Here is a 57671-nt window from a genome sequence, read left to right as displayed (position 1 = left end):
CCTCGCCGTCGGGCGCGTAGCCGGTGCCGGTCACGGCGTAGCGGTCGTGGCCGGGGACGACCGCGTACTGCACCGCCATCCGGCCCTCGGTGAGCGTGCCGGTCTTGTCGGAGGCGATCACGGTGACCGAGCCGAGGGTCTCCACCGCGTGCAGCCGGCGGGGGATGGCCCGGCTGCCGGCCATCCGGCGCGCGCCCAGGGCGAGGGCGAGCGTGACGACGGCGGGCAGCGACTCCGGCACGGCCGCCACCACGAGGCTGACGGCGGTGACCGCCATCTGCGTGACCGGCCGCCCGTCGAGCACGCCGATCGCGAAGACCAGCCCGGAGAGCACCACGGCGGTCAGGCCGAGCACCCGGCCGAGCGAGGACAGGCGCCGTTGCAGCGGGGTGGGTGCCGGCCGGGTCGCCGCGACCAGGGCGCTGATCCGGCCCAGCGCGCTCGCCGCGCCGGTGCGCACCACGGTTCCGGTGGCGCGGCCGGTGGTGACCACGGTGCCAGCGCTCGTCTCATCCCCCGCGACCCGGGCCACCGGCACCGACTCGCCGGTCAGCGCCGACTCGTCCAGGCTGAGGCGTACCGCGTCGGTGAGGTCCAGGTCGGCGGGCACCACGTCGCCGGCCTCCAGCCGGACCAGGTCGCCGCGGACCAGGTCGGCGGCGGGCAGCACGAGGTCGCGGCCGTCGCGGACCACACGAGCGGTCGGTGCCGCGAGCCGGTCCAGCGCGGCGACCGCCCGGTCGGCGCGTACCTCCTGCACCACGCCGATCACCGTGTTGATCAGGACGACCAGCACGATCACGGCGGTGTCCGGGTAGTCGCGCAGCAGCGTGGTCACCACGGCGGCGGCCAGCAGCAACGCCACCAGCGGGTCGGTGAGCTGGCGGAACACCCGGCCGCCCAGTCCGCGCTTGCGGGGGGCGGCCACGGCGTTCGGCCCGTCGGCGCGCAACCGGGCGGCCGCCTCGGCCGAGCCGAGCCCGGCCGCGGGGGCCGGCGAGATCTCGGTGGGCGTCGTCGCGGTAGCGGGCTTGCCGTTGATCACCACATCGTCCTCCATGTCGTCGCCGCCCGCGCCGGGCAGTCCCAGGATGCCGCGCGGGCAGGCCCGGATCGCAGGGCCGAGGGTCTGTCGGACCCGGGACCAACGACCCCCGCGCACGGGGCGGCGCGGCGCCCGGCTCGTCGGTAGCGTCGGCACGGTGAACCGGACACGACGCGCCGCCTGGCCGGAACCGCCGCCCCGTCACCGGTGGATCCGCTGGACGCTCGCGGTGTTCCTCCTCGCGTCGGCCGGGTGCGGGACGGGGCTCGGGGAGGAGAGCGGCGACGCGCTGGCACGCGACGCCGCGGCGGTGGAGGCGAAGCAGCTCAACACGGAACTGGGGCACCGCAACCGGCCCCGCGACGCCGCGTCCATCGCGGCCGCGGAGATCGTCCAGGAGGTGGAGGAGCCCGCGTCGGGCGGTGGTGGGACGGTCCGGCGGGAGGCGCTGGCCTGGTCCGGCCGCACCGCCGGGGACGAGCGGGCCACCGTCGACGTGCGGTTCGTGGTGACGGTGCCGGAGCAGCCGCCGGTGTCGGTCGGCGGCGCGAGCAACAGTGCCGGCGAGGCGGCGCGCTGCTACCGGTACGAGTTCGAGCTGTACCGCTACACGACGTACCACGAGATCGACTGTCCGAGCGGCGCCGCTCCCCCGCCGCCCACCGCCGCGCCGGTGCCGAAGGTGCCCGAGGACGGGCGGGAGCGGCTCACCGCCGTGCTGCGCACCGCCACCCCGGACACCCTCGCCGGCGCGGTGCGGGCGGCCTTTCCGCAGGACTGGATCACCGTCGACACGACGGTGCACGAGGGTGCGCTCGTCGCCGCCGTCGGCGTACCGGCCGAACGGGACTGCCTCCTGCTCGTCCGCACGCCGGCCGGGAAGATCGAGAGTCCCGGGTACGACCGGATCTGGCTGGAGCCGGGCGAGACCGGCTGCCGGACGGGCCTGTACGTGTCGCCGCCGCGCTGACGTTCCGGTTTGCCCCGCGGCCGCCGGGGCACCTCACGGTCATGACGGATCCGGAGCAGTTCCAGCGGCAGCAGGAGGACGCGCTCGAGCGCGGGCAGGTGTTCCAGGACGCCGAGGGGCGGCGTACCCGGGATCCGGGTGCCGGCGCGGAGAACGCGGAGAGCGAGGCCGACCGCAACGCCGAGCACCTGGCGCACGGCGAGGTGGGTCCGGGCCTCCCGGAGGACTGACGCGCTCCGGGGCCGACTGTCAATGTAGCGTTGACGGGTGACCCTGGCCCGCCTGTCCGAGATCACCGCGGCCCGGGTCCGGCTGGACGAGCGCGAACTGGACCTCATCGACCGGGCCCGCCACGACGGTGCCACCTGGGCCGAGATCGCGCGGGCGCTGGGCCTGGGCAGCCGGCAGGCAGCCGAGCAGCGCCGGCAACGCCTCCTGGTGGCACGGCGGGACCGCCTGACCCGGCTCGACCCGGCCGGCTCCCCGGACGTGCCGGCGCTCCGGACAGCCGTTGCCGACCTGCACCGCTGGATCGAGACGGACCGCGCGTGGGACGGCCGCTTCCCCCGCGCGTCGTTGACGCGCCGCACCTGCGCGCTGGCGCTGGACGCTCCCGCCGGGCCGTTGTACGCGCTGGCCACGCACCTCGCCGACGATCTGTCCGGGGCCGTACGCCGGCTGCCGGCTCCGGTACGCGACGCCGCCCGGCGGATCACGGCGGCGCTGTCAACAACACATTGACGTAACACCAGGTTATTGCCAGGCTTCGGCTCAACTCCCGAGGATGAGTCCTCAAGACTCAACTCTCGGGGGATCCATGCGTCGCAACGTCGTCCTGTTCGTGGCCGTCTCACTGCTGTCCGGGCTCGGCGGCAGCGCCATGGCCCTGGTCTCCGGCATCTGGATCCTCGACCTGACCGGTTCCACCGGGTTCGCCGCGCTGGCCGGTCTCTGCGTCTACGCGCCGACGCTGGCCGGACCGTGGCTCGGCGGCCTGCTCGACCGGGTGCCCCGGCGCCGGCTGGTGATCGGCGTCGACCTCGCGCTCGCCGCCGCGTTGCTGAGCCTGCTGGCGGTACGAGGGCCCGGCCAGGCGTGGCTGATCTACGCCGTCTCGCTCGCCTACGGCGTCGGGTACGTGCTCGTCGACGCCGGCGAGACCGCGTTGCTGCCCGCCGCGCTCCCCCCGGCCCGGCTGGCCGACGTAAACGGCTGGCGGTCGAGCGCGCAGGAGGGCATGAAGCTGGTGGCGCCGCTGGCCGGGGCGGGCCTGTACGCGTGGCGGGGCGGGCACGTCGTCGCGGTGCTCGCCGCCGCCGTACCGGTGCTCGCGGCCGCCCTGTACGGCGCGTTACGCCTGACGCGGACCGTCCCCGCCGCCCCGGCGGCACGCCCGGCGGGGGTGCGGGACGGACTCGCCGCCCTGCTGGCCCGGCGGGCGGTACGCGTACCGGTGGCGCTCGCGGCGGTGTCCATCGCGATGTCCGGCTTCACCACGGCGGCGCTGTACGACGTGGTGGTGACGGACCTGGCGCTGCCGTCGACGTTCCTCGGTGTGCTGGCCAGCGCGCAGGGCGGCGGGTCACTGCTCGCCGGGCTGGTCGTCGGCCGGCTCGTCCAGCGCCACGGTGAGGTGGCGGTCGGTGCCGCGGGCGCCGTCCTGTTCGCGGCCGGCTGTCTGGGGCGCTGCCTGCCGTGGTGGCCGGGCACTGTGGCCGCCTCGGTGACGGTCGGTGTGGGTCTGCCGTGGACGCTCGTCGCCGCGGTCACCGCCGTGCAGGCGTACACGCCGCAGGCGATGCTCGGGCGGGTCGCCGGGACGGCGAACACGGCGATGTTCGGCCCGATCACGCTGGCCATCCCGCTCGGTTCGGCGGCGGTCGCCCTCGGCGGGCGGCCTCCGCTGGTGGTAGCCGCCGTGGTGTGCCTGGCCGCCGCACTGGCGGCGACCTTCGGTGGACCTCGTCGGGACGGATCCGCCGCCGCGCCCGAGCCCGGCCGGGCCCGGGTCCGGGCGTGACCGGCTGCGGCCCGTCCCCAGGGGTGACGGGGGCGGGCCGCGGAATGGTCAGCGCCAGGTGTCGGTGAGGGCGCGGGTGCCGCCAGCGGGCGTGGTGAACGTCCGGTTGGCGCCTGATTCCCAGGTCACCGAACCGTCCGGGTTCTTCTTGACGTACTTGTACTCGACAGCGGTGTTCGCGGGCAGGTCGACGGTGGCCCGCCAGACCGGGTAGGCGGCGGACGAGAGGGCGACGGCGGCGGCCGGGTTCCAGCCGCCGAGCGCCGGGATGTTGCCGACCACGAACACGTTCTGCCCGTAGACGGTGGTCGCGGTGGCGGAGAACGTGGTGGCGACCGACGTGGTGACGGTGTCGCCGCGGAACGTCTCGGTCACCGCGTACGTACCGCCGGCCGGGGTGCTGAGCGTCCGGTTCGCGCCGGACTCCCAGGTGACGGCGCCGGCGGCGGTCAGCTTGACGAACTTGTACTCCACCGCGGTGGACCGGGGCAGGCTGACGGTGGCGCGGTAGGTGCCGCCGCCCTGCGCGGCGAGCTTGACGCCGTTCGCGGGCGTCCACGAGCCCAGCTCGGGGATGCTGCCGACGACGTAGACGTCCTGCCCGGCGGCCAGGTTCGCGGTGACGGTGAACGTGGTGGCGATCCGGTCCCCCGGGCTGACGGTGGGCGACGCGGACGGTGAGGCGCTCGGCGAGACCGTCGGGGACGGGCCGGCGCCCGGCCGGGCGTTCACGTGGATCGCGACCGCGTCATTGGCCGGGACGGTCACCGTGGCCCGGCCGCCGGACACGGTCACCGTGCCGCCGGTGCAGCCGCTGCCGGTGGCGAGGCCGGAGATGACGTCGCAGTACCGGCCGTCGGCGAGCCCGGTGGTGAAGGTGGCGGTGGTGGCGGAGCCGGAGTCGTTGATGCCGATCCACGCCCGGTCGCCCCGGTGGAAGCCGATCACGTTGCTGTTCACCGTGGTGAAGTCCGAGACTGTCTTCACCGGGCGGGCGGCGTTGGCCCAGCCGACCATGCCCTTGACACCCGTGGTGCGGGTCAGGCAGTTCCAGGCGGCGCCGCAGACCGTGTCGGTGACGCGTCCGGTGCCGTCGTGCGGCGGGGACTGGTTGCGGTCGGCCCAGGTGAAGCTGTCGTAGACCGACGGCTTGCCGTGCGGGTAGGCCAGCGCGAAGTAGTTCGCCAGGACGTAGTCGGTGCCGTTCTTGTACGACAGCACCACACCGTCGCGCTCCAGGTCGTGGTTGGTGACCATGGCGAAGACGTTGGCGCTCGGCGCGTCGAGGTTCCAGTTCGGCACGTTCGCCAGCGCCGAGACGGAGCCCTGGAACGCCGAGCGGATGCCCTTGGCGTACGCGAAGTCGAGCACGTCGCCGTTGCCGATGAACGCGCGGGCCTGCAACGCCGGGTTGCTGGCCCCGTCGAAGATCTCCTGCGCGACGTACGGCCGCCGGCCCTCGGCGACGGTGTCGTTCAGCTTGCCGAGGATGGCCGCGAAGTCGTCCTTGCGGATGTGCTTGACCGCGTCGACCCGGAAGCCGTCGACGCCGAGCCCGATCAGGTCGTTGAGGTACGCCGCGATCTTGTTCCGGACCGCTTCCTTCTCGGTGTAGAGGTCGGACAGCGACAGCAGCTCACAGCTGGTCACCTGGGCCTCGTTGTTCCAGTCGCTGATCGCGCCGCCGGTCGGGCAGTTGTCGCCGGGGCGGTGGAAGTCACCGGCGCCGTACGGTACGGCCGGGTAGCTGTAGCCGGAGAACTCGGTGCCGGCGTAGCCGCGCGTGCCGGCCGGGTTGTTGGTGCCGGCCATGTGGTTGACCACCGCGTCGACGTAGACGCGGACACCGGCGTCGTGGCACGCGGTGACCATGGCGGCGAACTGCTGGCGGTTGCCGAACCGGCTGTCCAGCTTGTACGACACCGGCTGGTACACCTCGTACCAGGGGTACGCGCCGTCGGCGCCGGCGGGCAGCTTCACCGACTCCTGCGGCGGTGCCACCTGCACCGCGCCGTAGCCGGCCGGTCCGAGGTGATCGGTGCAGGCGGCGGCGACCGAGGTCCAGTTCCATTCCCAGAGGTTGGCGGTCACCTCGCTGTCGTTGAGCGTGACGGCGGCGCGGGCGGGGGCGGCGGCGGGGGCGGCGGCGACGGCCACTGTGCCGCCGGCCGCGACGAGCGCGGCGGCGAGCAGCAGGCGACCGGCGCGGCCACGGGGGTGTGGTCTGGTGGATGGCATGGTCGGGGGACCTCTTCCGTGGGTTCGAAAGGGTGAGCGGGGTGGGGCGGCCGTCCCGGGTAGCGAACACGATGCGCCATCCATGAAAGTCTTTGCAATAGCTTGCGGCAAAGTTTTCGAAACCAGCAGGCAACACGAGTGGCCTCGAAATCCCTTCAAGCAGTGGCGATCCACGCTGGACCGGGCGCTCGGGCGCTGGGGTGATTCCCGATGCTCGGGACGCAGTGACCCGCCTAGCAGGACGACCGCAACTTCCGAGCAGATTTTCCAACGTTTGCGAACCGGGCGCCTCGCCGATCCGGACCTGCCGGAGACCGCTTCCACGTACCGTGTGGGTTGGATCCCGCTCACGCGGCGGCCGGCGCGCGCCGTGCTCGCGCGGGGCGGCCGGCCGGAGGGAGATGCCGTGACCGCGCCCGGTGTCCGCCGGTACGCCGTGGCCGGCGCGCCGCTGCGGTGCGACGCCCGGCACCACGGCCTGCTCGGTGACGGGGTGACGAACGATCAGCCGGCGCTCGCCGCGCTCGTCGACCGGCTCGGCGACGCGTACGACGCCGACGGCCGGGCCCGCGTGATCTACTGCCCGCCCGGCGTGTACGCCATCCGCGACGCCGCCACCGTCTGGCGCTGCGGGGTGTCGCTGGTCGGCGCCGGGGTGGGCGTGACCCGGTTCGTGCTGAGCAACGAGGGCAACCGGGCGCAACCGGTCCCGCTGGCGTTCCACACGGCCGAGCAGCACGGGGCGAGCCCGGACCGGCATCTCGCCCACTGCACGTTCGCCGACTTCGAGATCGACGGCTCTGGCGTCGCGTCGGCGGAATACAACCCGCTGGCCAAGGGCCTGGGGTTGCAGTACGTGATCGGCGGGACGTTCCGCAACCTGTTCATCCACCACACCGCCGCGACGGGGTTCGGCTGCGACTTCCTCCAGGACACCGTGATCGATGGCGTACGCGTGCTGGGGTGCGGCCGGATGGACGACGGCCTGGAGATGGGCGGCGCCGGTATCGGCATCGGCATCGGCGGGTGGGGGCCGGTCGAGCGGCTGACCATCACTGACTGCACGGCCGTCGGCAACGCCACGAACGGGATCTTCGTCGAGATGCAGTACACGGACCGGCCACAGCCCCGGGGTATCCGGATCATCGGTTGCCACGCCGAGGGCAACCGGTTCGGCATCTCCGACTGGGGCGCGGACGGGCTCATCGTCACCGGGTGCACCATGGTCGGCAACCTGGAGGCCGGCTTCCAGGTGTCGGCGAAGGGCACCACGGGCATCCCCGGGCGGGGCGGCCTGCTCACCGACTGTCTGATCGACGGCAACCTGCGCGACGGGGTGAACATCGGCAACACTCCGGGCCCCTACACGGTGCGGGGCAACCGGATCACCGGCAACGGCCGCTTCGGCTACCACCACCAGGATCTCGGGGAGGGCAACCGCGCCATCGCCGAGGAGATCGTCATCGAGAGCAACGACATCTGGGGCAACAGCCTGGACGGGATCCGCTCCGACCGCCCGCTACGGGACGCCGTGATCATCAACAACCGGATCCGGAACAACGGCCGGCAGTGCGCCCCGGCCGCCACCGGCGGTGGCGAGTCGGTGCGCTACACCGGGGACACCCTCGTCGACCAGCGCGCCGACTGGCCCCAGGACGGGCACCGGGGCAAGGTCCTGCGGGTCGGCCGGCGCTTCGCGGTGGTCGCCAGCAACGACGCGACCACGCTCGTGCTCGCCCCGAACCGGCCGGGCGTCTCCGGCGCCTGGAGCGCCGACACCCCGCCGCCCGGCACGCCGTACGAACTGCCGGCGTCCCCGGAGCACCGGGCCGGTGTCACGCTGAACGCCACCTGCGACTCGGTCACCGTGCGCGGGAACCTGATCCGGGACAGCGGCTCCGGCACGCAGACCGACGGCATCTGGATCACCGAGCGCGGCAGCTGCCTGAACTGCCGGGTGCTCGAGAACGACCTCGACGGCAACCACACCGCGATCCGCGCCGACACCCCGGCGGTCGGCGGGCACTGGGAGGGCAACCCCGGCGGCCAGTGACCGCCGAAAGCGTGGCGCGGCGGGTTCCGGGCCGGAGCGGGCGGCCGGCGGCTGAGTCACGACCGCCGGATCGCCAGCCGGTGGGCTTCCTGAGCCACAGCAGGTTCACCGCCCACTACCGGTCGGTGTTCGGCGTCCCACCCAGCCGTACGCTGCACGGCTGACCGGACGCGCCCGGTTCCGCGAACGGGGCGAGCCCCGGTCCGTCGCGGCGCGACGGACCGGGGCTCGCCCGGACACGGCGGATCAGGCCAGGTCGAAGCGGTCCAGCTCCATGACCTTCGTCCAGGCGGCGACGAAGTCGCGGACGAACTTCTCCCGCGCGTCGTCGCTGGCGTAGACCTCGGCCAGCGCCCGCAGCTGCGAGTTGGAGCCGAAGATGAGGTCGACCGCGGTGGCGGTCCACTTCACCTGGTCGGTCGCCAGGTCCCGGATCTCGTACACGTGCTCCTCGGACTCCGCCGCCTTCCACCGGGTGCCCGGGGAGAGCAGGTTGACGAAGAAGTCGTTGGTGAGCACGCCGGGCCGGTCGGTGAGCACGCCGTGCGCGGCGCCGCCGGCGTTGTTGCCGAGCGCGCGCAGACCGCCGACCAGGACGGTCATCTCCGGCGCGGTCAGGTTCAGCATGTACGCGCGGTCGACGAGCAGCACCTCCGGCTGGGTCTTCTCGCCCGGCCGCAGGTAGTTGCGGAACCCGTCGGCGCGCGGCTCCATCCCCCGGAACGACTCGACGTCGGTCTGCTCCTGGGTGGCGTCGGTACGACCCGGGTGGAACGGCACAGTCACCTCGACGCCGGCGTCCCGCGCCGCCTGCTCGACCGCGGCCGAGCCGGCCAGCACGATCAGGTCGGCGAGCGAGATCTGGGCGCCGCCCGCGGCGTTGAACTCCTGCTGGATGCCCTCCAGGGTGGACAGCACGGTGGCGAGCTGCTCCGGCTGGTTGACCTCCCAGTTGCGCTGCGGCTCCAGCCGGATCCGCGCGCCGTTGGCGCCACCGCGCTTGTCGGTGGAGCGGTAGCTCGCGGCCGAGGCCCAGGCGGTGGAGACCAGCTGGGCGGTGGTGAGGCCGGACTCCAGCACCTTCGCCTTGAGCGCGGCGACGTCGGCGTCGTTCACCAGGTCGTGCGCGACGGCCGGCACCGGGTCCTGCCAGAGCTGGGCCTCCGGCACCCACGGGCCGAGGAAGCGGCTGACCGGGCCCATGTCACGGTGCAGCAGCTTGTACCAGGCCTTGGCGAACGCCAGCGCGAACTCGTCCGGGTTCTCCAGGAAGCGGCGGGAGATCTTCTCGTACGCCGGGTCGACGCGCAGCGACAGGTCGGTCGTGAGCATCGTCGGCTTGTGCTTCTTCGACGGGTCGTGGGCGTCCGGGATGATCGCCTCGGCGTCCTTGGCGACCCACTGCTTGGCGCCACCGGGGCTGGTGGTCAGCTCCCACTCGTAGCCGAAGAGGATCTCGAAGAACCGGTTGCTCCACTGCGTCGGGCGGTCGGTCCAGGTCACCTCGAGACCGCTGGTGATCGTGTCGCCGCCCTTGCCCTCGCCGTACGTGCTCAGCCAGCCCAGGCCCTGCGACTCCAGCGGCGCGGCCTCCGGCTCGGGGCCGACGTGCTGGTCGGCGGGGCCGGCGCCGTGGGTCTTGCCGAAGGTGTGACCACCGGCGATCAGCGCGACGGTCTCCTCGTCGTTCATCGCCATCCGGCGGAACGTCTCGCGGATGAAGTGCGCCGCCGCGAGCGGGTCGGCGTTGCCGCGCGGGCCCTCCGGGTTGACGTAGATCAGACCCATCTCGGTCGCGCCGACGCCGGCCACCATGTCCTTCTCGGAGGCGTAGCGCTCGTCGCCGAGCCAGGTGTCCTCGGGGCCCCAGAAGATCTCCTCCGGCTCCCAGACGTCCTCGCGGCCGAAGCCGAAGCCGAAGGTCTTGAAGCCCATCGACTCCAGCGCCACGTTGCCGGCGAGCACCAGCAGGTCGGCCCAGGAGATCTTCTGGCCGTACTTCTGCTTCACCGGCCAGAGCAGCCGGCGGGCCTTGTCCAGGTTGGCGTTGTCCGGCCAGCTGTTCAGCGGCGCGAACCGCTGCCCGCCGTCGCCGGCGCCACCGCGACCGTCCTCGATGCGGTAGGTGCCCGCGGCGTGCCAGCTCATCCGGATCATCAGGCCGCCGTAGTGGCCGAAGTCGGCCGGCCACCAGTCCTGCGAGGTGGTGAGCACCTCGGTGATGTCCCGCTTCAGCGCCTCCACGTCGAGCTTGGCGAACTCCTTGGCGTAGCTGAACTCCGGGCCCAGCGGGTTGCCCTTGGAGGAGTGGGCGTGCAGCACCGACAGGTCGAGCTGGTTGGGCCACCAGTCGCGGTTGCTGCGCGGACGACCGCCGGTCTTCGGGGTCGGCGAGTCGATCGCCGGGTTCTCGCTCTCGCTGCCGTGCGCGGTCACGGAGTCGTGCGCGACCGGGCAGCCGGCCGCCTCCTTGGCGTCCACGCCCTGCGGGCTGACGGGCCGGTTGTCCTGGGTGTCGCTCATCTGCTTCCTTCCGAACTGGCGGATCACTGGGCGGTGGGGTCGGCCGCGCAGCCGGGGCAGGTGCCCCAGTAGACGACCTCCGCCTCGTCCACCACGAAGCCGTGGTCGTCCGAGGCGGTGAGACAGGGGGCGCGGCCGACGGCGCACTCGACGTCGGCGATGGCGCCGCAGGAACGGCACACGACGTGGTGGTGGTTGTCTCCCACCCGCGACTCGTAGCGGGCCGTGGCGCCGGCCGGCTGGATGCGCCGGATCAGCCCGGCGTCGGTGAGTGCCCGGAGCACATCGTAGACCGCCTGGTGGGACACGGTGGGCTGCTCGGCGCGGACCAGGGCGATCACCGTGTCGGTGTCGACGTGCGGGTGGTCGCGCAGCGCGGCCAGCACCGCCAGGCGAGGCCGGGTCACCCGCAACGAGACCGCCCGGAGCTGCGTCTCGAAGTCGGCCGTCATGCGACGACCCTAGCCCGCTCTTCTGGAATGAATCAAGTTTTCGCCTCGGTGTGTCGGCAGTCACATAGTCAGCCGGGCGCGCGAGACGGGGTGCCGCGCCTGGCGCGGCACCCCCGCCCCCGAAAAGGGGCTCAGGCGGCGGAACAGCTCGCCGTCGGTGTGTTGCTGTTGCCGTTCCGGTAGAGCGTGATGCGGAAGTTGTTGCCGTTGCCGTTCGGACGCGCGGTGCTGTAGTTGGACCACAGGCCGAACCGGGTGACGTCGGTGCCGTAGCCGTCGTACACCCGGTTGCGCCATCCGCCTCCTCCGGTCAGCCCGCGCCGGGCGCTCCGGCGTCGGCCAGGAGCCGCTGTCGCATCAGGAACTTGCGTACCTTCCCGGTGGGCCCCATGACCACGTCGTCGTCGGGGACCGTCACCACCCGGCGCAGCGTCGCGGACACCGCCGGGCCCAGCGCGGCCCGGACCCGGCCGGTACGGTCGTGCGCCGGATCGGCGTCGGCGGCGAGCAGGAGCAGCACGTCGGTGACTGTCGTGCCGTCCTCCCCCGCCGCCGCGAGGACCGTGCAGTCGCGGACGTCCGGGCAGTGCCTGAGGATGCGCTCCTCGGACAGCGCGGTGTAGAGCCAGGTGCCGCCGCCCAGGTGGACCGCGTCGCTGGCCCGGTCGACGTGGTGGTAGTCACCGGCCGCGTCCCGGTACATCAGGTCACCGGTCAGGTAGTAGCCGCCCAGCCGGGTCCGGTAGGTGGTGACCGAGTCGTTCCAGTAGCCGAGCGCCAGCGTCGGCGACTTCAGGCCGACGTGCCCCACCTGCCCCGGCGGCACCTCCGCACCGGTGTCCACGTCGAGCAGCGCGATCTCGGCGAACGGGTACGGCTTACCGACGCAGCGGTCGTAGCGGTCGCTGCCGAGCCGGTGGGTGATCCGGAACGCGCCGTGGCCCATCTCGGTGGAGCCGAGCATGTCGACGAACTTGGAGCCGGGGACGTCGACCATGCCGTCGCGGGTGTACGCGGGGTGGCTGCCGACCGCGACCAGCCGGCGTACGTGCGCCTCGTGCGCGCAGTCACCGGTGTTGAACCAGTTGCGCACCGAGCTGAGGTCGCGGGTGGTCAGGTCGACCCGGGCCAGCTCGGACCAGGTCACCGCGAACCCGAAGACGCCGGTGGGACGCCACCGCTCGATCGCGGAGAGGATCGTCTCGGCGCTGCGCTCGAACGGGCCGCCCTGCGCGGACAGGCAGAGCAGCTGGTAGCCGTTGCAGAGCGCCTGGTTGAGCGTGATGATGCCGGCGGCGTGCGCGGCCGGCAGCGCGGACATCTCCCGCACCTCGCCGTACGGCCGGGACTCGGTGAGCCGGACCGCGCGGATCGCGGCGAACAGTCCGTGGTGCGAGTGGACGATCGCGGCCGGCACCCGCGTGGTGCCCGAGGAGTGGGTGACGACCACCGGTTCCTCGGGGTGGTGCCGGTGGTGCGGCGGCGCCTGCGCCGGGTCGCCGGTGCCGGTCTGCGCCGCGTCACCGAGGATCTCCACGCCGAGGTCGTGCTCGGCAAGGGCGGCGTGGTCGGCGTCGACCAGCACCCCGGCCCCGCGCAACCGCCTGACGAACTCCGCGGCCAGCGGGATCGGCATGTTGCCGTTCATCAGCGCCGGGATCGCGCCGAGCCAGGTCAGCGCCAGAAAGTTGAGGAACACGTCGGGCGCGGAGGTCACGTACACCGCGACCGGGTCGGCCCGGCGCACGCCCCGTGCCCGGAACCAGGCAGCCCGGGCCGCGACCCGGTCGGTGAGCGTCGCCAGCGACAGCGGCGTCCAGGCGGGGATGCCGTCGACGTCGGCGTCGAACGTCACGCGGGGGGTCTCCATGTCGGCGCCGTGCTCGGCCAGCCGGAGCAGCACGTTGCCCGCGCCCAGCTCCATGTCGGCCGCCAGCGCCGCCCGGAGGTTGTCGGCACCCAACTCCTCGCCTCCTCAGCTGACACGCGTCACGGCCGCGCCCCGTACCGGCCGCCGAGCGGGGACACGATCAGGCTAGAGCGCCCGCCACGCGCAGACAATGGTCGATGTACACACAGTCAGGAGACATCGCGGTTGAACAGGTGCGACGACCAGAACAGGCTGGCGGCGGCCAGCCCGGACATGATGAGCGCGCCCTGCCACACCACGTTCTGGGTGATCTGGCCGGCGAACAGCGCCCGCATGCCGTCGGTGGCCCAGGCGAACGGGTTCCAGACCGCGACCCGCTGGATCCACATCGGTGCCAGCACGAGCGGGATGAGCACGCCGGCGAGCAGCGACACCGGCTGGCCGACGGTGTTCACCAGCACGCCGAGACTGTTCTCGTTGCGCACCAGCAACGCGATGTCGTACGAGATCGAGGTGCTGAGCAGCACCATCACCGACAGCAGCGCGTACGACACCAGCAGGTTCGCCAGGTGCACCCGCAGGCCGAACGGCAGTGCCACCACGGTGACCACCACCGCCTGGACCACGTTGAGGCACACGTGCATCAGCGCCCGGCCCAGCAGCAGGCCGGTCCGGCTCACCGGCGTCACCCGGCACCTGTCGATGATGCCCGCGCGCAGCGCGCTGAGCAGGCCGTAACCGGCGAACAGGCCGCCGAACAGGCCCATCGCCACGAACAGGCCGGGCACGTAGATGCGGTACGCGTCGGCGTACGACGAGGCGCCCCGGTCGACCATCACCACCTTGAGGAACGGCGCGAACAGGATCAGGTAGGTGATCGGCTGGGCCAGGCTGAACGCCACCATCACCGGGTTGCGCACCATCAGGCCGGCCTCCTGCTGGAAGATCAGCCAGGTGTCGCGGACGAGTTTCACGCCGTACTCCTCTCGCGTCCGGTCACTCGGCGAGCGACCGGCCGGTCTTGGCCAGGAACACGTCGTCGAGGCTGGGCCGGCGGGCCTCGATCGCGCCGGGCTCGATGCCCCTGTCGTAGAGCGCGCGCATGATCTGCGGGATGGCGGTGGCGGCGCTGTCCACGTAGAGCCGCAGCGTGCCGTCGACCGGCTCGGCCGCGTGCACGTACGGCGCCTCGGCCAGCAGCTTCGTCGCGGCCGGCAGGTCGCCGCCGGTCTCGCCCGCGACCTCGGCGGCGAAGTCGACGGCGACCACGTCACCGGAGATCTCCCGTTTGAGCGCCGACGGGGTGCCTTCGGCCACGATCCGTCCGGCGTCGATGATCGAGACCCGGTCGCAGAGGCTGTCGGCCTCGTCCAGGTAGTGCGTGGTGAGGAAGATGGTCATGCCCGCCTCGCGCAGCCGCCGTACCTCCTGCCACATCCGGACCCGGCTGGGCGGGTCGAGCCCGGCGGTGGGCTCGTCCAGGAACATGACCTGCGGTGAGTGGATGACGCCGAGTGCCACGTCGAGGCGGCGGCGCTGCCCGCCCGAGTACGTCTTGATCTTGCGGTCGGCGAAGTCGTCGAGCTGGAACGCGCGGATCGCACCGGCGGCCAGCTCCTGCGCCACCGACTTGGACAGCCCGTGCATCCGGGCCTGGAGCACCAGATCCCGCCGGGCGGTGGAGTCGTCGTAGGTGCCGCTGGCCTGCGCCACGAAACCGATCCGCCGCCGGACCTGCGCGGGCGCGCGCAGCAGGTCGACACCGGCGATGGTGGCCGCTCCCCCGCTGGGCCGGATCAGCGTGGCGAGCATCCGCAGCGTGGTGGACTTGCCCGCACCGTTCGGGCCGAGGAACCCGACGATCTCGCCGCGCCGCACCGCGAAGTCGACGCCGCGTACCGCGTCGACTGTGGTGGCGCCGCGCCCGCGCCCGACCCGGAAGGACTTGCGTAGGCCGGTGGCCTCGATCATCGAGCCTCCTCGTGCGGCACGACGCCTGCGCGGGTGCGTCAGGTCAGGCTAGTTCGGCCCCGACGGCTGGACAACGGTCGATGCGTCAGCCGCCGGAAGCCGTCCGCGCCAAGGCGGCGAGGCGCGCCGCCGCCGCGCGGGCGCCGCCGGCCGCGACGAACGACTCCCCGACCCGGCGCGCTCCCGCCCGGTACGCGGGTTCGTCGAGCACCGCGCTCAGCGCCGCGGTCAGCTCCGCCGGGGTCGCCGACGCGAAGGAGACCTCCAGACCGGCGCCGGCCCGACGCACCTGACGTGCCACCGCCGGATGGTCGTGCCGGATCGGCGCGACCACCACCGGCACGCCGTGGGCCAGCGCCTCGGAGACCGTGCCCAGCCCGCCGTGGGACACCAGCGCGTCCAGCCGGGGCATCAGCTCCAGCACCGGCACCCGCGGCGCGACCAGCACGTGCGGCGGCGGGTCGGGCACCAGGCCGGCGCCGGCGGTGAGGATCACCTGGACCCGGTCCGCGAGCGGCGCGGTCGCCGCCGTCATCCGCCGGTAGAAGTCGGCCGCGAGGTGCTCGGCCATCGTCCCGACGGTGACCAGCACGTGCCGGCGGCCGGGATCCCATTCCTGCCAGGCGAACGCCGGTGCGTTAGGCCGCCGTCCCAGTGCGGGCCCGGTGAGCACGCAGCCCGGCGGCAGCGGCGCCGGGCCGGTCAGCGCCGTCGTGGTCAGCCCGAGCACGAGGTACGGCGAGAAGCGCAGGTCGATCGTCTCGTCCACTGGTACGCCGGTCATCGCCCACACCCGGCGGACCTGGGCGCGCACCCAGTCGGTGAAGTCGGGCATCTGCTCGACCGGCGGCGTCAGCTCCAGCATGCCGACGCAGAACGTCGCCCACGGCAGCCCGCGGCGGTGCGCGGCGAGCGCGCCGGCCAGCGCGTACTGGTCGGCCACCACCACGTCCGGCCCGTACCGCTCGACCGCCGCGTCGGCGGCGTCGCGGATGAACCGGTTCGCGGGCAGCACGTGCCCCTCCCAGAGGCTGCGCACCGAGGCCGGCCCGGACGCGCCGTCGGGGCGGTAGTAGCGCTTGCCGGTCGGGAACAGGGTGGCATCGGGGCCGACGAGCGGGCGCAGGTCGCTGCGCGGCCCGACCCAGGCCACCTCGTGCCCGGCCGCCTCCAGTTCCTGGGCGATGGCGACCGGGGCGTGCAGATGGGACTCCACCGGCAGCACGACGAACAGGAAGCGAGCCACGTCGATATGATCGCACACGCGTTGACATCCACCGGCGTCACTGATCTGATCCGTGGCGTGACGGTACGCGTATGACGGCGATCGACGCCGTCTCGGTGTTCCTGCCGCAGCGCCGGGTACCGGTCGAGAGCCTGGCCGCGCCGCTGGGCCTGAGCGACATGCAGGTCCGCCTGTTCCGCCGCTTCCACGGCCTGACCGAGGTCCGCCGCGACCCCGCGCTGTCCCTGACCGACCTGCTGCTGCGCGCGGCGGCCGGACTCACCGCGCTTCCCGCGCTACGGCGGCGGGTCCGGTTCGTGGTGTACGGGCGGGCGTTCCCGGTGGTCACCCCCTATCCGGTCAACCCGCTGCACGAGGTGTGCCGCACGCTCGGGCTGGGCCACGCGCTCGCGTTCACGCTCACCCAGCAGTCCTGCGCAAGCGCCCTGGCCGCGATCGACGTGGCCGGACGGCTGCTCGCGGCCGAACCGGACACGCCCGACGGCCCGCCGCTCGCGCTGGTGCTCACCGGGGAGAAGGCGTTCACCCGCGACGCCCAGTTCATCCCGGAGACGTCGGTGTTCAGCGAGGGCTCGTCGGCCTGCCTGCTCAGCGCCGGTGGCGGCCGGGACCGGCTGCTCGCGTACGCCTGCCACCAGCGGGGCGAGTTCGACGTCGCAGGCGGCGAGTCTCCGGCGCGGTTCCAGCGGGTGTACCGGCCGGCGCTGGCCGAGGTGATCGGCCGCGCGCTGGACCGGGCCGGCACGACGCTGTCCGAGCTGCGGCTGGTGCTGCCGCACAACGTCAACCTGATGACCTGGAAGCGGCTGTGCCGGCTGATCGGGCTGCCGCTGGAGCGGGTGCTGCTGGACAACGTCACCGGGACCGGCCACGTGTTCTGCGCCGACGCGTTCGTGAACTACCGCACCGCACGGGAGCGCGGCCTGCTCCGGCCGGGTGACCGGTACCTGGTCGCGGCGGTGGGCGCCGGGGACGGAGCGACGTTCGCCGCCATGGTGTTCGAGCACTGACCGGCGGACGGGAGGCCACCATGGACGACGGGCTGCACCTGCTGCGGGCCGCGCGGCGCACGGTCACCGGCCCGGCCGCGCTGCTCGGCGATCCCGTGCTGCGCGAACGCACCGCCGGCTACCTGGCGGACCTGACCCGGCCGTACGGGCTGCGGATCCCCGACGGCCTGTTCGACGCGCCGCCGGGGACGCTCGGGCAGTCGTACGGGGAGATGGCCGCCGAGCTGATCCCGGTCGTCGTGCCGCCGGACGAGCCGGTGGACCTGCTGGTGCTGACGTTCGCCGTGCACGACATGTTGCCAGGGCGGGCCACGGCGGCGTATCTCAGTCACGTCTGCCCCGGAGGGCCGATGTCGTTCGCGCTCTGCGACCAGGGATCGGCTGCGGCGTTCACCGGGCTGCGGATCGCCCGCGGATACGGGTGCCGCCGCGCCCTGCTGGTCACCGTCGAGCAGGCGGTCCTGCCGTACGACGCGGTGGTGCCCGTACCGGCCCGCCACCGGGCCGTCGCCATGCTCTACGGCACCGGCACCGGCACCGGCACCGGCACCGGCGACGGCGCACGGGTGACGGCGCTGCGCCAGCACGCGGGCGTCCGTGCGGACGACGTCGCCGCGCTCGCGGCGGCCGAGGTGCGGGAGCTGACGACCGGACGCGGCGATGCCGCGGTCGTGCTCGGCGCGGACCTCGCGGCGGCGTGGCCCGGTCCCGGCGGCGACGCGGTGACGACCGGTCCGCAGCGGCAGCCGTCGACAGGTGTCTGGTGGGCGCTGCTGGACCGCCTCGCCGCGGACGCGGCGCGGCCCCGGCCGGTGGTGGCGGCCGACTACGAGCCCGGCCTGGGCTACCTGAGCGTGGTCGCGCTGGAGCCGGTGAGCCGGTCAGAGCCCGTCGGCGAGCGCGGCGCGCACGAACGCGCACAGCCGCTCGTTCGCCTCCGGGGAGCCGACGGTGATCCGGACCCCGGCGCCGGGTAGCGCCATCACCAGGATGCCCGCCTCCCGGGCCCGCTCGGCGAACGGCACGGCCCGCTCCCCCAGCGGTAGCCACACGAAGTTGGCCTCGCTGGGCGCCACGGTGAGCCCGAGGCCGCGCAGCGCGCCGATCAGGCCGGTACGCGCCGCCACCAGGTCCGTGCACCGCCGGGTCAGCTCGGCGCCCACCTCCGGCGTCAGACTCGCCACCGCGGCCGCCTGGGCGAGCGCACCGGGGAAGAACACCGCCCCGGTGAGCGCGGCGGCCCGGGTGAGCCGGGGCGGCACCACGGCGTACCCGACGCGCAGCGCGGCCAGCCCGTACGCCTTGGAGAAGGTGCGCAGCACACAGACGTTGCCGTACGCCCGGTACAGGTCCATCCCGTCCGGTGAGCGCGGATCGGTGACGAACTCGCGGTACGCCTCGTCCACGATCACCGGGACGTCGGCCGGGACGCGGTCCAGGAACGCCTCGACGTCGTCGCGGCGCAGCGCCGTACCGGTCGGGTTGTTGGGGTTGCACAGCAGCACGCACCGGGTCCGGTCGGTGACCGCGTCCGCCATCGCCGGCAGGTCGTGGTCGTACCCGCGCATCGGGACCGGCACCGGGCGGGCACCGGCGTTGCCGATGACCAGCGGATAGCCCTCGAAGGACAGGGCCGGGTGGACGACGTCCGGGCGCGGCCCGAGGGACTGCACGAGGTGCTGGCACAGCCCGGCCGAGCCGGGGCCGACGAGGATCGCCTCGGGGCCCACGCCGAGCCGCGCCGACAGCGCGGCCACCAGCGCCGCCGACGTGCGGTCCGGATAGCGCTGGAGCGTCGCGGCGGCGTCCTCGACCACCCGCCGGATCGCCGGCAGCGGCGGGTAGGGCGTCTCGTTCATGGACAGGTCAGCCGGGGGTTGCGTCCCGACGGCGGTGGCAGGCGTCATCATCGCTCACTTTCCGACGGGACCGGTGGGGCCGGGGTGTGCGCGTGCCGGTCGGCCAGCAACCCCAGTTGGTAGAGCCGGTCGACGGCGGACAGCGGCCGGACGTCGGTGCCGGAGAGGTTCCCGGCGGTGAGCCCGAGCAGCCGGGGGTTGGCGGCGGTGCGGCGCATCATCCGCGCGCCGAGCAGCTTCGGCAGCCCGGACACGGCGGTGATCATGCGGGAGGCGTTGTGGCTGACGGTGGCGACGTGGTCCAGCCGGGGCCGCCGCGCCGCCTCGAAGGCCCGCAGCGCCCGGTCCACAGCCACCGGTTCCGGTGTGCCGCCCTCGGCGGCCAGGCAGGCGGCGAGCGTCTCGGCGTCACCGAGTGAGCTGTTGACGCCCTGCGCGGCCATCGGGTGCACCGCGTGGGCGGCCTCGCCGACGAGCGCGAGCCCCGGTACGGCCAGCCGAGCGCTGCGCAGCCGGTAGACCGCGAGCAGCTGGCGCCGGTGCAGGCTCGCGCGCACGGCCGGGCCCAGCGGGCGGACCGCCGGGACGTCGGCGAGCAGCCGTTCGCACCACGCCCCCAGGTCCACGCGGCCCCGGAACTCGTCCGGTGTGACCTGCACGTAGAGGCGGCACCGCCCGCCCGGCAGCGGGTAGACCAGGCAGAGTCCCCGGGGGGTGCGGTACGCGGACACCTCGTCGGCCACCGCGGCCTCCGCCACGTCGAAGGCGACCAGGCCGTGCGGGTACTCCCGGCGCTCCACGGCGATCCCGGCCGCCCGGCGCAGCGGCGAGGACATGCCGTCGGCCGCGACCACCAGCGACGCCGCGATCTCCCGCTCGGCACCGTCCGCGACGACCCGGACGCCGCCGACCCGGCCGTCGCCGTCGCGCCGGACACCCGTCACCCGCACGCCCCGCCGGAGGTCCACCGTGGCGGGCAGCCGGTCGGCCAGCACCGCGCGCAGGTCGCCGTAGTCGGCGCAGAGGATCTGCCGGTACGCCCCGGGCAGGCCCGCGTAGTCCAGGCAGAGCAGCGGCTCGCCGTACGCGTCGCGGATGGCCAGCCGCCCGACCGGGCGCGCGCCGGTGGCCCGCAGGGCGTCCAGCACGCCCCAGGAGTCGAGGATGCGTACCGTCTCGGGCTGGAGGATCTCGCCCTTGGCGATCGGCGCGGGGGCGCGCTGCCGGTCGAGCACGAGCACCCGCAGGCCGAGCGCGCCGAGCGCGTGGGCGCAGGCCAGGCCACCGGCGCCGGCACCGGCCACCACGACGTCGGCGGTCATCGGGCCACCGCCCCGGACGCGGTGCCGGATCGGGTGGCGGCGGCCCCGCGGTACTCACCGAGCGCCCGCAGCGCGAGCGCCTGGGTGATCACCGCGTTCGGGTACCGCATGTGGTGGCGGATGTAGTTGCACACCCGGGCCGCGGGCCAGGCGCCGTCCGGTCCGGCGGCGGCCACCAGCCAGGCGACACCCCGGTCCACCGCGCCGACGGCGGCCGGATCGCCGGTGGCGAGCAGGCCCTGTACCGCCCAGGACGTCTCCTCCACAGTGCCGCCGGTGCCGTCACCCGGGCCCCACGAGCCGTCGGGCAGCTGTGTGCCGCGCAGCCACCGGGCGGCGCGGCGCACCACCTCGTGCCGGGCGTGCCCGACCCGGGACAGCGCGGCGACCACCACAGCGGTGCCGGAGGTGTGGTCGCGGTACCAGAGGTTCTCGAACGTGCCGTCCGGCGCGGCCCGGGTCAGCAGCCAGGCCGCCGCCCGGACGATCGCCGGGTGGTCGTCCGGGTGCCCGGCGTCGTGCAACGCGAGGATCGCCTGGCTGGTGATGGCCGGACAGGGGCCGTCGTTGGCGAGCCGGGTGTCGCGCACCCACAGGCTCCACGAGCCGCGGCTGTCCTGGCGGCCGGCGAGCCACGCCAGTCCCTGGCGCAGCACCGGGTCGGTGCCGGCGTCCGGGAATCCGGCGAGCGCGGAGAGGATCTCGGCGGACTCCAGCGTGACCGGCCAGCCCCGGGCGTTCGAATAGCTCCACCCGCCCGGCGGCACGGCCAGCACCTCGAACGCCTCCGTCTTGCGGGTGGCGTGGAGGAACTCCCGGGTGGCGTGCAGCCGGGGATCACCGGCGTAGCCGGCCGCGATCAGTCCGGTCGCCGCGTACCCGGACCGGGTGAGGTCGAGGTTGGCGACCGCGTCCCAGGAGCCGTCGGGGCGTACCGCCCGGCGCAGCCAGCCGACGGCGGCGCGGGCGATGTCGGGCGCCTCGCCGCTGCGGGCCAGGCCGAGCAGGACGAGCGCGGCCGGCCACGGATCCTCGCTCAGCGCTCCGGTGCGGCCCTCGTGGTCGTGGATGGACCGCAGCAGCCGTACCGCCGCCGGGCGGGCCCGGCGCAGCGTGGCCCGGCGCAGCCGGCCCGCCGGCAGCATGTCGGCCTGCATCAGGGCCAGCCCGACGAACGGTGCGGTACGGAACGACAGGCGCTGCCGGCGTACCCGGTCGAACAGGACGATCTCCAGCGGCAGGCGGCGCAACGGGCCGGCCTCGGCGGTCATCCCGGCCATCGTGAGCAGTTGCCGGCACAGCAGCGAGATGGCCGGATCGGTGATCGTGTCGACGCCGCCGAGGGCGGCCAGCCGGACCCGTCCCGCCGCGATCACGCCCGCGCTGTCGGCGGGCGCGGTCAGGGCCAGCGCCGCGACCGCCACGGCGGTGGGCACCACAGCGGTGCCGGCGCCCACGACGCCGCCCCAGCCGCCGTCGTCGTGCTGCGCGCGGCGCAGCCAGGCGGTTCCGGCGCCGACCAGGTCGGCGCAGCCGGACGGGTCGGCGGCGTGCAGCGCGGCGACCGCGCCGGCGGTGCCGAGCACCGAGGCGGGCGGGTCGTCGCCGAAGGCGCCGTCGGGGCGGCGGCGGCGGAACAGCGCCTCGGCGCCCGCGGTGAGGGCCTTCCCGACGGTCTCGGCGGTCACAGCGGTCATGGCGCGTCCTCCAGCGGCAGTCGACTGCGGGTGGCGAGGGTCAGGCCCGCGACCGGCGGGCCGAGTTCGTGCCGGACGCGCATGCGGCGCTGGGCCAGCCAGGTCAGCAGCACCATCGGGAGCGCGAGCGCGAGTTGCACGGCGACGCCGAGGCCGAGCCCGACCGCCGCCGAGGCCAGCACGACCCGCTCGACGACCAGGACCGAGTGGGCGCGCAGCGCGACCAGGACGGGCATCCCGTCGCGGCGCGCCACCAGCGGGGTCAGCGCGACGACGCCGGTGACCAGGACGACGACCACGGTGCCCAGGTACGCCCCGCGCGTGCCCGCCCCGGCCAGCAGTCCGGCGGTCACCGCGGCACCGATCGTGAGGGCGTAGAGCGCCATCACGGTCCGTACGGCCACCGGCACACCACGCCCCACGGGCAGCGTGCGGTAGCCGCCGGCCCGGTCCCCGTCGATGTCGCGCAGCGCACCGACCAGGTTGGACATCGCGTCGTGCGACCAGAACGCGACGACGAGCGCGAGCAGCACCGGCACCGCCCAGGACCGGTCCGGCGCGAGGCCGGCGGCGAACGCGCCGTAGGCGAGCGCGACCGCGCCCAGCGCGCCGCGGACCAGGTTGCCGGCGATCCCCCGGGCCTTGAACCACCTGCTGTACGCGACGATGCCGCATCCGGCCAGCAGCGCCGCCACGGTGGTGCCCCAGCCGCCGGCCACGGCCAGGACGCCGAGCGCGGCGAAGCAGGCGATGCCGCACCACAGTGCCGTGCCCGCGCCCAGCCGGCTGGACGGGATCGGCCGGTGCGGCTTGCTGCCGGCGTCGAGGTCCCGGTCGAAGTAGTCGCCGAGATAGTGGCCACCCAGCCACCCGGCGGTGGGCGCGGCCCAGGCCGACAGCAGCAGCCACGGATCCCGACCACCGGCCACCGCGGCGCCGGCCAGGCCGACCAGCCCGACGTACCAGAGGGTGTAGGGCCGCCAGGTCTCCACGTGGGCCCGCAGTGCTCGCACGGCCCCGGCCGTGTTCACGCCATCTCGCTCGTCATCCAGGCCGCGATGCCGGTGAGCACGTCCGCGCTCGCGGACGGGGTGAGCACTGTCAGCTCGGCGCGGGCCCGCTCGGCGTGCTCCACCATCCGCCGCCGGGCGCCGTCGACCGCGCCCGCGTCGCGGAGCAGGGCGTTGACCCGTTCGACGTCGCCGGGGCCGGCGCCGCGGCGGTGCAGCACCGCCAGCAGTTCCACCCGGGCCGCGTCGCTGCTCACGTCGTACGCCAGCAGCAGCGGCAGGGTGGGGCGGCCGTTGTTGAGGTCGCTGCTCGCGGGCTTGCCGGTCTGCTCCGGGGTGGACAGGTAGGACAGCAGGTCGTCGCGGATCTGGAACGCGGTGCCGACGTGCTCGCCGTAGCGGGCCAGCGCGGCGGACACCAGCGGGTCGGCGCCGCCGAGCAGCGCGCCGACGTGGCACACGGCGCGGAACAGCGAGCCGGTCTTGAGCCGGATCATCTCCGGGTACCAGCGGGCGCCCGCGTCCAGGTCGCCGACGAGGCGCGCCTCCAGCGCCTGCCCCCGGCACAGGTCCTGGCCCGCCTCGGCGAGCGCGCTGACGGCGGCGACGACCGACGCCGGGGGTACGGCCCGGCCGCCCTCCACGAGGGCCCGGAAGGCGTGGAAGATGAGGTGGTCGCCGGCCACGATGGCGCCGGGGATGCCGTACGCGACCGGGACCGCGGGCCGGCCGCGGCGCAGCGTGTCGGCGTCGATGATGTCGTCGTGCACGAGCGTCGCGACGTGCAGGTACTCGGTGCCGAGCGCGGCCGCGAGGACGTCCTCCGGCGATCCGCCCACCGCCTCGGCGGCGTGCAGCGTCATCATCGGGCGGAGCATCTTGCCCGCCGGCAGCAGCGCGTAGCGCACGATCGCGTCGAGCTGGTCGGGCGTCTCCGGCCACCGCCGCCCGAGTTCGGCGCGCAGCAGCCGCCCCGATTCGCTGCGGGCCAGGTCGTCGATGAAGCTCGGATATCGGGTGGAGCCAGCAACCGTCATGACGCGTCGACCCTTTCGCCAGGGATCGGCTAGCCGCCACGCGAGACGTTACCGGTCGGCTCTCCCGCGAACAACCATTGATAAATGCGCATGAAGATGGGTGGCCGCAAATGTCGTGACAGCATTATCCAGCACATTGACCGATGCACAGAGGAATCCGCCGGTTGACCCATGGCCGCCATCTCGAAACATATGCGTCAATGTTCGGGCGCACGGGACGGCACCGGACAGGTGCGACTCGCCCCGCCTCGCTCAGGCGCCGGCGGCGAACTCCATGAGCGTCAGCCCGTCGGTGCCGTGATAGGTGCGCCGGGGCGCCAGACCCGCGGCGGCGGCCAGCGCGGCGAACTCGGGCAATCCACGCTCGCGACCACCCACGAGCACCAGCATCCGCAGGTCGTACGGGGACAGGTGCGGCACGTGCGGCACCGTCGGCAGCACCTCGACGACGAGCACCCGGCCGGTGGTCCCGGCCGCCTCGGCGCAGCGCCGCAGGATCGCGGTGGCGTGGGCGTCGCTCCAGTCGGTGAGCGCGCGGGAGACCACGTACACGTCGGCGCCGGGCGGCAGCGGGGCGAAGAAGTCCCCGACCACGGCCTCGGCCCGGCCGGCGAGGCCGCACGCGGCGAACGTGGCAGCGGCGGTGGCCACCGGCTCGCCACGGTCGACGAGCGTGCCCCGCAGGTGCGGGTGGGCGGCCAGCACCTCCCGCAGCAGCCCGCCCGCTCCCCCGGCCACGTCGACCACGTGCGCCACCTCCGGCCAGGGGTAGAGCGCCGCGACCTCCGGCGCGGTGAACCGCTGCTGGCTGAGCATCAGCGCGTCGAAGTAGGCCCGATGCTCCGGGTGGGCGTCGAGGTCGGCCCAGAAGTCACGCCCGTGCACCTCCCGGTAGCCGGGCCCGCCGGTGCGGATCGCGTGCGGCAGACCAGTCCAGGCCAGGTCCATCCGCGCACCGAGACCGGCGAGGTCGAGGTAGGCGCCGTGCCCGCCGCCGCCGCGGTCGCAGAGCAGCTCGCCGACGTCGGTCAGGCCGAACACGTCCGGCGAGACCTCGACGAACACGCCCCGGTGCACGAGGTAGCGCAGCAGGCGGCCCAGCGCGGCGGCGTCCGCGCCGCAGGCGCCGGCCAGCTCGCCCAGGCCGGTGACGCCCGCGGCGATCCGGTCCGGCACGCGCAGCGTCACCGCCGTGCGGACCGCGAACGGGGTGGCCAGATCGGTGAGCCGGTCGAGCCGCTCCCCCGCGTCACCCTCGATCGGGGCATCGATCGACACCGGCGCCTCCTCCCGCGTCGCGGGCCGGCACCGCCGCCCCGCCGGTGCGCATGCTTCCAGGCGTACGGCGGGTGAGTCAACGACGACGGCTGGTGAGGACATTCATGGCCGTGGAACAATTCGCGGGCCAGCCGAGGCGCGCAGACCGGAGGGATCATCGATGACCACATCCATCGCGGCCGAGGTCCGGCTCGTCTCCGGCGCGCTGGGCGCCGAGGTCCACGGCATCGACCTGAACACGCTCACCGACGAGGGCTTCGCGCTGATCCACGACCTGTTGCTCAAGCACCAGGTGGTCTTCCTCGCCGGCCAGAGCGGGCTGACGCCGCAGGCGCACGTCGCGTTCGGCCGGCGCTTCGGCGAGGTGGAGCTGCACCCGTACCTGCCCCGGCTGGACGGACACCCGGAGATCGTCGTCATCGACTCCGCCGACGGCGGCAAGGTCGACGTCTGGCACACCGACATGACGTTCCACCAGAGCCCGCCGATCGCCTCGATCCTGCACCTGATCCAGCTACCCGAGGTCGGCGGCGACACCATGTGGACCAACCAGTACCGGGTCTACGAGGCGCTCTCCGCGCCGATGCGGGACCTGCTCGACGGGCTGACCGCCATCCACGTCATCCGGATCGGCACCGAGTTCACCAGCCGCGCCGAACACCCGGTGGTCCGGGTGCACCCGGAGACCGGGCGCCGCTCGCTGTACGTCAACCGGCTGTTCACCTCGCACATCCCGCAGTTGACCCGCAACGAGAGCGACGCGCTGCTGGAGCACCTGTTCACCTTCTCCGAGAGTCCCCAGTTCACCTGCCGCTACCGCTGGCGGACCGGGGACGTCGCGGTCTGGGACAACCGGGTCACCCAGCACTACGCCGTGAACGACTACGACGGCCCGCGGCGCGGGCAGCGGATCACCGTGCTCGGCGACCACCCGGCCGGGAACGAGCCCCGGTGGGAGCACTACGTCCCGGCACCCGGCCAGCGGTACTGGCCGGACCGGGTGAACGCGGTGGAGAGTTACTGACCGGCGGTCACCAGGTGACCGGGAAGGAGGCGATGCCGCCGTTCATCCGGTCGTGCCGCCACGGGATCTCCGCCAGCGGCACCGCCGGCGACAGCGCCGGCATCCGGGTCAGCAGCGCACCGAGCGACAGCTCCACCTGCATCCGGCCCAGCGCCGTGCCGAGGCAGAAGTGCGGGCCGAACCCGAAGGTCAGATGCGGCACGCCGGACCGGCGGTCGATGTCGAAGACGTTCGGCTCGGGGAAGAAGCGGGGGTCGCGGTTGCCGGCCCACGGGATCGCCATCACGCAGTCGCCGGCCCGCATCCCGACCCCGCCGAGGACCAGGTCCTCGCGGACCACCTGCACCCGGAACATGGCGCTCACCGACGTGTAGCGCAGGATCTCGTCGGTGGCCGCGGCGAGCTTGCCCGGCGCGGCGCGCAGCTTCGCCAGTTGCTCCGGGTGCTGGAACAACGCGCGCAGGCCCGCGCTCGTCGAATTGATCTCCAGCCCGCCGAGCAGCACCCCCATGGCCAGCTCGACCAGCTCGGCGTCGACCAGTTCGTGCGCGTCGCCGCCGCGGACCCAGGCCGAGAGCAGGTCGTCGCCGGGCTCGGCCCGCTTGCGCACCAACTGGCCGGCCAGGTAGTCCCGCAACTCGGCCTGCGCGGTCGCGGCGGCGGCCGAGCCGTACGCGGTGACCGAGTTCAGCCCCTCGATCCAGGCGTAGAACCGCTGCCGGTCGGCGGCCGGGACGCCGAGCACGTCGCACACCACGAGCACCGGCAGCGGCGCCACCAGCCCGGCCACCACGTCGGCCGGGCGCGGACCGGCGAGCAGGGCGCCGACCAGCTCGTCCACCAGCCGCTGCACCCGGGGGCGGAACGTCCCGATGCGCCGGGCGGTGAACGCACGGCCCGCCACCCGCCGCACCACCGCGTGCGCCGGGCCGTCCATGTTCAGCTCCCGGGGACCGCCGCCGTCCGGTGTCGCCGTCGCGCCCGGCGGCAGCCGGGAGAAGCGGGGGTCGGCCAGGACGGTGCAGCAGTGCTCGTAGCCGAGCACGAGCCAGGCCGCCCGGCCGTCGGGCAACCGCACCCGGCTGACCGGCTCGGCGACGACCATCTCCAGCAGCTCGGCGGGAAGGTCGCCGGTGAACGGTTCGAACGGATAGGAACGGAGCCCGGAATTGACCGTCACCGGGCCAGCGGGAGGCTGATCGTGGTCCACCTCGGACATCGACCAAGAGTCCATCATCGGTTAGCCCGGCGTCAATATCCGCCGCTTGCGTCCGCGACCTTCCGCGTACCGGTGCCGATCCCCTAGCATCGGTTCTCCAGGGCTGCCGTTTCGCCGTGCGGATTGGTGGGATTTGACTGCGCCGCTGCGAATTCTGATGTCGACGTGGGGCTGGCGGTCGCATTTCTACGGCCTGGTCCCGCTCGGCTGGGCGTTGCAGGCCGCCGGTCACGAGGTACGGGTGGCCAGTCACCCGTCGATGGCCGCCACGATCAGCGCGGCCGGGCTCGCCGCCGTACCGCTGGGTGCGGACGTCGACTTCGCCGAGGCGTTCGCCGGGCGGATCGGGGCGGTGGCGCCGCTGGCCGGTTCCGCGCCGGCCGGCACCGTCGAGCCGGCGATCACCGCCGACGGCGGGGTGGTCCGGTTCGCCGACGCCGTCCTCGACGACCTGGTCTCCTTCGGCCGGTCCTGGCGGCCGGACCTGGTCCTCTGGGAGCCGTTCAACCTGGCCGCCCCGGTGGCCGCCGCCGCGCTGGGCGTGCCGGGCGTGCTGAACCTGTGGGGGCCGGACTCCTCGACCACGCTGCGCCTCGACCCGGATGAGGTGGTCGGGCCGCTGGCCGCCCGGTTCGGGCTCCGCGCCGCCGACGTGCCGCTGGACGGCGTCCTGACGCTCGACCCGGTGCCGCCGCCCATGCAGGTGCCGATGCGGCGCCCCGGCCGTCCGGTGCGGTTCGTGCCGTACAACGGTCCCGCAGTGGTGCCGGACTGGCTGCGCCACCCGGCGGACCGGCCCCGGGTCTGCGTCACGGCGGGCACCATGATGGCCGGCGCCGGGCTGCACGACCGGCTCGACCTGGCCGGGGTGATCCGCGCGGTGGCCGGGCTCGACGTGGAGGTCGTCGTGGTGGTCGAACCGCGCCAGCACGAGGGGCTGGGCCCGCTGCCGGCCCGGGTCCGCCTGGCCGACGGGCTGCTGGCGGTACGCCTGGTGCTGCCCACCTGCGCCGCGCTCGTGCAGCAGGGCGGGGCCGGCACCACCATGACCGCGCTCGCGTACGGCGTGCCGCAGCTCGTCCTGCCCCAGGTCAGCGACCAGCACTTCAACGCGGAACGGCTGGCCGCCACCGGTGCCGGCACCTGGCTGGCGGGTGAGCAGGCCACCACCGCCACGGTGCGGGACCTCGTCGGCGAGCTGGTCGGCGACGGGCCCCGGCGGCGGGCCGCGGCGCTGATGCGTGACCGGGTCCGCGCCATGCCCGCGCCCGCCGACCTGGTGCCGACGCTCGCCGCCCTGGCCCGGGGCGGCCCGATCTGAGGAGTCGCAGATGACGCAGGAGCCACCGGCCATCCCGTACCCGCTCGCGCCGGCTCCGACGATCTACCACCCGTCGCCGGACTACACCCGGATGCGGGAGACGTGTCCGGTGGCCCGGGTGGAGCTGCCCGACGGGGCGTGCGCGTACCTGGCCACGAGGCACGCCGACGTGCGCCGGGTCTTCACCGACCAGCGGTTCAGCCGGGCCGCCGCGGCCGGCCCGAACCGCCCGACCCGGGAACTCGGCTCGCTCGCCGAGGACTCGCTGATCGGGATGGACCCGCCGCGGCACACCACCATGCGCCGGGCCGTCTCGCACGCGTTCACCGTCCGCCGGGTGGAGGAGCTGCGGCCTCAGGTGGCGGCGCTCGTCGACCGCATGATCGACGACCTGGAGGCGGCCGGCCCGCCGGCCGACCTGATCACGCACCTCTCCGGTCCCCTGCCGATCTCCGTGATCAGCACGCTGTTCGGCATCCCCGACCGGGACCGGGAGCGGGTACGCCGGTGGTCGGACGCGCTCGTCGGCGACTGGGACGCCGACCCGGATGCGCCCCGGGCGGCGCTGGAGGCGTTCCGCGAGCTGATCGACCAGCGGCGCCGCGAGCCCGGCGACGACCTGATGAGCGCGCTCATCGCGGTCTGGGACGAGCACGACGACCTGACCGAACGGGAGCTGGTGTCGGTCACCGCGGGGATCTTCGTGGGCGGGCACGAGACCACCACCAACCAGCTCAACCTGTTCCTGCTCGTGCTGGCCCGTCATCCCGAGCAGCTCGCCGGGCTGCGCGGCGACGATCCGGTGGCGGTCGCCCGGGCGGTCGAGGAGCTGTCCCGTTTCATCCAGCTCGGCGACAACGGGGTGCTGCTGCCCCGGGTCACGACCGAGGAGGTGGAACTGGGCGGCGTACGCCTGCCGGCCGGCGCCGCGGTGCTGCCCGCGATCGCGTCGGCCAACCGGGACGCCGCGGTCTTCCCGGGTGCCGACACGCTCGACCTGACCCGCGTCCACAATCCGCACCTGGCCTTCGGCGCCGGCCCGCACCACTGCCTGGGCGCGGCGCTGGCCCGGATGGAGTTGCAGGAGGCGCTGGGCGCGCTGCTGCGGCGGCTACCCGGGCTGCGGCTCGCTGTCGACGAGTCGGAGCTGCGGTTCCGGCCGGGGCTCGTGGTGCGCAGCCTGGAGTCGCTGCCGGTGACCTGGGACCGGTGACCGGTCAGCCGCTCGCCGACCCGGGGGTGACCCGGGTCGGCGCGGCGGGGTCCAGGGCCGCCTCCACCGCCACCTCCTCCACGCCGCGCAGCAGCCGTTCCGCCTGCTCCTCGGTGAAGCAGCCGAAGTCGAAGATCACCTGGAGGTGGACCGTCTCCGGCTGGTCCTCGACGGTGATGAACATCTGCTCGGGCAGGTGGTCCAGCGGGCCGTCCCAGACCAGGAACGTCTCGTCGGCCCGGCGGCGGATCCGCTCGGCGGTCATCGGGTCGTCGTGGAGTCCTCCGTCGGCCGCCTGCCGCGTGGTCACCCGCCGGTCGTTGATGCGGCAGCTGATCCGGGCCGGGTACCCGCGCTCCGCGTCCAGCCGGTCCGAGACCTCGGCGAGCTGGGCCGGGTCGTAGTAGGCGTACTTCCCGGCGGAGACCGCGGCGCGGCGGGCGCGCGCCACCACCTCGTCCACAGTGGTGGCGGCGGTGTCGACGCGCAGCACGCCGTTCTGGCTCAGCGGGGCGATGGCCTCGGCGAAGCCCGGCCGGAACCGGTTGCCGACGATGAGTTTGGCGGTGAGCGGGCTGACGCCGGTGGCCCGGCCGATCGCGATCGCGATGACGGCGAGCAGGACGCGCGAGGTGTCCGTGCGGGTCCGCGCCGCGACGGCCCGCACCGCCAGGTACGCCGCGGGTGAGTCGAACCGGCCGTGCCAGTACCGGTGGCCCCGGCGTCCACCGGCCGCCGGCTCGCCGAACGTGAGCGGCGGGACATCCCGCAGGTGCTCGGCCCAATGGCGCACGGCCCGGTCGCTGACCCGGCGCAGCGGCGGCGTCTCCTCCCGCCGGCCCAGGTCGAGGATCTGCACGGTACGCGGGTCGGCGACCCGGCGGACCGGCCGGCCGGCCAGACCGAGGTCGGCCAGCACCAGGGACGTGGCGGTGCCGTCCACCACGAGGTGGTCGATGGTCAGCACCCGGTGCACCAGGGCGCCGCGGTGCCGGATCACCGCCATCTTCACCGACCAGTCCCGGTAGAGGTCGTAGTGGCTCAGCAGGCGGGCGTGGCCCAGGTCGTAGGCGAACGCGGCCACGTCGGCCGGGTCGGCGTCGTCGGGCACGTCCACCACGTCCAGGACCGTCTCGCCGCTGGCCGACACCACCTGGCACGGGCCGGCCCCGTCGCCGGGGCCGAGCCGCATCCGCAGCGCCGGGTGCCGGGCCATCAGCGTGGCGAACTCGGCCGTCACCTGCTCGATCGTGACACCCGCGGGCATCGGGTGGGCGCCGCTGACGTTGTGCGTCCAGCCGGTCTCCCGCATGTCCTGCATGATGGCCTTCTGCCCCCAGGTCAGGGGTGCGGTGCCGGCGCCGGGCCCGGCGAACGCCACGGGCACCTGGGCCTGGACCGTCTGCGCGAACACCCGTTCATCAGAGCAACGCGCATCGGCGTGTGTCAACGTGACGGCGCGCGGTTACGCTGCCGTCCATGCGGGACGCCGTCCGGGTCTGGATCCTTGCGGCAGCGGTGCCGGCGGACGCGCTGGCCCGGTACCGGGCGGTGCTCGACGCGGACGAGCGGGACCGGGCCGCACGCCTCGGCACCGGGGCGCTGCGGGACCGGTTCACCGTGGCGCACGGCGCGCTGCGCGTCCTGGCCGGGCGGGCCACCGGCGCGCCACCGGCGGCGCTGACCTGGTGCCGGGGGCGGTACGGCAAACCGGCGCTGACCGGCCCGTGGAGCGGCCTGCACACGAGCCTGTCGTACTCCGGCGACCTGGTGGCGGTCGCGCTCAGCGAGGGCCGCCCGGTCGGCGTGGACATCCAGCACGTCGCGCCGGGCGGGGATCCGGTGTCGGCGTCGGCGCGCTTCTTCCATCCCCGGGAGGCGCGGCACGTCGCTGCCGGGCCCGGCCGGGCCGGCCGGGCGCTGCGGTTCGCCCGGCTGTGGGCGCGCAAGGAGGCGGCCGTCAAGGCGGCCGGGGGGCGGCTGTGGCCCAACCTCGGGATGCCGGTGCACCGGGGCGACGTGGTCGAGTGCGTCGACTCGGCCGGCCCGTACCGGCTCACCGACCTGCGCACGCCCGCCGGGTACGCGGTGGCGGTCGCGCTCACCGGCGACCGGCAGTACGCCGTCGAGTGCCGCACCGACCTCGGTGACGATCGGTGACGATCGCCGTACCCGTTGACACCCGACGATGTCCCCTGCTCTGATGACTCCATGCCGACGCGCGTGATCGACTCGTGGGACGCCCGGTGCTAGGACACGACGCGCCGGTCGACACGCCGCCCCGTGACCAGGTCGTGGACCGCCTGACCGTGTTGCTGACCCGCATGCTCCGGCCGGACGCGCCTATCACCGAGCGGACCCAGCTGATGGACGAGCTCGGCCTCAGCTCCTCGCTCGGCCTGGAGTTGCTGCTGGCGCTGGAGGACGAACTGGAGATCCAGATCGACGTCGAGGAGCTGGACGAGGACCGGATGGCCACACTCGGCGACCTGGCCGACTACATCACCGCCAACTCCACCCCGCGCTGAGCAGGCCGAGACGTGGACCGGCCCGGCCTGAGCGTGGTGGTGCCCGCGCACGAGAACGGATCCGCGCTCGACGCGACGCTGCGCTCGCTGACCCGGCAGACGCTGCCGCCCGGTGACTTCGAGGTGATCGTCGGCGACGACGGCTCGGCCGTGGCGCTGGGCCCGGTGGTGGACGCGTACCGGGACCGGCTGCGGATCGACTACGTCCGCAGCGAGCGCAACCGGGGCCGCAGCGCCAACCGCAACGCGGCGGCGGCCCGGGCCCGCGCGGACACCCTGATGTTCCTGGACGCCGACACGGTGGCGCATCCCGGGCTGCTGCGACGGCACCGCGACTTCCACGCCGGGCGGGCCGGCCGGCCCGGGGTGCTGCTCGGCCAGCGGTACGACCTGGACTGGGCCGGCGCCGACGCGCTGCACCGGGACGAGCCGGTCACCCCGGCGATGCTCGACGCCGAACGCGGCGACCCGAGGCTGGAGGACATCGCCCTTCCGCAGCGGACGGCCGACTTCCCGAGCGCACCCTGGGTCCTGGGCCTGACCCACAACGCCTCGGTCGACCACGAGTCGTTCCGGCGGGTCGGCGGATTCGACGAGGCGATGGTCAAGTGGGGCTTCGAGGACCTCGACTTCTTCTACCGGGTGTTCCACCTGCACGGCGCCCCGCCGGAGCTGTTCCGGCTGGACACCGAGGCACTCTCCTACCACCTGCCGCACTTCCGCAAGACGTCGAACGGGCTCGCCTCGATGGACAACATGAAGTACCTGCTGCGCAAGCACCTGCGCTACGACGTCGAGGTGCTGTACGGGCTCAACACGTTCGGCCGGCACCTGGGCCGGATCCGGCTCTACGGCCAGGCGATCGAGGCGTACCGGTCCGGCGGGCTGGGCCGGCCGGACGCGCTGCCCGCGTCGCTGCGCGACGAGCTGGCGGTGAGCGCGGCGCTGGTCGTGGGCAACGGCGTGTCCGCGCTGGACCTGGGCGCCGGGTCGCACACGTTCGACCACGACGCGCCGACCGGCGAGACGAACTCCCATCTGCTCGGCACCGTGCTCCAGCAGTTCAAGACCGGCGCGCTGGACCTGATCGTCAACGTCGACATGTGGCGGTGCCTGCTGCCCGAGGACCTGCCCGCGTTCCTCACCCGAGGGCTGCTCAAGGCCGACCGGATCGAGCTGGTCGCCACCCGCACCGGCCCGGACCAGCGCGCCCTGCTGCCGGTGCCGCTGGTCGCCGACCTCGACTACGTGGCCGACATGCTGCGCCCGCACTTCACGGTGGCCCTCGCCGGGTACGACACCGCCACCGTGATCACGCTGCGCTGAGGCACACCGCTCGGGCGGGCCGGCCGCTCAGGCGGGGCGCGCCAGGACGAGGCTGACATTGTGCCCGCCGAAACCGAACGAGTTGGACAGCACCGCGTCCACCGCCACCGCCCGCGCCTTGTCGCGGATGTGGTCGACCTCCCCGGCGCGCTCCGGGTCGTCCAGGTTGTGCGTGGGCGGCAGCAGGCCGCGACGCAGCGCCTCGACCGCGATGGCCGCCTCGATCACGCCGGAGACGCCGAGCAGGTGCCCGGTCACGCCCTTCGTCGAACTCAGCGGCGGCGGGCCGGTGCCGTACACCTCGGTGAACGCGGCCAGCTCGGCGGTGTCCCCGGCGCGGGTGCTGGTGCCGTGCGCGTTGACGTACCCGATGTCGCCGGGCACCAGCCCGGCGTCGCGGACGGCCATGCGCATGCACCGGGCGGCGCCCGCGCCGTCGGGGCGCGGCGTGGTCGGGTGGTGGGCGTCGGTCGTGGCGCCCCAGCCGAGCACGTCGGCGTGCCGGTGGGCGCCGCGCGCGGCGGCGTGCGCGGCGCGTTCCAGCACGAACACCCCGGCGCCCTCGCCGAGGACGAGCCCGTTGCGGCGCTTGTCGAAGGGGCGGCTCGCGGCGGCCGGGTCGGCCCACCCGCGGGCCAGCGCGCGGGCGTTGCCGAACGCGTACGCGAACGTCGGGAACAGCGGCGCCTCGGCGCATCCGGCGAGCACCACGTCCGCCTCCCCGGCGCGCAGGATGCGCAGCGCCTCACCGATCGACTGCGCCCCGGCCGCGCACGCCGTGCCGATCGACGAGGTGTAGCCGTGGATGCCGAACTTGATCGCGATGCGGGCCGCGCCCATGTTCGGCAGTGTCCCGGGCAGCATGTACGGGCTGACCCCGAACCGGCCCCGCCCGGCGCGACCGAGCACCTGTTCCTCCAGGGTGGACAGCCCGCCGACGCCGGAGACGATGGCCGCCACCCGGTACGGGTCGACGTCGTGGCCGACCCGGAGTCCGGCGTCGGCGAGCGCGTCCTCGGCGGCGCGCAGCACCATCACGATCGACCGGTCCACGACGCGGGACTCCGGGCCGGGCAGCACGCTCGCCGGGTCGATCGCCGGAGCGAACGCGGCGACGTCGAGCACGCCGTGCAGCGGATGGCCGGCCGGCGGGCGGGAGAGCCCGGACCGGCCGTCGCAGACCGCGTCGAACACCTCGGCGGCGGTGGAGCCGACCGGGCTGACCAGGCCGATCCCGGTGACGGTGACCCGTTCGCGCACGCTCACCGGCCCCGGCCCCGGCCCCGGCCCTGGCCCCGGACCCGGTGCCGCGCCGGCATCGCCGGGCCGCGACCCGGCCGGCTGTCGAGTCCCGGCATCGGTCAGTGCGCCGAAGCCGGCGCGATACGCGCCGCCACCGCCCGACTGAACTCGCCGACGGTCATCATCGCGAGTTCCTCCGCCTCGTCGTCGTCGAAGGCGACAGCGAACCGGTCCTCCACCCGCACCGCCAGCTCGGCCAGACCGAGGGAGTCCACGTCGAGCCCGGCGGGACCGAAGACGGTGTCGTCGTCAACGTCGGAGACGTCGTATTTCATCTCGGTGAGTGCGGCGAGGAGGAACGCGCGGATCTCATCGGTCATGTCCGGTGTTTCCCTTCCACGGTGTCCTGGCGGCGCGCTCGACCCGCTCGGCGGAACCTGTGAGGCGCGGAGCGGACACTCCACGTAGCATCGACCTTACTCGATCGGGTTTGTTTGGCAAGACGCCCGGTCGGTCAGCCGTACCGGCAGCCGGTCGTACCCGCGCAGCATCAGCGCGCGGCGCGGCCCGGGTTCGACGGCCGGCGCCGGGAAGCGGTCCAGCAGGCGGGGCAGGACCAGCCGGCCCTCGGCGCGGGCCAGCGCCGCCCCGAAGCAGTAGTGCGGCCCGGCGCTGAACGCCAGATGCCGGTTGTCCGCGCGGGACGGGTCGAACCGGTCCGGGTCGGGGAAGCGGCGCGGATCCCGGTTCGCGGCGCCGGTCAGCACCACCACCGTCCGGCCGGCCGCCACGGGCAGGCCGGCGACCTCGGTGTCCTCGGCGGCGTACCGGACCGCGAAGTGCACCGGCGGCTCGTACCGCAGGATCTCCTCGACGTACGAGGGTGCCAGCGACGGATCGGCGCGCAGCGCGTCCCGCGCGGCCGGCCGCTCCGTGAGCAGCACCAGCCCGTTGCCGAGCAGGTTCGCGGTGGTCCGGAACCCGGCGTTGTACATGATGATCAGGTTGGCCAGCAGTTCGTCGGCGCTCAGCCGGCCGGGTTCGGCAGCCAGGCCGCGCAGCAGCGCCGAGACGAAGTCGTCACGCGGCCGCGCCCGGCGCGCGGCGACCAGATCGGTGAAGTACGCGGTCAGCTCCGCCGCCGCGACGTTGGCGGCCCGGACCTCGCGCATGGACCGGCGGCCGATCTCCAGCACCGCGTCGAACGCGCGGACCCGGGACGGGAACCACTCCCGGTCCGCCTCCGGCACGCCCAGCAACTCGCCGATGACGTCGCTGGGCAACCGGAGCGCGAAGCGGGCCATGAAGTCGACCGGCCTCCCGTCCGCGCCGTCGGCGGCGAGCCCGTCGAGCAGGCGGTCGGCGATGCGCCCGATGGCCGGCTCCAGCGCGACGACCCGGCGCGGGGTGAGCGCCTGGGAGAACAGGTGCCGCGCCCGCAGGTGGTCGCCCTCGGCGGCGTTGAGCATCGACGACTGGAGGATCCGGATGACCTGGTGCTGGCGCCAGCGCACCCCGGCCCGGTCCAGGTAGTCGGCGCCGAGCACCCGGAAGACCGGGTCGCGCAGCACCCCGTTGACCGCGTCGTACCCGTGCACGACGAGCGCGTGCGGGTCGGCGGGCCGCAGCGCCACCGCCTCCCCCGCCTCGTGCAGCCGGGCGTAGAACGGGTACGGGTCGCGCCGCACCTCGTCACCGAGCAGCTCGTCGAGGGAGATGGTCATGCGCATGGCCCGTCCTCGCGTACGCCCGCGAGCATGTCGGCGGTGGTGTGCGCCCGGACGTGGGTCTCGGCGGCCTCGGCCACGCCGTCGTAGACGGCCGTGTCCATCACCTCGGTCCGCGCCCGCACGGCTGCGGCGCCGTCGACGGTTGCGAGCCGCGACACCAGCGGCGTCCACCGGCGCAGGAACGCCTCGTAGTGGCCGCTGATCGCATCGACGTGCCCGGCGTCCACGAGGGCGCGCTGGCCGCGCAGCGCCCGGCGCTGCGTGCCGATCGCTGCGGACGGCAGCGCGGCGCGGGTACGCAGCGTGTCGTCGGTCAGGAGCGCCACCGCGACGCTCCGCGGCGAGGTGCCGGCCTGCCGCCGGGGCAGCCGCGGCGCCGGTCCCTCGTCCGGGTAGATCTCCTCGATGTCGAACGGGCTTGCCACACGCGCTCCGGGCTCGGCTCAGGGACGGTGCACCGACTGTAGACGAACGCCGCCGCAGTTCATCGGGAAACGTCGATGACACTTCGCTGCCCGGCCGGGATCTTGTGCGCCACACGGCGGAGCCGGGCCGGGCGAACCACGTCAGTGGGTGAGGCGCGACACCGCGGCGGCCCGGGTCGCCGGCGCGGGGCGATCGGCGGGCGGCGGCACCTTCCTGTTCACCGCCGACGGCCGGCGGGCCGAGGTGGACGCGGTGACCGGCGCGGGCTTCAGCGCGCTGCCGCTCGGCCTCACCGCCGTCGCCCTGTCCGCTCAGGGTGCCACGAGCGTGCCGGCAGGTGGGCGCCACCCGGCGGGCACCGCGGCGACGGAGCCTGCGCCACCCACCGCCGGATTCGCATTCCACAGCCGGACGTCGCCCCGGATCGCGGCCGGGCCGCCGATTTTCCGGCCGGCATTCCGGCGCGACCGAATCGCGTCGGCCGTTCCGGAACTCGCCGTCGTCGCCCGCTCACCCATTCGACCGGTCCCCGGCGGCACGACCGTGCGCGTATTCGCAGCTGAACACCGTTCTGGCGGGTCTCAACCAGGCGTCGGCACTCGCCGGACCGGAGAGTGAAGAAAGACTTACCTAACCAAGGTTAGCCTTATCTCGGCCGTTAGGAATTCGGCGGGAAAGGGATACGTACGGCCGCGAAACCCGCATTCCCTTGTTAAAGTGAGGCAGATACTCAGTGGCGGCCGAGTGGTTTGAGGACCGGGCCGCCCGGCAAATACCAGATGGCATTCGAGCACCACCGAGGCCGGCCGCCACAGTCCGCCGGCCCGCATGACTTGGAGGCACCATGAAGACCCTGTTGCAGTCTCCGCCGGTACGTGAATGCGCCGCCACCGCGTGCAGCTTCAACGACAACGGCTGTCACGCTCCCGCCATCACCGTGGCGGCGTCCGCCGACGCGGCGTCCTGCGCGACGTTCGTCGAGTCGTCGCTCAGCGGCGGGATCGCGGAGGTCACCGGCGCGGTGGGTGCGTGTGCGCGGGCCGAGTGCGTGTTCAACAGCAACCTCGCCTGCACCGCCGAGTCGATCACGGTCGGTCCGGGCGCCACGGTCAGCGACTGCCTCACCTACCAGCCAGCCTAACGAACCGGACAAAACGCCCGTACGGGTCACGACGGTCACCGTCGTGACCCGTACCGTGTCTGCGGCATCCGACCCGCCGTTGCGAAGGTAAGCCTTACCTACTACCGTCTGACTTCGGCCGACCTCACCCTTCCCGGCCGAGGAGACAGACATGGCGTTGCACCCCGCCGGGCGTCCGACCCCGACGGCAGGCGTCGCACCCGTCGCCGCAGTGCGGTCGGCGGGCGGTACGGGCACCTCCGCCACGCCCTGCGACGCCGTGGCCGCCCGGTGCGTGCTGACCGCCGCCTCCTCGCTGCGGCTCACGCTCGCCGACACCAGCGCCGACCTCCTCTCCGCCCACGCCGTCCTCCCCGACGGCACAATCGTCCTCGCGGTCGACGCGATGAGCCGCACCGGCGGCCTGCTGGTGGCCGCGCGCGGCCACCGCGGCGCGGTGCACCTCGACGTGACAGACCTCGCCCCGGTCGCCGTACGCTCCCGGGTGCGGTCCCGGCTGCGGATCCTCGGCACCGCCCGCCGGTTCGACCCGGCCGCCCTCGACGCCTGCGACCCGGCAACCGTGATGTCGCTGCTCGGCCTGCCGCCGGTGGCGCTGTGGGCGGTCGAACCGGACGAGGTCGTCCTCGACCGAGCCGCCGATCCCGTCGCGGTGGACCTCGGCGCGTACCGCGCGGCCCGGCCGGACCCGATCGCCGTCGACGAGGCCGCCCACCTCGCGCACCTGACGCGCTGCCACCGCGACGTCCTCGACCGGCTCGGCGCGCTCGTCGACCCCGCCGGTTCGGCGCGCGTCGTCCCGGTCGCGCTCGACGCCGAGGGCGTGGTGCTGCGCGCGGAGCGGCCGGGCGACCACATCGACACCCGGCTGCCCTTCACCCGCCCGGTCACCGCCGGCTCCGGCCTGGCCGAGGCGCTGCGCACGCTGCTCGCCCAGGGCGGCCGCGTCGATCTCGGAAGCCGGAGGTCGATCTCGGAAGCCGGAGGCGGTGGCTGCCTCATCAGTGACCTGCACGCTGATGAGACGACCTGACCGGGCCGACGATCGCCCACCGTCCCAGGACGCTGCGCGAGGCGGGCCTGGTGGACGCCGAGCGGCGGGGCACCTGGGTCTACCACCGTGCGCGACCGCTTGACACCCGCCCTCATGGTCGCCCACCGCGCCACTGACGATGGTCCGGTCGTGGATGTACGGGCAGGTGGCGGCCTTTGGTGCAACGATGCAGGCGTGGGAACTGCGAAAACTACCACCCCGGCCATCTCGCCGCTCGCCGGCGAGCCGATCAAGCGGGCCGACGCCGAACGGCTCGCGGGAGTCCTGAAGGCGTTCGCCGATCCGGCCCGGCTTCGCCTGCTCAGCCTGATCCAGTCAGCTCCGGAGGGCGAGGCGTCCGTCAGTGACCTCACCGCGCCGCTCGGGCTCTCCCAGCCGACCGTCAGCCATCACCTGCGGATCCTCACCGAAGCCGGCCTGATCGAGCGGGAGAAGCGGGGTGTGTGGGCGTACTACCGCCTGGTGCCGTCCGCGATCTCGGCGATCGCCGAGTCGTTGACGCCGCCTCGTAAGCGGCCGACGAAGAAGGTCCGCTGAACAGGGACTGCCGGGCTGCCGCGCAGGTCGTGCACCGAAGGGTCAGCCGGCCACCGGGAAGTTGGACCGGACGAGGCCGTGCGGGTCGTAACGGCGCTTGACCGCCCGGAGCCGGGTCAGGACGGCGGGGGTCAGCAGCACGTCCCATGGCCGTTCGGGCTTCCCGCGCAGGTCCGGGTCGGCCTCGACCTGCGCGATGCGGGTCAGCAGGTGGTGCCGCCCCGGGAGGCACGAAGCGGGTCGGCAGGTCGGTCAGGGGGTGCCTCGCCCGGGCGGCGGGCGGTCGGTGGTCATACCGGGACGCGCCAGGATCGCCACAGACGGCCGTACCGGCCGTCGGCGGCCAGCAGCTCCTCGTGCGTGCCCTGCTCCACGATCCGGCCGTGGTCGAGCACGACGATCCGGTCCGCGCCGACCGCCTGGCTGAGCCGGTGCGCCACGATCAGCGTGGTCCGCCCCTGCGTGGCCGCGAGGGCCGCCCGGTCCAGGTCACGGGCCCCGGCGCTGCCCGCCTCGGCGGTCGCCTCGTCCAGCACGGCGACGGCGGGCGCGGTGAGCACCAGCCGGGCCAGTGCGACCTGCTGGGCCTGCGCGGCGGTGAGCCGGTGGCCGCCCTCGCCGACCGGCGTCGCCAGCCCGCCGGGCAGGGCCCGCAGCCAGGTGGTGGCGCCGACCCGGGCCAGCGCGTCGAGCAGCTCGGCGTCGGTCGCGTCCGGGGCGGCCAGGCGCAGGTCCTCGGCGAGCGGCCCGGCGAAGACGTGCACCTCCTGGCTGACCAGCGCCACGTCGTGCCGGGCGGTGGCCTCGCCCGTTCCGGCAAGCGGCACGCCGTCGAGGCGTACCGACCCGTCGGTGGGCGCGATGATCCCGGCGGCGATGCCGGCGAGCGTGCTCTTGCCGGCGCCGCTGGCGCCGACGAGCGCGACCCGCTCCCCCGCCGCCAGGCGCAGCTCGACGTCGGCGAGCACCAGCGGCCCGTCGTCGTAGTGGTGCCGGCGCACCGTGACGTCCAGCGCGGCCGGGCCGCGCGGGCCGGCCGCCGTGGTGGCCGGGCCGGACCCATTGGCCGGGCCGGACGCGGCGGGCGGCGCGCTGTCGGGCAGGTTCGCCACGCCGACCAGCCGGGCGAGGCTCGCGCCGGCCTGCAGCACCGAGTCGGACTCCAGCAGCAGCAGGCCGATCGGGTTGAACAGGCGGTGGAAGTAGAGCGCGGCGGTGGTGGCCGCGCCGACCGTCACCAGGTCGTCGCGGACCAGCAGGAACCCGGCCACGAGCACCGCGGCCAGGCCGAGGAACTCCGACCTGTTGATCCGCAGGCCGAAGCGGGTGTGCAGGTTGAAGATCTCCAGCGACAGGTCGCGCGCCACGCCGGAACGCTCGGCGATCGCCGCCACGTGGGCGTCCTCGGTCCGGTACGCGCGCACCGTCGCCGCGCCACGCAGCGCACCGGCCATCGCCTGCGTCCGCTCGCCGGTGGCGACCCGCTCGCGCGCGTAGTACGGCGCCGAGCGGCGCAGGTACCACCGCAGCGCCAGCGCGTACGCGGGCGCCGCGACCAGCCCGGCGAGGCCGAGCCGCCAGTCCAGCGCGACCAGCCCGAACACGGTGAGCACGACGGACAGCAGCGCGCCGACGAACGCGGGGCCGCTCACCGCGATCACGTTCGTCACCACGGCCACGTCGTCGCCGACACGGGCCAGCAGGTCTCCGGTGCCGGCCCGCTCCAGCGTCGCGGACGGCAGGTGCAGTGCCCGGTCGAGGACGCGTTCGCGCAGCCGGGCCAGCACCGTCTCGCCGAGGCGGGAGGCGAGCGCCGCGCCGAGCGCCGTCAGCAGCCCGGTGAGCACGGCGGCGGCGGCGATCACCGCCACCCGGCCGGCGATCCGGGAGACCGGGGCGGCGGCGATGACGTCGTCGACCAGCCGGCCGAGCACCCAGGGCGCGACCAGGCCACCGGTGGCGGCGGCGACCAGCACCGTCGCGGCGGCGGCGCTGAGGCCGGGCCGGTCGCGGAACCGGGCGCCGAGCGTGGCCCAGGTCTGCCGGGCGGACGCGACCGGAAGCAACGTCCGGCCGGGGGTACGCGGTTCGGCGGTCACCGCAGCGTCTCCTCGCGGTAGCGGGCGTCGGCGGCCAGCAGGTGCTCGTGCGGTCCCTCGGCGGCCACCCGGCCGCCGTCGATCACCACCACCCGGTCGGCGATCCGCAGCAGGGCCGGGCTGCTGGTGATCAGCAGCGTGCCCCGGGGCGCCACCCGGCGCGCTTCGGCCAGCCCGTCGGCGAGCTGCGCCTCGGTGGCCGCGTCGACGGCGGTGGTGGGATCGTGCAGCACCAGCACGGGCGGGTCGGCGTGCAGCGCCCGGGCCAGCCCGAGCCGCTGACGCTGTCCACCGGAGAGGTTCGCGCCCCGCTCGACGAGCCGGTGGTCGAGGCCGCCGGGGTGCGCGTCCACCACGTCCTGGGCGGCGGCGGCCCGGACGGCGGCGTGCAGCCGCGCCCGGTCGGCCGGGGCGCCGGCGGCGACGTTGGCCGCCACCGTGCCCTCGAACAGCGTCACGTCGTGCGGCTCGACGAGCACGGTGCCGCGCAGCGCGTCGACGTGCAGGTCGTCGGCGGGTACGCCGTCGACGCGTACGGCGCCCCGGCGCGCGTCCGGCGGCACCCGCCCGGACAGCAGCGCCACCAGCGCCTCGGCGTCGGCCGGGTCGTACGCGAGCACGCCGACCACCTCACCGGGGCCGACGCGCAGGTTCACCCCGTCCAGTCCGGCGTGCCCCACGTCGTCGAGTGCCAGCCGTGGCCCGTCCGGGTGGGCCGGCAGCGGCACGTCGCCGGGCCGGGTCAGCGGCCCGGCGCCGAGCACGCGCGCCACCCGGGCGGCGGAGGCGCGGGCCATCGCGAACAGCTGCACGCACCAGCCCATCGTCTGCACCGGCTCGGCGACGAACTGCGCGAGTCCGACCACTGTCACCAGCTCGCCGATGGTGAGCCGGCCGCGCAGGGCGAGCCAGCCGGCCACCCCGGCGACCGCCGCGAGGAACAGGCCGTTGGCGGCGGTGGTGAGCCCGAGGTGCAGGCCCTTGGTGTCGGCGGCGCGCAGCGTGACCGCGAGCGCGTTGCGACTGGCGGCGGCGTACCGGCCGGCGGCGTGGTGCTGGGCGCCGATGCCGCGCAGCACGCGCAGGCCGGAGACGAGGTCCACGGCGAGTGCCGTGGTCTCCGCGAGGGCCTCCTGCTGGGACGTGCTGCGCCGGGACAGCAGCGGCGCCATCCGTTGCAGCACGAGCACCAGCACCGGTACGCCGACGAGCACGCCGAGCCCGAGGGGGACGTCGATGACCAGCAGCGCGGTCGCCGCCACGGTCAGCGCGGTCACCGCGGCGACACCGAACCCGGCGACCCGCACGACGAGCGCGGAGAGTTCGGCGTCGGAGGCGGCGACCGAGAGCAGTTCGCCGTCGCGCAGGCCGGAGCGGTGCCCGCGCGGGTCGAGCGCGCGCTCGGCGATCTCGACCCGCAGCAGGTGCGCCTCCCGCTCCACCGCCGCGTACGCCTGGCGGGCGCCGTTGCGGTAGGCGAACGCGAGCACGGCGAACAGGGCGGCGAGGCCGGCGACCGAGTACGCCAGCGCCCACGGGTCGCCGGTGACCACGGCGCGGTCGATGATGACGCCGATCGCCACCGGCACGAGCGCCTCGGCGACCTGGTGCAGGCCGAGCAGCGTCACGCCGACCAGCACCGGCCGTCGCTGGCGGCGCAACGCCTGACGCAGCACGTACCGCGCCGTGACGGCGCCGCCGGGGTGCGGGGACACGAGGGGATGCCTCCAGTGCTCGAAGTGAGGACAGCCTAACCTCAGCCTCGGTGGCCGGGTCGGGTGGCACGGCTCACCACGGCCTCCGCCAGCGGAGCCCGGTGACCGCCGGTAATGTTGATCAGGCCGAGAGTGCGCCCATATGTCCGCTGCCCCGAGGAGCGACCATGCTCGATCACGCGTCCGGCCGCATCGACATCGCCCGCCTTCAGGAGACGCTCGACGGGCCGTGGGCCGAGGTCCGCCAGGCTCACCGCAAACACCTCGACGAACGGTTCCTCCCGGTCTACGGCGAGACCGGCGACCAGGCGCGCGAGCGGATCACCCGGCTGCTCGGCGAGCTCCCGGTCGAGCTGGGCATCGCCGCGGGCTTCCCCGCCGAGTACGGGGGCCGGTCGGACGTGGGCGCCTCGATCGTCGCCACCGAGATGCTGGCGCAGGTCGACCTGTCACTCATGGTGAAGGCCGGCGTGCAGTGGGGCCTGTTCGGCGGCGCGGTCGCGGCGCTCGGCACGAAGCGGCACCACGACGCCTACCTACGGGACATCGTCTCCGGCCGGATGTTCGGCTGCTTCGCGATGACCGAGACCGGTCACGGCTCGGACGTGCAGCAGCTACGCACCACCTGCGAGTACGACCCGCAGACGCAGACCTTCGACCTGCACACGCCGCACGAGGCGGCGCGCAAGGACTACATCGGCAACGCGGCCCGGGACGGGCGGATGGCTGTGGTCTTCGCCCAGCTGATCAGCGGTGAGCGCCGCCACGGTGTACACGCGTGGCTGGTGCCGATCCGCGACGAGCACGGCAACCCGATGCCCGGCGTGACCATCGGCGACGCCGGGCCCAAGGCCGGCCTGCTCGGCGTGGACAACGGCCGGCTCAGCTTCGACCACGTACGCGTACCGCGGGACATGCTGCTGGACCGGTACGCGCAGGTGGCCGAGGACGGGACGTACTCCAGCCCGATCGAGAACGACTCCCGCCGCTTCTTCACCATGCTCGGCACGCTGGTGCGCGGCCGGGTCAGCGTGGGTGGCGCCGCGTCGGCGGCCACCAAGGCGGCCCTGGCCATCGCGGTGCGGTACGGCGACATCCGCCGCCAGTTCAGTGACGCCGAGGGCGACCGTGAGGTGCTGCTCAACGACTACCTGGCCCACCAGCGCAAGCTGCTGCCCGCGCTGGCCACCACGTACGCGCTGCACTTCGCCCAGACCGAGCTGGTCGCCGCGCTCGACGAGATCCAGGGCGGCGACGGGCCGGTCGACGAGCACCGGCAGCGGGAGCTGGAGTCCCGGGCCGCCGGGCTCAAGGCGGCGCAGACCTGGCACGCCACGCGCACCATCCAGACGTGCCGGGAGGCGTGCGGCGGCGCCGGTTACCTGTCGGAGAACCGGCTGCCCAGCCTCAAGGCCGACACCGACGTGTTCACCACGTTCGAGGGCGACAACACGGTCCTGCTCCAGCTCGTCGCCAAGGGGCTGCTGACCGGCTACCGGGACGAGTTCGGCTCGCTGGACGGCTGGGGACGCGCCTCGTTCGTCGCCGAGCAGGTACGCGAGATGGTGCTGGAACGCACCGCCGCCCGGGCGCTCATCGCCCGGCTGGTCGGCGCCGTGCCCGGCCGGGACGACGAGGTCGCCGTCACCGACCGGGGCTGGCAGCTCAAGGTGTTCGAGGACCGGGAGGAGCACCTGCTCGACAGCGCGGTCCGCCGCCTGCGCGGTGGCGCGTCCAGCAAGAAGGACCGTCCGTTCGACATCTTCAACGACGTCCAGGACCACGTCCTCGCCGTCGCCGCCGCGCACGTCGACCGCGTCACGCTGGAGGCGTTCGTCGCCGGTATCGACGCCACCGCCGACCCGGCGGTCAAGGAGCTGCTGTCGCGGGTCTGCGACCTGTACGCGCTGAGCGTCATCGAGGCGAACAAGGGCTGGCTGCTGGAGCACGGCCGGCTCACCCCGGCCCGATCGAAGGCGATCACCGGCGTGGTGAACGGGCTGCTCAAGGAGCTGCGGCCGTACATGCGCACGCTCGTGGACGGTTTCGCCATCCCGGATGCGTGGCTGCACGCCGCGATCCTGCGCGAGGAGCCGGGACGGCAGGAGGAGATGGCCGCCCACGACGCGGCATGACCGCACACGAGCCCGGCGTCAAGACCGATCGTTCTCCCCCGCCGGACCGGCCGGGGAGTGCCGAGCGGCACGCCCGGCCGGTGGGTCACGGGCAGGGCCCGCCCGCATCGAAGGGGCGGGCGCTCAGCCGGTGGCGGCGCGTTCCCTCGGGACCTCCGGCTCCTCCTGCCCGAACTGGGTGCGGTACAGCTCCTGGTACCGTCCGCCGGCGGCGAGCAGGTCACCGTGCCGACCGCGTTCGACGACGCGTCCGCCCTCGATCACGAGGATCTCGTCGGCGGCGCGGACGGTGGACAGCCGGTGCGCGATGACGACGCTCGTCCGGCCGGTCAGGGCCTCGGCGAGGGCGTCCTGCACCGCGGCCTCCGAGGTGGAGTCCAGGTGCGCCGTCGCCTCGTCGAGGACGACCACCCGGGGGCGGGCCAGCAGGAGCCGCGCGATGGTGAGCCGTTGACGTTCCCCGCCGGACAACCGGTATCCGCGCTCACCCACGACGGTGTCGAGCCCGTCCGGAAGGGACCGGATCAGGGCCTCCAGGCGGGTCCGCCGCAGGACGTCCCACATCTCGTCCTCGGTCGCGTCCGGCCGGGCGAACGCGAGGTTGGCCCGGATGCTCTCGTGGAACAGGTGCCCGTCCTGCGTGACCACGCCGAGTGCCGCCCGGACCGACTCGGTCGACAGGTCGCGGACGTCGACGCCGGCGAGCTTCACGGCGCCGTGCTCGACGTCGTACAGGCGCGGCACGAGCTGGGCGATCGTCGACTTGCCGGCCCCGGAGGAGCCGACCAGGGCGACCATCCGCCCCGCCTCGACGCGGAACGACACCTCGTGCAGCACCTCCTCGCCGCCGCGCGTGTCGAGCTTCGCGACGTCCTCCAGCGACGCGAGCGACACCTTGTCGGCCGAGGGGTAGCCGAACCGGACGCTGTCGAACTCGACGGCCACGGGCCCGTCGGGAAGCGGACGTGCGCCGGGCCGGTCGAGGATCAGCGGCTCGAGGTCCAGGACCTCGAACACCCGCTCGAAGCTGACCAGCGCGCTCATCACCTCGACGCGGGCGCTCGCGAGCGACGTCAACGGCGCGTAGAGGCGCGACAGGAGCAGCGCGAGCGCGACCACGGCGCCGGCGTCGAGGCCGCCCCGCAGGGCGTAGACGCCACCGAGCCCGTACACCAGCGCCAAGGCCAGGGAACCGACGACGGTGAGCGCGGTGATGAAGACCCACTGGAGCATGGCTGCGCGGACGCCGATGTCGCGGACCCGCCGCGCCCGGGCCGCGAACTCCGCCGACTCCTCGGCCGGACGCCCGTACAGCTTGACGAGCGTCGCGCCGGGCGCCGAGAAGCGTTCGGTCATCCGGTTGCTCATCGCCGCGTTGTGCTCCGCAGCCGCACGCTGCAGCCGGGCGAGCCGGGAACCCATCCGGCGTGCGGGAAGGACGAAGACCGGCAGCAGGACCAGCGCCAGCACCGTGATCCGCCAGGAGAGGGTCAGCATGACCGCCAGGGTCAGGAGCAGCGTGACGGCGTTGCCGACCACGGTCGACAGGGTGTCGCTGAAGGCCCGCTGCGCGCCGATCACGTCGTTGTTCAGGCGGCTGACCAGCGCGCCCGTACGGGTCCGGGTGAAGAAGGCGACAGGCATGCGCTGGACGTGGTCGAAGACCGCCGTCCGCAGCTGGACGATGAGGCCCTCCCCGATGGTGGCGGACAGGTACCGGGTCAGCAGTCCCAGACCGGCCTCGGCCAGCGCGATCACGGCGATCAGCACCGCCAGCCGCACCACGACGCCGCTGTCGGCGCCGCCGACGATCGCGTCGACCACCCGCCCGGCCAGGACCGGCGCCGCCACGGTGAGGACCGCCGTCACCACGCTCAACAACAGGAAGGCGGCGATCAGGGTACGGTGCGGCCGGGCGAACCCGGCGACGCGCCGTAACGTCGCCCGGGACAGCGGCCGCTCGTCCTGCGCGTTCAGGGCGTGGTGCAGGGACGTCCACGCTGTCACTTCCATGCTCATGCCGTACCTCCACCGGGAGGCTAGAACCTCACGTCCGCTTCAGGTCAAGCCGCCGCACGGCCACCCGCCGCCCCGGAGAAGGAGGTCGGCGCGCCGAGGGCGGCCGACAGGTCCCGCCCGGCCCGCTCGATCCCGCCGGCCACGACCAGGGCGAACACGAACCGGTCCGGTCGCAGCACCACCAGGTCGGCGCCGTGCCGCCGCAGCCACCCGCCGAGCACCCCGTCGGCGTCCACCACGTCGATCCGTTCGTACCCGCAGTCGCCGGACTTCTCCGGCAGGCCGGCCAGCGGCGTACCGGCCGGGTGGACCGCGACGAACCGCACCGGCGGTCCCTGCCACCGCGCGCCGTGCGGACCGGCCACGCCGGCGCTGCCGAGCACCACGAAGCCGTCGCCGAGCGCCTCGTCGAGCAGGCGCCCGCCGGGCGCACCCGGGACGAGGACCCGCGGCTGGGGGAACATCGTCCCGACCACGCCGTCGCGCCGCCCGCCGGCCATCAGGCCCCGCCGGTACGCCGGCACCGGCTTGAACTCGAACCGCTCCACGAACCGCCGTACCCGGGGAACCGTCTGGACCGCCCGCAGCGCGGTGTCACGCATCCACGCGGCGATCCGGTTGCGGGCGAGGAAGACATGTCCCAGCCGGACGCTGGTCCGTGCCATCTCCACCGTGTGCGGGCGCCGCTCGGTCTCGTACGTGTCGAGCACGGCCGGGCCGGCGGCACCGGACAGCACCAGCGACAGCTTCCACGACAGGTTCGCCGCGTCGCGCAGGCCGCTGCACAGGCCCTGGCCCATGAACGGGGGCATCTGGTGGGCCGCGTCGCCGAGCAGGAACACCCGTCCCGCCCGCCACCGCTGCGCGACGAGGTGGTGGAAGGTGTAGACCACCGCCCGGGTGACGGCGAACCGGTCCGGGTCGACGTACGGCGAGACGAGCGCGGCGACGGTCTCCGGCCGCCGCACCTCGTCCTCGGTCTCGCCCGGGCGGAGCATGAACTCCATCCGGTAGCTGCCGGCCGCGCCGGGAGAGACGAACGCCGGTCGCCGCCAGTCGCAGACGAACCTGGTGTCCGGCACCCGCACCGCGTCGGGCGGCACGTCGCCGGAGACCGCGAGCCACGGTTCGGCGTAGCTCGCCCCGGACAGCGGGATCCGGACCGCGGCGCGGGTGGCGCTGCGGGCGCCGTCGCAGCCGAGCACGTACCGGGCCCGGACCGCCCGCCGCCGCCCGGTGGCCACGTCGGACAGCAGCACCGTCACGCCGTCCTCGTCCTGGGTCAGGCCGACCAGCTCGGCGCCGAGCGCGAGCCGGACGTGCGGGAAACGGTCCAGCCCGGCGCGCAGCGTGTGCTCCAGTCGTGGCTGGTCGAAGAAGCGCAGCGGCGCGTGCCCGTACCCGAAGTCCGTCTCGGACAGCTTCATCCGGGCGAACACCCGGCCCGCCCGGTTGACGTACTCGACCAGCGGCGGCGCGATCGTCTCGTCGCGTACCTCGTCGAGCAGGCCGGCCTGCTGGTAGATGCGCAGCGCCTCGTCGTCGCAGGAGAAGGCCCGCGGCTGGCCGTGCGGGGCCGCGTTGCGTTCCACGACGAGCGTGGTGACGCCGCGGGCGCCGAGCAGGTTGGCGGTGAGCGCGCCCACCGGCCCGCAGCCGACGACGGCGACCTCGACCTCCTGGACCTCCTGGTGAGCCGGCGGCTGAACTGATCCCATGGTGGTGCCCCTTCGGAACATGGTTCCCGGACGGCTCCGGCCGTCCGGCACCGGTCAGGGCACCAGGCCGGTGTGGAAGGGGTGTGGAGACGGCGTGGAGGCGGGCCTCCACGCCGGTCAGAAGGCGGCGAACCGGGGCAGCAGCAGACCCGCGCCCTGGTCGGCGGCGATCCGCGCGCCGAGGTTCCACTCCGCGCGGTCGCGCCGGGCCGCGCCGCGGATCCGGTGCAGCTCCGCGACGAAGACGCGCTCGCCCACCCGGTCCGCCACCGCCAGCGCCTCCTCGGCCAGCGTCGCCGCGGTCTCCGGACGGCCGGCGGCCAGGTACGCCTCGGCCATCGCGCAGAGCGTGATGGTCCGGGTGGACCGCAGCCCGGGACGGTAGAACTCCTCGGCGGCGGCGCGCATCGCGTCGAGCCGGCCGCGGTCGCCGCCGCGCGCGGCCGCCCACTCCAGGAAGTACTCGCCGGTCGCGGCCATGTGCGGCAGGCCGGTGACCCGGCCGACGTCCCGGCACCGCCGCCCCGCCGCGTCGGCCGCGGCCACGTCGTGCTCCTGCATCGCCAGCCAGGCGGCGTAGAGCGCCGCGTTGGCCCGGCCGTACGGGTCGTCGAGGGCCTCGGCGAGGGCCTCCGCGGCGGCGATGTCGGCCCGCGCGCCGGCCGGGTCGCCGCGCATCGACCGCACGAGCGCCCGGAAGTTGTGGCAGGCCAGCACCGGACGCCGCCCGGCCTCACGGCGCAGCAGCGCCCGGTCGACGGTACGCAGCCGCTCGATCCCCGCGGTGAGCCGCCGCTCGCTCTCGGCGTGGCGGCCGGTGAAGTAGGCGACCGCGCCCAGCAGGTATTCGCCGGCGACGGGGATCAGCCCGCTGCCGTCGTCGGGTGCCCGCACGAGCCGCCCGGCGAGGTCGGCGCAGATCGCGAACTCGGCCCGGTTGGCGGCCAGTTCGCCGAGCGCCCAGAGCGCGTGGCGGAGGTCGGCGTCCGGCCCGGCGAGTGTCAGCAGCTCGCGGGCCCGGGCACAGACCCGGTCGACCGCGTCGCTGCCGACGCCCACCGTCATCTGGAGCAGCGCCGCGCGGTGCAGTTGGACGGTCAGCTCGGTGGCCGCCGCGCCGGGTGCGAGCCGCGCGGCCGGGGCCAGCCGGAGCGCGGCGCGCTCCAGGTGACCGAGCGCGTCCTCGTAGGCGACCCGGCGGGTGGCGTCGTCGGCGGCGCGCAGCGACCAGCGCAGGTGGTCCTCGCCGTGGCCCAGCCCGGCCGCCTCGCCGTAGTGGTGGGCCAGCTCGGCCGGCGCGGTGCCGGCCGTCCGCTCGTACGCGGCGGCCAGCCGGGCGTGCAGCGCGGCCCGGCGCGGCGGGACCAGCTCGGCGTAGGTGACCTCGGCGATCAGTGGATGGCGGAACGCGACAGCGCCCGGCCCGGTCTCGACCACCAGGGCGGCCGGGTACGCCGGGGCGAGGTCCTCGGCGACCGCCTCGGCGGTGCCGTCCAGCGCCGCGGCCAGCACCGACAGGTCCAGGTCGTGTCCGGCGACGCTGAGCAGGTCGAGGCAGCGCCGGGTGGGACTGGGCAGCCCGACGAGGCGCAGCCGCACGGTGTCCCGGATGCTCGGCGGCAGCTCCACGGCGGCGTCCGCGTCGGTCCGGGACCGCAGCAGTTCGGTGAGGAAGAACGGGTTCCCGCCGGTGCGGGTGACGAGCCGGGTCACCACCGGCTCCGGCGGCGCCACGCCGGTGCGGTCGCGGACCAGGTCGGCGACCGCACCGGCGTCCAGCCCGGCGAGCCGGACCTGAGCGGAGCCGGGTCCGCGCGCCAGGCCGGCGACGGCCGCCACCAGGGCCGGGTCGTCGTCGTACGGCCGGAGCGTGGCGACCACGAGAGCCCGGGACGCCGGCAGGGCGGTGGCGAGGAACCGCAGCAGCAGCAGCGAGTCCGGGTCGGCGGCGTGCAGGTCGTCGAGGACGACGAGCAGCCCGCTCTCCCGGGCCGCCGCGTACACCAGTTCCGCCACCGCCTCGTACACCTGGAACCGGGCCGTGGGGTCGAGACCGCTACCGCTCGGCGCGCCCGCGGCGAAGCCGTCCAACCGGCCCGCCGAACCGGTGACGCGGACCTGCGGCATCGCCGCCAGCGCGCGTACCACCTGGCTCCACAGCCAGAACGGCGGCGCCTGCCCGACGTCCGGACAGCGGCCCCAGACCACCGGGACGCCGGTCGCGGCGGCCCGCGCGCCGAGCGCCGCGGCGAGACTGGTCTTGCCGATGCCGGCCTCCCCCACCAGGGTCAGCACCCGCCCGCCGTGCCCGGTGGCCGCGTCCAGTGCGACGCGCAGCCGCTCCAGCTCCGCGTCCCGGCCCACGAGCGGTCCGCCGGCGCACTCCGGCGGGGCCGGACGTCCGGCCGCCGCCGGGCCGCCGGGCTGCTCCGGGCTGCTCCGGTCCGGCGGTACGGACTGCTCCAGGATCAGCCGGTGCACCGCCCGGACCTGCTCACCGGGGTCGATCCCGTACTCGCCGGCCAGGATCCGGCGCCCCTCGTCGAAGACGGCGAGCGCCTCGGTCTGCCGCCCCGACCGGTACAGGGCCAGCATCAACTGCGCCCGGACGCCCTCGCGCAGCGGGTGCGCCGAGACGAACCGGCGTAGTTCCGGCAGCAGCGCCGCGTGCCGGCCCGCGGCGACCGCGGCGGTCAACCGTCCCTCCTCGGCGTTCAGCCGCAGCTCGGCCAGCCGGGCCGCCTCCGGGCGCAGCACGGCCAGGTCGGCCACGCCCGCCAGCGGCTCGCCGCGCCACAACGCCAGCGCCTCGGTGTACGTCCGTCCGGCGGCCGCCGCCTGCCCGGCCGCGAGCGCGTCCGCAGCCCGGTCCACCAGCGCGGCGAACCGGATCGCGTCCACCGCGCCGGCGTCGGCCCGCAGCTCGTACCCCCCGGGGTGGCCGCGCAGGATGCGCGCCGGCTCGCGGTGGGACCGGTCCGGTTCCACGGCCCGGCGCAGCCCGGCGACGTACGTGCGCAGCGTGGTCCGGGCGCTGGCCGGCGGCCGTGCGTCCCAGAGCGCGTCGACCAGCCAGTCGGCGGCGACGACCCGGTTCGGCCGCAGCAGGAACAGGGCGAGCAGTGCCTGCTGCTTGGGCCCGCCGAGGGGCACCACCCGCCCGTTCCGGACGACCGCCGGCGGACCCAGCACCCGGAACTGCACAGTCACCTCGACGACGACCCCATCGTGCCGAGTATCGCAGCGCCGGGTCCACTCCGGACCCCGACGATCGGTCAGGGGACGGTGAGCGGGGTGCCGGCTCGGCGCACCTCCCCCATGAAGTGCAGGATCTCCTCGTGGTTCGTCGACATGACAGCGGTCATGGCGCCGGTGCGGTAGTAGATGTCGACCCGGACCGGTTCCGGCTCCAGCGACACCGGTTCGTCGGCACGCATCCGCGCCAGGACACCCGGCACGTCGTACGCCAGGGACACGTCCGGGCGGTGGAAGTACTCGACGCCGCCGATCTCGACGACGGAGAGCCCGTCCGGTTCGCAGACCGGCTGGGTCAGCAGGTCGTAGCGGTACACCTCGTCGAGGAACGGGCGGACGTCGGCGGCGAGCTCCCGCGAGACCACCTCCTGCCACCACAGCTCCAGCGCCCGCCGTCCGTCCGCCTCGGTGAAGAGGTAGCCGATGGCGGCCGCGTACGCCGGCGCACCGCCGCCGTGGCCCCGCATCGCGGCCTCCCGCAACGGGATCGCCTCCCGTGCCGTGGTGGTGTCCGCCCAGTCGGCGATGCTGTTGAGGACCCGTGACTGCTCCCACCCGGCGAGCCGCCGCAGCGGCAGCCAGCAGTGCCGCAGGACGGCGTTCTCGGCCATCACGCGGGCCCAGAACAGGAACCGCTGCATCACCGCGTTGTCCTCGAACGTCATGGTGCGGTGGGCGAGCACGTACTCGAAGTCGTCGTTGTCGCCGCGCAGCGCGACGATGCCGTACAGCTCCTTGTTCTCCGCGTACTCGGTGTTCGGCAGCAGCATGATCGGGTAGACGGCGATCCGGGACACGTGCTGGGCGAGTTCGTCGTACCCGGCCAGGAACGACTCGACGGTGTCACCCGGCGCGCCCCAGATCAGCTCGGCGTAGCAGTCCAGCCCCTCCCGGTTGAGCCACCGCACCAGGTCACGCCAGTCGTTGACCTTCATGTTGCGCCGGCGCATCAGCGTCAGGGCGTCCGGGTTCAGCGACTGGAGGGCCAGGGTGAAGGAGCTGCGCAGCCCGGCCTCCTTCATCCGCCGCACGATCTCGTAGAACACCTTCGACTTGTTCTTGGCCCACGAGCTCTCGAACGCCAGCGGGAACCCGTGGCGCCGCTTGATGTCGATGAGGTCGTCGACGAGTTCCAGGTCGATCGGCAGCATGCCGAAGTTGGCGTCGCAGGCGACCACCGTGTGCACGCCGCACCGGGCGAACAGTTCCAGTTCGGCGCGCAGCCGCTCCCGGGAGAACGCGCGTACCCGCTGGCCGACCGCGCCGCCCCAGTAGCAGAACGAGCACTTGTACGGGCAGCCGCGGTTGGTCTCGAACAGCGCGACGTCGTAGCGGAACCGGCCGCCGGCGTCGAGCAGTTCGACGGCTCCGGTGAGGAACGGCGACGGGATGATGTCGAGGTCCTCGATCCGGGGCCGGTCCGGGTTGGTGACCACTGTGCCGTCGGCGCGGTGCCAGGAGATGCCGAGCACCTCGCCGAGGTCGTTCGCGGCCACGCCGGCCAGCCGGGCGCGGAGCAGGTCGAGGAAGGTCAGTTCGCCCTCGCCGTTGACCACCACGTCGATCTCCGGGTAGAGCCGGAACACCCGGTCGGCCTGCGCGCTGACGTGGGTGCCGCCGAAGAGCACCCACCCCTGCGGGTTGAGCTGCTTGTAGGTGGCGGCGAGCGCCCCGAAGGCGCGCTGGTTCCAGCCGAAGACGGAGAATCCGATCACGTCGGGCAGCGGGCCGGCGAACAGCCGGGCGGCCATCTCGCCGTGCGTCACCCGTCCCCGGAAGTTGCAGATCTCGACCGAGACCCGGGCGTCCAGCTCGGCGTCGCCGGACACCATCGCCTTGAGGTACGCCGAGGCCAGCGGCAGCGACTCCAGTGGCATGTCCCAGACGCCCTGCTGCACCAGGACCACCCGGAGGCGCCGGTCCGCACCACCGGCGCTCGTCTGGCTGTGCTCCACCGATCCGCCGCCCTACTTGCGGTAGACGGTGATGTGCCGCTCGTCGGAGTCGCGCAGTGGCCGTCCGTCCCAGTGGCCCCAGCGCGACTCCATGGTGAGCCCGCCGAGGCGGGCCATCAGGTCCATCTCGGACGGCATGACGGTGCGGATGCGCATCGGGAAGAACCGGATGCCGTCGGGCCGCAGGACCGCGAACTGGATCGACGAGCACTGGGAGATCCGCTCGCGCCGGGTGAACGTCATCACGACGTGGTCCTTCTCCACCCGTACGGTCTGGGTGCGCTGGTTGCGGTCGTACCGTGCCGGGTCGGGGATGGACGTCTGGATCACGAACCGGCCGCCCGGTTCCAGGACGTCGGCGACCTTCCGGAAGCAGCGGATCTGCTCCTCCTGGTCGGTGATGAACGGCAGGGTGTCGAAGACCGCGTAGGCCAGCGAGAACTTGTACGGCAGCGTGAAGTCGGTGAAGTCCTGCACGTGCACGTGCACCAGCTCGCCGCCGGGCTTGTCGCGCAGCTGCGTCAGCATCCCCTCCGACGCGTCGATGCCGTGCACCTCGATGCCCCTGCGGGCCAGCGGGACGGCGACCCGGCCGGTGCCGACGCCGAGTTCGAGGACGGGCCCGCCGCCGGCGTTCTCGGCGAGCCACTCGATCGTCTCCTCGGTGTCACCCGGGTCGCCGGCCCATCCCGTCCCGTCGAAGACGTCGGCGACGGCGTCTCCGTAGGTGAAGATCTCGAAGCCTTCCACCGTGTTCTCCTCCACGCCGGTCATTGGGGTACCGGCGAATCGTGGCGGACGAGTGCGTCCGACGCTGCGCTGTTGTGAGCACGAAGTGAGGGCAAGTCGATTGGTGTGACGGTGGCGCCGCCGACGGTTCAGCCGGTATGCTGACCGACCTTCGGGGCCCGCCGTCCATTCGGAACGGTCTAATGAGCGGGCCGGCCGCGACACACCCGGCAACCGTGGCGTGGACGACGGCGGATTGCTAGGCTCGGGCCACGCTTTCGATCGGACGACAAATCTCCAGGAGACACGAATGGCTGTCGGTCGCTTGGCGGCGGTAACACTGGATTGTTCCGAAATCGCCCCGCTGGTGGCCTTCTACCGGGAAGCGGCCGGCCTCGAGCCGGTGCACGAGTCGGAGTCCGGGGCGTTCCTCAGCAACGGCGACGGCGTCGCCGTGGCGTTACAGCGGGTGGAGAACTACCGGCGTCCGGAGTGGCCCGGGCAGTCGGTCCCCCAGCAACTGCACCTCGACCTGGCCGTCGACGACATCGAGACGGCCGAAACCGAGCTGTTGCGCCTGGGTGCGACGAAACCCGCCGACCAACCCGGCGACGCGAAGTGGCGGGTCTTCCTCGACCCGGCCGGTCACCCGTTCTGCGCCTCGGTCTGGGACTGAAAAAGAAGCACGGAAGGAATGAGACAAGGTGAGCACCGCGACCGCTTCATTTACGCTCGACTCCTGGGACGAAGACGAGTGGCAGCAGACCCCCGACGGCATGAAATTCTCGCGGGCCTCGGTCACCAAGACCTATTCCGGTGAACTCGAGGGCACCAGCCGCGCGCAGTTCCTGTTCGCCTATGGCAAGGGCGGCGCCGGATACGTCGGTCACGAAGTGATCGAGGTGTCGATCGGCGGTTCCAAGGGCAGTTTCATGCTCCAGCACCAGGCCGTCGGGTTGATGAGCGACGAGGAGGGCGGCGCCGAGTGGCACATCGTGCCGGGGACCGGCACCGAGGGGCTCGCCGGCATCCAGGGCACCGCCACCATGCGCAAGCTGGAGGACGGCAGCCACACCTTCACGCTCAACTACGAACTCCTCGACGAGATCGTCTGACGCGCTGAGACCGAGGCGGAGGGCCGTTACCGGGAAGCCGGGAGCGGCCCTCCGCCTCGGACGCTCACGGCACGTCCGCCGCCGCGGTGACGGGCCGCGCCGCGTCCAGCAGCATCCTGCTCGCCTCGTGGCGTGGATTGCCGAACACCTGCTCCACAGTCCCCTCCTCGACGATCCGCCCGCCGCTGAGCACGGCCACCCGGTCCGCGTTGCGGGCGATCACACCGAGGTCGTGCGTCACGATGAGCACCGCCAGGCCGAGGGTCCGCCGCAGCGAGTCGAGCAGGGCCAGGACCGAGGCCGCCACCTGGGCGTCGAGGTTCGACGTGATCTCGTCGCAGACGAGCACGTCGGCCCCGGCGGCGAGCGCGCGGGCGATCGCGACGCGTTGCCGCTGCCCGCCGGACAGCTCCCGCGGCAGCCGCGACGCCAGCTCCCCCGGCAGGCCGACGAGCCCCATCAGCCGGCGGGTCTCCGCCGCCACCGCCTCGGCCGTCATCCCACCGGCCAGGCGGACCACCCGCCCGATCGCCGCGCCCACCGGCCGCCGCGGGTTCAGCGACCCGCCG

Annotated in this window: 49 protein-coding genes and 1 pseudogene (2 of these 50 cut by a window edge); 21 read left to right on the top strand and 29 right to left on the bottom strand. The window is 74.1% G+C overall.

Annotated elements, in window-relative coordinates; genetic code table 11:
* Nucleotides 1-1060, bottom strand: the 5' end (the start) of a protein-coding gene (locus tag GA0070215_RS05755; RefSeq protein WP_244166881.1) for a cation-translocating P-type ATPase. The gene continues 1568 nt to the left of window position 1, outside the view; only the first 1060 of its 2628 coding nucleotides appear in the window; it begins with the start codon at nucleotides 1058-1060; its stop codon lies beyond the left edge, outside the window.
* Between the two features lie 142 nt (nucleotides 1061-1202).
* Here GA0070215_RS05755 and GA0070215_RS05750 point away from each other — a divergent pair, with 142 nt between their 5' ends.
* From GA0070215_RS05750 to GA0070215_RS05735, 4 genes are all read left to right on the top strand, one after another.
* Nucleotides 1203-2015: a hypothetical protein gene (locus GA0070215_RS05750; protein ID WP_244166880.1), complete on the top strand. Its 813-nt coding sequence runs from the start codon at nucleotides 1203-1205 to the stop codon at nucleotides 2013-2015.
* Nucleotides 2016-2056: 41 nt separating this feature from the next.
* On the top strand, nucleotides 2057-2245 hold the full coding sequence (locus GA0070215_RS05745) for a hypothetical protein (protein ID WP_018783964.1): 189 nt from the start codon (nucleotides 2057-2059) through the stop codon (nucleotides 2243-2245).
* 37 nt (nucleotides 2246-2282) lie between these two features.
* The gene (locus GA0070215_RS05740) at nucleotides 2283-2756 is read left to right on the top strand and encodes a hypothetical protein (protein WP_091042605.1); all 474 of its coding nucleotides are present in this window, start codon (nucleotides 2283-2285) and stop codon (nucleotides 2754-2756) included.
* A gap of 76 nt (nucleotides 2757-2832) precedes the next feature.
* On the top strand, nucleotides 2833-4035 hold the full coding sequence (locus GA0070215_RS05735) for an MFS transporter (RefSeq protein ID WP_244166879.1): 1203 nt from the start codon (nucleotides 2833-2835) through the stop codon (nucleotides 4033-4035).
* A 48-nt stretch (nucleotides 4036-4083) separates the two neighbouring features.
* Here the strand turns inward: GA0070215_RS05735 and GA0070215_RS05730 are convergent, their stop codons facing one another.
* Complete coding sequence (locus GA0070215_RS05730; protein WP_091042604.1) at nucleotides 4084-6273, bottom strand: carbohydrate-binding module family 20 domain-containing protein; 2190 nt, start codon at nucleotides 6271-6273, stop codon at nucleotides 4084-4086.
* Between the two features lie 406 nt (nucleotides 6274-6679).
* Between GA0070215_RS05730 and GA0070215_RS05725 the strand changes: the two genes are divergently transcribed.
* Complete coding sequence (locus GA0070215_RS05725) at nucleotides 6680-8326, top strand: right-handed parallel beta-helix repeat-containing protein (protein WP_018783962.1); 1647 nt, start codon at nucleotides 6680-6682, stop codon at nucleotides 8324-8326.
* Nucleotides 8327-8572: 246 nt separating this feature from the next.
* Here GA0070215_RS05725 and katG read toward each other — a convergent pair whose 3' ends face one another.
* The 7 genes from katG to GA0070215_RS05695 form a co-directional block, all read right to left on the bottom strand.
* On the bottom strand, nucleotides 8573-10849 hold the full coding sequence (katG, locus tag GA0070215_RS05720; RefSeq protein ID WP_091042597.1) for a catalase/peroxidase HPI: 2277 nt from the start codon (nucleotides 10847-10849) through the stop codon (nucleotides 8573-8575).
* A 23-nt stretch (nucleotides 10850-10872) separates the two neighbouring features.
* Nucleotides 10873-11301: a Fur family transcriptional regulator gene (locus GA0070215_RS05715; protein WP_018783960.1), complete on the bottom strand. Its 429-nt coding sequence runs from the start codon at nucleotides 11299-11301 to the stop codon at nucleotides 10873-10875.
* 131 nt (nucleotides 11302-11432) lie between these two features.
* Nucleotides 11433-11585 carry a hypothetical protein gene (locus GA0070215_RS28370; RefSeq protein ID WP_167361481.1) on the bottom strand — a complete coding sequence of 51 codons (153 nt, stop codon included), beginning with the start codon at nucleotides 11583-11585 and terminating at the stop codon, nucleotides 11433-11435.
* Nucleotides 11586-11611: 26 nt separating this feature from the next.
* Nucleotides 11612-13264 carry a class I adenylate-forming enzyme family protein gene (locus GA0070215_RS05710; protein WP_091042593.1) on the bottom strand — a complete coding sequence of 551 codons (1653 nt, stop codon included), beginning with the start codon at nucleotides 13262-13264 and terminating at the stop codon, nucleotides 11612-11614.
* Nucleotides 13265-13380: 116 nt separating this feature from the next.
* Nucleotides 13381-14145 (bottom strand): ABC transporter permease, encoded by a 765-nt coding sequence (locus GA0070215_RS05705; RefSeq protein WP_018783957.1) that lies wholly within the window; start codon nucleotides 14143-14145, stop codon nucleotides 13381-13383.
* Between the two features lie 22 nt (nucleotides 14146-14167).
* Complete coding sequence (locus tag GA0070215_RS05700) at nucleotides 14168-15142, bottom strand: ATP-binding cassette domain-containing protein (protein ID WP_091042590.1); 975 nt, start codon at nucleotides 15140-15142, stop codon at nucleotides 14168-14170.
* A gap of 85 nt (nucleotides 15143-15227) precedes the next feature.
* Entirely contained in the window at nucleotides 15228-16388 is a 1161-nt protein-coding gene (locus tag GA0070215_RS05695; protein ID WP_018783955.1) for a glycosyltransferase, read from the bottom strand.
* A 71-nt stretch (nucleotides 16389-16459) separates the two neighbouring features.
* On the opposite strand from GA0070215_RS05695, the gene GA0070215_RS05690 reads away from it, so the two are divergent.
* A complete protein-coding gene (locus GA0070215_RS05690; protein ID WP_091042587.1) occupies nucleotides 16460-17398 on the top strand; it encodes a 3-oxoacyl-[acyl-carrier-protein] synthase III C-terminal domain-containing protein in 939 nt (312 codons plus the stop codon).
* A gap of 20 nt (nucleotides 17399-17418) precedes the next feature.
* Nucleotides 17419-18375: a 2-hydroxy-acid oxidase gene (locus tag GA0070215_RS05685; RefSeq protein WP_091042583.1), complete on the top strand. Its 957-nt coding sequence runs from the start codon at nucleotides 17419-17421 to the stop codon at nucleotides 18373-18375.
* Here the strand turns inward: GA0070215_RS05685 and GA0070215_RS05680 are convergent.
* The 6 genes from GA0070215_RS05680 to GA0070215_RS05655 form a co-directional block, all read right to left on the bottom strand.
* Nucleotides 18280-19257 carry an aminotransferase class I/II-fold pyridoxal phosphate-dependent enzyme gene (locus GA0070215_RS05680; protein WP_244166878.1) on the bottom strand — a complete coding sequence of 326 codons (978 nt, stop codon included), beginning with the start codon at nucleotides 19255-19257 and terminating at the stop codon, nucleotides 18280-18282. The genes GA0070215_RS05685 and GA0070215_RS05680 overlap by 96 nt on opposite strands.
* A gap of 47 nt (nucleotides 19258-19304) precedes the next feature.
* A complete protein-coding gene (locus tag GA0070215_RS05675) occupies nucleotides 19305-20579 on the bottom strand; it encodes an FAD-dependent oxidoreductase (RefSeq protein ID WP_018783951.1) in 1275 nt (424 codons plus the stop codon).
* Nucleotides 20576-22276 carry a prenyltransferase/squalene oxidase repeat-containing protein gene (locus GA0070215_RS05670; RefSeq protein WP_091042576.1) on the bottom strand — a complete coding sequence of 567 codons (1701 nt, stop codon included), beginning with the start codon at nucleotides 22274-22276 and terminating at the stop codon, nucleotides 20576-20578. The genes GA0070215_RS05675 and GA0070215_RS05670 overlap by 4 nt, the downstream gene beginning before the upstream one ends.
* Nucleotides 22273-23289 carry a UbiA family prenyltransferase gene (locus GA0070215_RS05665; RefSeq protein WP_244166877.1) on the bottom strand — a complete coding sequence of 339 codons (1017 nt, stop codon included), beginning with the start codon at nucleotides 23287-23289 and terminating at the stop codon, nucleotides 22273-22275. The genes GA0070215_RS05670 and GA0070215_RS05665 overlap by 4 nt, the downstream gene beginning before the upstream one ends.
* 14 nt (nucleotides 23290-23303) lie before the next feature.
* Entirely contained in the window at nucleotides 23304-24323 is a 1020-nt protein-coding gene (locus GA0070215_RS05660) for a polyprenyl synthetase family protein (protein WP_091042569.1), read from the bottom strand.
* A 252-nt stretch (nucleotides 24324-24575) separates the two neighbouring features.
* Entirely contained in the window at nucleotides 24576-25601 is a 1026-nt protein-coding gene (locus tag GA0070215_RS05655; protein ID WP_091042566.1) for a methyltransferase, read from the bottom strand.
* 160 nt (nucleotides 25602-25761) lie between these two features.
* On the opposite strand from GA0070215_RS05655, the gene GA0070215_RS05650 reads away from it, so the two are divergent.
* Nucleotides 25762-26625: a TauD/TfdA dioxygenase family protein gene (locus GA0070215_RS05650; RefSeq protein ID WP_018783946.1), complete on the top strand. Its 864-nt coding sequence runs from the start codon at nucleotides 25762-25764 to the stop codon at nucleotides 26623-26625.
* Between the two features lie 7 nt (nucleotides 26626-26632).
* Here GA0070215_RS05650 and GA0070215_RS05645 read toward each other — a convergent pair whose 3' ends face one another.
* Nucleotides 26633-27805, bottom strand: coding sequence for a cytochrome P450 (locus tag GA0070215_RS05645; RefSeq protein WP_244166876.1), 1173 nt, complete (start codon nucleotides 27803-27805; stop codon nucleotides 26633-26635).
* Nucleotides 27806-28001: 196 nt separating this feature from the next.
* On the opposite strand from GA0070215_RS05645, the gene GA0070215_RS05640 reads away from it, so the two are divergent.
* Nucleotides 28002-29165, top strand: a complete 1164-nt coding sequence (locus tag GA0070215_RS05640) for a nucleotide disphospho-sugar-binding domain-containing protein (RefSeq protein WP_091042561.1) — start codon at nucleotides 28002-28004, stop codon at nucleotides 29163-29165.
* Between the two features lie 10 nt (nucleotides 29166-29175).
* Nucleotides 29176-30378, top strand: a complete 1203-nt coding sequence (locus GA0070215_RS05635; RefSeq protein WP_091042558.1) for a cytochrome P450 — start codon at nucleotides 29176-29178, stop codon at nucleotides 30376-30378.
* 4 nt (nucleotides 30379-30382) lie between these two features.
* Here the strand turns inward: GA0070215_RS05635 and GA0070215_RS29490 are convergent, their stop codons facing one another.
* On the bottom strand, nucleotides 30383-31792 hold the full coding sequence (locus GA0070215_RS29490) for a condensation domain-containing protein (protein WP_091042556.1): 1410 nt from the start codon (nucleotides 31790-31792) through the stop codon (nucleotides 30383-30385).
* A 65-nt stretch (nucleotides 31793-31857) separates the two neighbouring features.
* On the opposite strand from GA0070215_RS29490, the gene GA0070215_RS05625 reads away from it, so the two are divergent.
* From GA0070215_RS05625 to GA0070215_RS05615, 3 genes are all read left to right on the top strand, one after another.
* Complete coding sequence (locus GA0070215_RS05625) at nucleotides 31858-32538, top strand: 4'-phosphopantetheinyl transferase family protein (RefSeq protein ID WP_091042553.1); 681 nt, start codon at nucleotides 31858-31860, stop codon at nucleotides 32536-32538.
* 86 nt (nucleotides 32539-32624) lie between these two features.
* Nucleotides 32625-32906 carry a phosphopantetheine-binding protein gene (locus GA0070215_RS05620; protein ID WP_026267559.1) on the top strand — a complete coding sequence of 94 codons (282 nt, stop codon included), beginning with the start codon at nucleotides 32625-32627 and terminating at the stop codon, nucleotides 32904-32906.
* Nucleotides 32907-32918: 12 nt separating this feature from the next.
* Nucleotides 32919-34232: a glycosyltransferase family 2 protein gene (locus GA0070215_RS05615; protein WP_018783939.1), complete on the top strand. Its 1314-nt coding sequence runs from the start codon at nucleotides 32919-32921 to the stop codon at nucleotides 34230-34232.
* A gap of 27 nt (nucleotides 34233-34259) precedes the next feature.
* Here GA0070215_RS05615 and GA0070215_RS05610 read toward each other — a convergent pair whose 3' ends face one another.
* The 4 genes from GA0070215_RS05610 to GA0070215_RS05595 form a co-directional block, all read right to left on the bottom strand.
* Nucleotides 34260-35498, bottom strand: coding sequence for a beta-ketoacyl-[acyl-carrier-protein] synthase family protein (locus GA0070215_RS05610; RefSeq protein WP_091042550.1), 1239 nt, complete (start codon nucleotides 35496-35498; stop codon nucleotides 34260-34262).
* A 95-nt stretch (nucleotides 35499-35593) separates the two neighbouring features.
* Nucleotides 35594-35854 (bottom strand): acyl carrier protein, encoded by a 261-nt coding sequence (locus tag GA0070215_RS05605; RefSeq protein WP_018783937.1) that lies wholly within the window; start codon nucleotides 35852-35854, stop codon nucleotides 35594-35596.
* Nucleotides 35855-35950: 96 nt separating this feature from the next.
* Nucleotides 35951-37198, bottom strand: a complete 1248-nt coding sequence (locus tag GA0070215_RS05600; protein WP_244166874.1) for a cytochrome P450 — start codon at nucleotides 37196-37198, stop codon at nucleotides 35951-35953.
* A complete protein-coding gene (locus tag GA0070215_RS05595) occupies nucleotides 37195-37629 on the bottom strand; it encodes a hypothetical protein (RefSeq protein WP_091042542.1) in 435 nt (144 codons plus the stop codon). The genes GA0070215_RS05600 and GA0070215_RS05595 overlap by 4 nt, the downstream gene beginning before the upstream one ends.
* Before the next feature lie 148 nt (nucleotides 37630-37777).
* On the opposite strand from GA0070215_RS05595, the gene GA0070215_RS05590 reads away from it, so the two are divergent.
* The 5 genes and pseudogenes from GA0070215_RS05590 (at nucleotide 37778) to GA0070215_RS05575 (ending at nucleotide 40362) form a co-directional block, all read left to right on the top strand.
* The gene (locus tag GA0070215_RS05590) at nucleotides 37778-38248 is read left to right on the top strand and encodes a hypothetical protein (RefSeq protein WP_091042538.1); all 471 of its coding nucleotides are present in this window, start codon (nucleotides 37778-37780) and stop codon (nucleotides 38246-38248) included.
* Between the two features lie 226 nt (nucleotides 38249-38474).
* Complete coding sequence (locus tag GA0070215_RS05585; protein ID WP_018783933.1) at nucleotides 38475-38771, top strand: DUF1540 domain-containing protein; 297 nt, start codon at nucleotides 38475-38477, stop codon at nucleotides 38769-38771.
* A 151-nt stretch (nucleotides 38772-38922) separates the two neighbouring features.
* Entirely contained in the window at nucleotides 38923-39804 is an 882-nt protein-coding gene (locus GA0070215_RS05580; protein WP_091042535.1) for a DUF2470 domain-containing protein, read from the top strand.
* Nucleotides 39798-39941: pseudogene (locus tag GA0070215_RS27900) on the top strand (helix-turn-helix domain-containing protein); the annotation flags it as partial. The gene GA0070215_RS05580 and the pseudogene GA0070215_RS27900, both read left to right, overlap by 7 nt.
* 58 nt (nucleotides 39942-39999) lie before the next feature.
* Entirely contained in the window at nucleotides 40000-40362 is a 363-nt protein-coding gene (locus GA0070215_RS05575; protein ID WP_091042532.1) for an ArsR/SmtB family transcription factor, read from the top strand.
* Between the two features lie 290 nt (nucleotides 40363-40652).
* On the opposite strand, the gene GA0070215_RS05570 is transcribed toward GA0070215_RS05575, so the two are convergent.
* The gene (locus tag GA0070215_RS05570) at nucleotides 40653-42461 is read right to left on the bottom strand and encodes an ABC transporter ATP-binding protein (RefSeq protein WP_018783926.1); all 1809 of its coding nucleotides are present in this window, start codon (nucleotides 42459-42461) and stop codon (nucleotides 40653-40655) included.
* On the bottom strand, nucleotides 42458-44176 hold the full coding sequence (locus tag GA0070215_RS05565; protein ID WP_091042530.1) for an ABC transporter transmembrane domain-containing protein: 1719 nt from the start codon (nucleotides 44174-44176) through the stop codon (nucleotides 42458-42460). Before GA0070215_RS05565 ends, GA0070215_RS05570 begins: the two co-directional genes overlap by 4 nt.
* A 167-nt stretch (nucleotides 44177-44343) precedes the next feature.
* Between GA0070215_RS05565 and GA0070215_RS05560 the strand changes: the two genes are divergently transcribed.
* Nucleotides 44344-46311 (top strand): acyl-CoA dehydrogenase family protein, encoded by a 1968-nt coding sequence (locus tag GA0070215_RS05560; protein ID WP_091042527.1) that lies wholly within the window; start codon nucleotides 44344-44346, stop codon nucleotides 46309-46311.
* 123 nt (nucleotides 46312-46434) lie between these two features.
* Here the strand turns inward: GA0070215_RS05560 and GA0070215_RS05555 are convergent, their stop codons facing one another.
* The 5 genes from GA0070215_RS05555 to GA0070215_RS05535 all read right to left on the bottom strand — a co-directional run bounded on the left by GA0070215_RS05555 (nucleotide 46435) and on the right by GA0070215_RS05535 (nucleotide 56032).
* Nucleotides 46435-48330: an ABC transporter ATP-binding protein gene (locus tag GA0070215_RS05555; RefSeq protein WP_091042525.1), complete on the bottom strand. Its 1896-nt coding sequence runs from the start codon at nucleotides 48328-48330 to the stop codon at nucleotides 46435-46437.
* 44 nt (nucleotides 48331-48374) lie between these two features.
* Nucleotides 48375-50048 carry a bifunctional 3-(3-hydroxy-phenyl)propionate/3-hydroxycinnamic acid hydroxylase gene (locus GA0070215_RS05550; RefSeq protein WP_244166873.1) on the bottom strand — a complete coding sequence of 558 codons (1674 nt, stop codon included), beginning with the start codon at nucleotides 50046-50048 and terminating at the stop codon, nucleotides 48375-48377.
* Nucleotides 50049-50165: 117 nt separating this feature from the next.
* Nucleotides 50166-53258, bottom strand: coding sequence for an ATP-binding protein (locus GA0070215_RS05545; RefSeq protein WP_244166872.1), 3093 nt, complete (start codon nucleotides 53256-53258; stop codon nucleotides 50166-50168).
* 65 nt (nucleotides 53259-53323) lie between these two features.
* A complete protein-coding gene (locus GA0070215_RS05540) occupies nucleotides 53324-55258 on the bottom strand; it encodes a KedN5 family methylcobalamin-dependent radical SAM C-methyltransferase (protein WP_091042520.1) in 1935 nt (644 codons plus the stop codon).
* Between the two features lie 12 nt (nucleotides 55259-55270).
* Complete coding sequence (locus GA0070215_RS05535; RefSeq protein WP_244166871.1) at nucleotides 55271-56032, bottom strand: class I SAM-dependent DNA methyltransferase; 762 nt, start codon at nucleotides 56030-56032, stop codon at nucleotides 55271-55273.
* A 265-nt stretch (nucleotides 56033-56297) separates the two neighbouring features.
* On the opposite strand from GA0070215_RS05535, the gene GA0070215_RS05530 reads away from it, so the two are divergent.
* A complete protein-coding gene (locus tag GA0070215_RS05530; protein WP_026267556.1) occupies nucleotides 56298-56663 on the top strand; it encodes a VOC family protein in 366 nt (121 codons plus the stop codon).
* 28 nt (nucleotides 56664-56691) lie between these two features.
* The gene (locus GA0070215_RS05525) at nucleotides 56692-57102 is read left to right on the top strand and encodes a DUF3224 domain-containing protein (RefSeq protein ID WP_026267555.1); all 411 of its coding nucleotides are present in this window, start codon (nucleotides 56692-56694) and stop codon (nucleotides 57100-57102) included.
* A 64-nt stretch (nucleotides 57103-57166) separates the two neighbouring features.
* Here GA0070215_RS05525 and GA0070215_RS29485 read toward each other — a convergent pair whose 3' ends face one another.
* Nucleotides 57167-57671: the final stretch of an ABC transporter ATP-binding protein gene (locus tag GA0070215_RS29485; RefSeq protein WP_091042517.1), read on the bottom strand. Its footprint extends 1052 nt past the window's final position; the window shows 505 of its 1557 coding nt (coding positions 1053-1557); its start codon lies beyond the right edge, outside the window — the gene reads right to left on this strand; it ends in the stop codon at nucleotides 57167-57169.

This window comes from Micromonospora marina (genome assembly GCF_900091565.1).
Taxonomy (GTDB): domain Bacteria; phylum Actinomycetota; class Actinomycetes; order Mycobacteriales; family Micromonosporaceae; genus Micromonospora; species Micromonospora marina.
Note: the sequence above shows the minus strand (reverse complement) of the source record. Positions and strands in the feature narration are given on the sequence as shown.

What these genes read in the sequence shown, in the direction of transcription:
- GA0070215_RS05745 (WP_018783964.1), top strand. Translation starts at nt 2,057, where the DNA reads ATGACGGATCCGGAGCAGTTCCAGCGGCAGCAGGAGGACGCGCTCGAG.
- GA0070215_RS05735 (WP_244166879.1), top strand. Translation starts at nt 2,833, where the DNA reads ATGCGTCGCAACGTCGTCCTGTTCGTGGCCGTCTCACTGCTGTCCGGG.
- GA0070215_RS05730 (WP_091042604.1), bottom strand. Translation starts at nt 6,273, where the DNA reads ATGCCATCCACCAGACCACACCCCCGTGGCCGCGCCGGTCGCCTGCTG.
- katG (WP_091042597.1), bottom strand. Translation starts at nt 10,849, where the DNA reads ATGAGCGACACCCAGGACAACCGGCCCGTCAGCCCGCAGGGCGTGGAC.
- GA0070215_RS05715 (WP_018783960.1), bottom strand. Translation starts at nt 11,301, where the DNA reads ATGACGGCCGACTTCGAGACGCAGCTCCGGGCGGTCTCGTTGCGGGTG.
- GA0070215_RS05700 (WP_091042590.1), bottom strand. Translation starts at nt 15,142, where the DNA reads ATGATCGAGGCCACCGGCCTACGCAAGTCCTTCCGGGTCGGGCGCGGG.
- GA0070215_RS05690 (WP_091042587.1), top strand. Translation starts at nt 16,460, where the DNA reads ATGACGGCGATCGACGCCGTCTCGGTGTTCCTGCCGCAGCGCCGGGTA.
- GA0070215_RS05685 (WP_091042583.1), top strand. Translation starts at nt 17,419, where the DNA reads ATGGACGACGGGCTGCACCTGCTGCGGGCCGCGCGGCGCACGGTCACC.
- GA0070215_RS05680 (WP_244166878.1), bottom strand. Translation starts at nt 19,257, where the DNA reads ATGAACGAGACGCCCTACCCGCCGCTGCCGGCGATCCGGCGGGTGGTC.
- GA0070215_RS05675 (WP_018783951.1), bottom strand. Translation starts at nt 20,579, where the DNA reads ATGACCGCCGACGTCGTGGTGGCCGGTGCCGGCGCCGGTGGCCTGGCC.
- GA0070215_RS05670 (WP_091042576.1), bottom strand. Translation starts at nt 22,276, where the DNA reads ATGACCGCTGTGACCGCCGAGACCGTCGGGAAGGCCCTCACCGCGGGC.
- GA0070215_RS05660 (WP_091042569.1), bottom strand. Translation starts at nt 24,323, where the DNA reads ATGACGGTTGCTGGCTCCACCCGATATCCGAGCTTCATCGACGACCTG.
- GA0070215_RS05650 (WP_018783946.1), top strand. Translation starts at nt 25,762, where the DNA reads ATGACCACATCCATCGCGGCCGAGGTCCGGCTCGTCTCCGGCGCGCTG.
- GA0070215_RS05640 (WP_091042561.1), top strand. Translation starts at nt 28,002, where the DNA reads ATGTCGACGTGGGGCTGGCGGTCGCATTTCTACGGCCTGGTCCCGCTC.
- GA0070215_RS05635 (WP_091042558.1), top strand. Translation starts at nt 29,176, where the DNA reads ATGACGCAGGAGCCACCGGCCATCCCGTACCCGCTCGCGCCGGCTCCG.
- GA0070215_RS05625 (WP_091042553.1), top strand. Translation starts at nt 31,858, where the DNA reads ATGCGGGACGCCGTCCGGGTCTGGATCCTTGCGGCAGCGGTGCCGGCG.
- GA0070215_RS05605 (WP_018783937.1), bottom strand. Translation starts at nt 35,854, where the DNA reads ATGACCGATGAGATCCGCGCGTTCCTCCTCGCCGCACTCACCGAGATG.
- GA0070215_RS05600 (WP_244166874.1), bottom strand. Translation starts at nt 37,198, where the DNA reads ATGACCATCTCCCTCGACGAGCTGCTCGGTGACGAGGTGCGGCGCGAC.
- GA0070215_RS05585 (WP_018783933.1), top strand. Translation starts at nt 38,475, where the DNA reads ATGAAGACCCTGTTGCAGTCTCCGCCGGTACGTGAATGCGCCGCCACC.
- GA0070215_RS05580 (WP_091042535.1), top strand. Translation starts at nt 38,923, where the DNA reads ATGGCGTTGCACCCCGCCGGGCGTCCGACCCCGACGGCAGGCGTCGCA.
- GA0070215_RS05560 (WP_091042527.1), top strand. Translation starts at nt 44,344, where the DNA reads ATGCTCGATCACGCGTCCGGCCGCATCGACATCGCCCGCCTTCAGGAG.
- GA0070215_RS05555 (WP_091042525.1), bottom strand. Translation starts at nt 48,330, where the DNA reads ATGAGCATGGAAGTGACAGCGTGGACGTCCCTGCACCACGCCCTGAAC.
- GA0070215_RS05550 (WP_244166873.1), bottom strand. Translation starts at nt 50,048, where the DNA reads ATGGGATCAGTTCAGCCGCCGGCTCACCAGGAGGTCCAGGAGGTCGAG.
- GA0070215_RS05535 (WP_244166871.1), bottom strand. Translation starts at nt 56,032, where the DNA reads ATGACCGGCGTGGAGGAGAACACGGTGGAAGGCTTCGAGATCTTCACC.
- GA0070215_RS05530 (WP_026267556.1), top strand. Translation starts at nt 56,298, where the DNA reads ATGGCTGTCGGTCGCTTGGCGGCGGTAACACTGGATTGTTCCGAAATC.